44 protein-coding genes and 1 tRNA gene (1 of these 45 cut by a window edge) are annotated in these 57,671 nt (G+C 61.6%); 19 read left to right on the top strand and 26 right to left on the bottom strand.

Going from position 1 to position 57,671, the window contains the following annotated elements; all coding sequences use genetic code 11:
• Positions 1–8: 8 nt before the first annotated feature.
• Complete coding sequence (locus ACZ5U1_RS12960) at positions 9–398, bottom strand: hypothetical protein (RefSeq protein WP_464778749.1); 390 nt, start codon at positions 396–398, stop codon at positions 9–11.
• Positions 399–654: 256 nt separating this feature from the next.
• On the opposite strand from ACZ5U1_RS12960, the gene ACZ5U1_RS12955 reads away from it, so the two are divergent.
• Positions 655–1,500 carry an alpha/beta fold hydrolase gene (locus ACZ5U1_RS12955; RefSeq protein ID WP_464778748.1) on the top strand — a complete coding sequence of 282 codons (846 nt, stop codon included), beginning with the start codon at positions 655–657 and terminating at the stop codon, positions 1,498–1,500.
• A gap of 50 nt (positions 1,501–1,550) precedes the next feature.
• Here ACZ5U1_RS12955 and ACZ5U1_RS12950 read toward each other — a convergent pair whose 3' ends face one another.
• The 11 genes from ACZ5U1_RS12950 to kce all read right to left on the bottom strand — a co-directional run bounded on the left by ACZ5U1_RS12950 (position 1,551) and on the right by kce (position 13,029).
• Positions 1,551–2,594 (bottom strand): helix-turn-helix transcriptional regulator, encoded by a 1,044-nt coding sequence (locus tag ACZ5U1_RS12950; RefSeq protein ID WP_464778747.1) that lies wholly within the window; start codon positions 2,592–2,594, stop codon positions 1,551–1,553.
• A gap of 144 nt (positions 2,595–2,738) precedes the next feature.
• Complete coding sequence (locus ACZ5U1_RS12945; RefSeq protein WP_464778746.1) at positions 2,739–3,452, bottom strand: GntR family transcriptional regulator; 714 nt, start codon at positions 3,450–3,452, stop codon at positions 2,739–2,741.
• 95 nt (positions 3,453–3,547) lie between these two features.
• Positions 3,548–4,126 carry a gamma carbonic anhydrase family protein gene (locus ACZ5U1_RS12940; RefSeq protein WP_464778745.1) on the bottom strand — a complete coding sequence of 193 codons (579 nt, stop codon included), beginning with the start codon at positions 4,124–4,126 and terminating at the stop codon, positions 3,548–3,550.
• A gap of 1 nt (position 4,127) precedes the next feature.
• Positions 4,128–4,898: a 2-keto-4-pentenoate hydratase gene (locus tag ACZ5U1_RS12935; RefSeq protein ID WP_464778744.1), complete on the bottom strand. Its 771-nt coding sequence runs from the start codon at positions 4,896–4,898 to the stop codon at positions 4,128–4,130.
• A gap of 34 nt (positions 4,899–4,932) precedes the next feature.
• Entirely contained in the window at positions 4,933–6,168 is a 1,236-nt protein-coding gene (locus tag ACZ5U1_RS12930; RefSeq protein WP_464778743.1) for a CaiB/BaiF CoA transferase family protein, read from the bottom strand.
• Positions 6,169–6,171: 3 nt separating this feature from the next.
• On the bottom strand, positions 6,172–6,990 hold the full coding sequence (locus tag ACZ5U1_RS12925) for an enoyl-CoA hydratase/isomerase family protein (RefSeq protein WP_464778742.1): 819 nt from the start codon (positions 6,988–6,990) through the stop codon (positions 6,172–6,174).
• Positions 6,987–7,856: a fumarylacetoacetate hydrolase family protein gene (locus ACZ5U1_RS12920; RefSeq protein ID WP_464778741.1), complete on the bottom strand. Its 870-nt coding sequence runs from the start codon at positions 7,854–7,856 to the stop codon at positions 6,987–6,989. Before ACZ5U1_RS12920 ends, ACZ5U1_RS12925 begins: the two co-directional genes overlap by 4 nt.
• A 42-nt stretch (positions 7,857–7,898) precedes the next feature.
• On the bottom strand, positions 7,899–9,794 hold the full coding sequence (locus ACZ5U1_RS12915) for an AMP-binding protein (RefSeq protein WP_464778740.1): 1,896 nt from the start codon (positions 9,792–9,794) through the stop codon (positions 7,899–7,901).
• Positions 9,795–9,911: 117 nt separating this feature from the next.
• Positions 9,912–11,561, bottom strand: coding sequence for a long-chain fatty acid--CoA ligase (locus ACZ5U1_RS12910; protein WP_464778739.1), 1,650 nt, complete (start codon positions 11,559–11,561; stop codon positions 9,912–9,914).
• A gap of 49 nt (positions 11,562–11,610) precedes the next feature.
• Positions 11,611–12,069, bottom strand: a complete 459-nt coding sequence (locus ACZ5U1_RS12905; protein WP_464778738.1) for a MaoC family dehydratase — start codon at positions 12,067–12,069, stop codon at positions 11,611–11,613.
• A 24-nt stretch (positions 12,070–12,093) separates the two neighbouring features.
• Entirely contained in the window at positions 12,094–13,029 is a 936-nt protein-coding gene (gene kce / locus ACZ5U1_RS12900) for a 3,5-dioxohexanoate:acetyl-CoA acetone transferase (protein WP_464778737.1), read from the bottom strand.
• A gap of 310 nt (positions 13,030–13,339) precedes the next feature.
• Here kce and ACZ5U1_RS12895 point away from each other — a divergent pair, with 310 nt between their 5' ends.
• The 8 genes from ACZ5U1_RS12895 (at position 13,340) to ACZ5U1_RS12860 (ending at position 24,694) form a co-directional block, all read left to right on the top strand.
• On the top strand, positions 13,340–15,697 hold the full coding sequence (locus ACZ5U1_RS12895) for a TonB-dependent receptor (protein WP_464778736.1): 2,358 nt from the start codon (positions 13,340–13,342) through the stop codon (positions 15,695–15,697).
• Between the two features lie 44 nt (positions 15,698–15,741).
• Positions 15,742–16,674, top strand: a complete 933-nt coding sequence (locus tag ACZ5U1_RS12890) for a 3-hydroxyacyl-CoA dehydrogenase NAD-binding domain-containing protein (protein ID WP_464778735.1) — start codon at positions 15,742–15,744, stop codon at positions 16,672–16,674.
• Positions 16,675–16,676: 2 nt separating this feature from the next.
• On the top strand, positions 16,677–18,182 hold the full coding sequence (locus ACZ5U1_RS12885) for an aldehyde dehydrogenase family protein (protein ID WP_464778734.1): 1,506 nt from the start codon (positions 16,677–16,679) through the stop codon (positions 18,180–18,182).
• Positions 18,183–18,245: 63 nt separating this feature from the next.
• Positions 18,246–20,042 carry a flavin-containing monooxygenase gene (locus tag ACZ5U1_RS12880; RefSeq protein WP_464778733.1) on the top strand — a complete coding sequence of 599 codons (1,797 nt, stop codon included), beginning with the start codon at positions 18,246–18,248 and terminating at the stop codon, positions 20,040–20,042.
• Between the two features lie 281 nt (positions 20,043–20,323).
• Positions 20,324–21,247, top strand: a complete 924-nt coding sequence (locus ACZ5U1_RS12875; RefSeq protein WP_464778732.1) for an alpha/beta fold hydrolase — start codon at positions 20,324–20,326, stop codon at positions 21,245–21,247.
• Between the two features lie 115 nt (positions 21,248–21,362).
• Positions 21,363–22,346 (top strand): acrylyl-CoA reductase (NADPH), encoded by a 984-nt coding sequence (acuI, locus tag ACZ5U1_RS12870; protein WP_464778731.1) that lies wholly within the window; start codon positions 21,363–21,365, stop codon positions 22,344–22,346.
• A gap of 115 nt (positions 22,347–22,461) precedes the next feature.
• Positions 22,462–23,208: an NAD(P)H-dependent oxidoreductase gene (locus ACZ5U1_RS12865; protein WP_464778730.1), complete on the top strand. Its 747-nt coding sequence runs from the start codon at positions 22,462–22,464 to the stop codon at positions 23,206–23,208.
• Positions 23,209–23,473: 265 nt separating this feature from the next.
• Complete coding sequence (locus ACZ5U1_RS12860; protein WP_464778729.1) at positions 23,474–24,694, top strand: cytochrome P450; 1,221 nt, start codon at positions 23,474–23,476, stop codon at positions 24,692–24,694.
• 653 nt (positions 24,695–25,347) lie between these two features.
• Here ACZ5U1_RS12860 and ACZ5U1_RS12855 read toward each other — a convergent pair.
• The 5 genes from ACZ5U1_RS12855 to ACZ5U1_RS12835 all read right to left on the bottom strand — a co-directional run bounded on the left by ACZ5U1_RS12855 (position 25,348) and on the right by ACZ5U1_RS12835 (position 32,513).
• A protein-coding gene (locus ACZ5U1_RS12855) for an IS5 family transposase (protein WP_464777745.1) occupies positions 25,348–26,108 on the bottom strand; the annotation gives its coding sequence in 2 pieces (ribosomal slippage) (positions 25,348–25,775 and positions 25,775–26,108; 762 coding nt in all).
• A gap of 719 nt (positions 26,109–26,827) precedes the next feature.
• On the bottom strand, positions 26,828–28,006 hold the full coding sequence (locus ACZ5U1_RS12850; RefSeq protein ID WP_464778728.1) for an acetyl-CoA C-acyltransferase family protein: 1,179 nt from the start codon (positions 28,004–28,006) through the stop codon (positions 26,828–26,830).
• Between the two features lie 14 nt (positions 28,007–28,020).
• Positions 28,021–30,093 carry a 3-hydroxyacyl-CoA dehydrogenase NAD-binding domain-containing protein gene (locus tag ACZ5U1_RS12845; protein ID WP_464778727.1) on the bottom strand — a complete coding sequence of 691 codons (2,073 nt, stop codon included), beginning with the start codon at positions 30,091–30,093 and terminating at the stop codon, positions 28,021–28,023.
• Positions 30,094–30,107: 14 nt separating this feature from the next.
• Positions 30,108–31,841 carry an acyl-CoA dehydrogenase family protein gene (locus ACZ5U1_RS12840; protein WP_464778726.1) on the bottom strand — a complete coding sequence of 578 codons (1,734 nt, stop codon included), beginning with the start codon at positions 31,839–31,841 and terminating at the stop codon, positions 30,108–30,110.
• 87 nt (positions 31,842–31,928) lie between these two features.
• Positions 31,929–32,513 carry a TetR/AcrR family transcriptional regulator gene (locus ACZ5U1_RS12835; RefSeq protein WP_464778725.1) on the bottom strand — a complete coding sequence of 195 codons (585 nt, stop codon included), beginning with the start codon at positions 32,511–32,513 and terminating at the stop codon, positions 31,929–31,931.
• A gap of 120 nt (positions 32,514–32,633) precedes the next feature.
• Here ACZ5U1_RS12835 and ACZ5U1_RS12830 point away from each other — a divergent pair, with 120 nt between their 5' ends.
• The 5 genes from ACZ5U1_RS12830 to ACZ5U1_RS12810 are packed head-to-tail and all read left to right on the top strand — an operon-like array spanning position 32,634 to position 35,994.
• Positions 32,634–33,209, top strand: a complete 576-nt coding sequence (locus ACZ5U1_RS12830; protein WP_464778724.1) for a winged helix-turn-helix transcriptional regulator — start codon at positions 32,634–32,636, stop codon at positions 33,207–33,209.
• Positions 33,206–33,796, top strand: a complete 591-nt coding sequence (locus tag ACZ5U1_RS12825) for a DsbA family protein (protein ID WP_464778723.1) — start codon at positions 33,206–33,208, stop codon at positions 33,794–33,796. Before ACZ5U1_RS12830 ends, ACZ5U1_RS12825 begins: the two co-directional genes overlap by 4 nt.
• A complete protein-coding gene (locus ACZ5U1_RS12820; RefSeq protein ID WP_464778722.1) occupies positions 33,793–34,491 on the top strand; it encodes an SDR family NAD(P)-dependent oxidoreductase in 699 nt (232 codons plus the stop codon). The genes ACZ5U1_RS12825 and ACZ5U1_RS12820 overlap by 4 nt, the downstream gene beginning before the upstream one ends.
• 5 nt (positions 34,492–34,496) lie before the next feature.
• Complete coding sequence (locus ACZ5U1_RS12815) at positions 34,497–34,967, top strand: PaaI family thioesterase (protein WP_464778721.1); 471 nt, start codon at positions 34,497–34,499, stop codon at positions 34,965–34,967.
• 10 nt (positions 34,968–34,977) lie between these two features.
• On the top strand, positions 34,978–35,994 hold the full coding sequence (locus tag ACZ5U1_RS12810) for an NADP-dependent oxidoreductase (RefSeq protein ID WP_464778720.1): 1,017 nt from the start codon (positions 34,978–34,980) through the stop codon (positions 35,992–35,994).
• Between the two features lie 254 nt (positions 35,995–36,248).
• Here the strand turns inward: ACZ5U1_RS12810 and ACZ5U1_RS12805 are convergent, their stop codons facing one another.
• Together ACZ5U1_RS12805 and ACZ5U1_RS12800 are read right to left on the bottom strand one after the other, a co-directional pair.
• Positions 36,249–37,958, bottom strand: a complete 1,710-nt coding sequence (locus ACZ5U1_RS12805) for a hypothetical protein (RefSeq protein ID WP_464778719.1) — start codon at positions 37,956–37,958, stop codon at positions 36,249–36,251.
• A 50-nt stretch (positions 37,959–38,008) separates the two neighbouring features.
• Positions 38,009–39,070, bottom strand: coding sequence for a dsDNA nuclease domain-containing protein (locus ACZ5U1_RS12800; protein WP_464778718.1), 1,062 nt, complete (start codon positions 39,068–39,070; stop codon positions 38,009–38,011).
• Positions 39,071–39,278: 208 nt separating this feature from the next.
• Here ACZ5U1_RS12800 and tnpA point away from each other — a divergent pair, with 208 nt between their 5' ends.
• The 3 genes from tnpA to tnpC are packed head-to-tail and all read left to right on the top strand — an operon-like array spanning position 39,279 to position 41,620.
• Positions 39,279–39,662 carry an IS66-like element accessory protein TnpA gene (gene tnpA / locus ACZ5U1_RS12795; RefSeq protein ID WP_464777950.1) on the top strand — a complete coding sequence of 128 codons (384 nt, stop codon included), beginning with the start codon at positions 39,279–39,281 and terminating at the stop codon, positions 39,660–39,662.
• Positions 39,659–40,006: an IS66 family insertion sequence element accessory protein TnpB gene (tnpB, locus tag ACZ5U1_RS12790; protein WP_065847213.1), complete on the top strand. Its 348-nt coding sequence runs from the start codon at positions 39,659–39,661 to the stop codon at positions 40,004–40,006. Before tnpA ends, tnpB begins: the two co-directional genes overlap by 4 nt.
• Positions 40,007–40,066: 60 nt before the next feature.
• Positions 40,067–41,620, top strand: a complete 1,554-nt coding sequence (gene tnpC / locus ACZ5U1_RS12785) for an IS66 family transposase (protein WP_464777949.1) — start codon at positions 40,067–40,069, stop codon at positions 41,618–41,620.
• 224 nt (positions 41,621–41,844) lie between these two features.
• Here tnpC and ACZ5U1_RS12780 read toward each other — a convergent pair whose 3' ends face one another.
• The 4 genes from ACZ5U1_RS12780 to recJ all read right to left on the bottom strand — a co-directional run bounded on the left by ACZ5U1_RS12780 (position 41,845) and on the right by recJ (position 45,740).
• Positions 41,845–42,984 carry a site-specific integrase gene (locus ACZ5U1_RS12780; protein ID WP_464778717.1) on the bottom strand — a complete coding sequence of 380 codons (1,140 nt, stop codon included), beginning with the start codon at positions 42,982–42,984 and terminating at the stop codon, positions 41,845–41,847.
• A 66-nt stretch (positions 42,985–43,050) separates the two neighbouring features.
• Positions 43,051–43,719 carry a DUF6538 domain-containing protein gene (locus ACZ5U1_RS12775; RefSeq protein WP_464778716.1) on the bottom strand — a complete coding sequence of 223 codons (669 nt, stop codon included), beginning with the start codon at positions 43,717–43,719 and terminating at the stop codon, positions 43,051–43,053.
• Positions 43,720–43,798: 79 nt separating this feature from the next.
• Positions 43,799–43,873 (bottom strand) — tRNA-Glu (locus ACZ5U1_RS12770).
• Positions 43,874–43,973: 100 nt separating this feature from the next.
• Positions 43,974–45,740 (bottom strand): single-stranded-DNA-specific exonuclease RecJ, encoded by a 1,767-nt coding sequence (gene recJ / locus ACZ5U1_RS12765; protein WP_464778715.1) that lies wholly within the window; start codon positions 45,738–45,740, stop codon positions 43,974–43,976.
• 129 nt (positions 45,741–45,869) lie between these two features.
• On the opposite strand from recJ, the gene ACZ5U1_RS12760 reads away from it, so the two are divergent.
• The gene (locus ACZ5U1_RS12760) at positions 45,870–47,972 is read left to right on the top strand and encodes an autotransporter assembly complex protein TamA (RefSeq protein ID WP_464778714.1); all 2,103 of its coding nucleotides are present in this window, start codon (positions 45,870–45,872) and stop codon (positions 47,970–47,972) included.
• Positions 47,972–52,186, top strand: coding sequence for a translocation/assembly module TamB domain-containing protein (locus ACZ5U1_RS12755; RefSeq protein WP_464778713.1), 4,215 nt, complete (start codon positions 47,972–47,974; stop codon positions 52,184–52,186). Before ACZ5U1_RS12760 ends, ACZ5U1_RS12755 begins: the two co-directional genes overlap by 1 nt.
• Here ACZ5U1_RS12755 and ACZ5U1_RS12750 read toward each other — a convergent pair.
• From ACZ5U1_RS12750 to ACZ5U1_RS12740, 3 genes are all read right to left on the bottom strand, one after another.
• Positions 52,180–52,641: a GFA family protein gene (locus tag ACZ5U1_RS12750; protein ID WP_464778712.1), complete on the bottom strand. Its 462-nt coding sequence runs from the start codon at positions 52,639–52,641 to the stop codon at positions 52,180–52,182. The two genes, ACZ5U1_RS12755 and ACZ5U1_RS12750, sit on opposite strands and share 7 nt — an antisense overlap.
• Positions 52,642–52,826: 185 nt before the next feature.
• The gene (locus ACZ5U1_RS12745) at positions 52,827–56,426 is read right to left on the bottom strand and encodes an error-prone DNA polymerase (protein ID WP_464778711.1); all 3,600 of its coding nucleotides are present in this window, start codon (positions 56,424–56,426) and stop codon (positions 52,827–52,829) included.
• A protein-coding gene (locus ACZ5U1_RS12740) for a Y-family DNA polymerase (protein ID WP_464780051.1) crosses the window boundary here: on the bottom strand, positions 56,423–57,671 show its 3' portion. The gene runs 347 nt beyond the window's last position; only the last 1,249 of its 1,596 coding nucleotides appear in the window; its start codon lies off the right edge, out of view; its stop codon occupies positions 56,423–56,425. The genes ACZ5U1_RS12745 and ACZ5U1_RS12740 overlap by 4 nt, the downstream gene beginning before the upstream one ends.

Here is a 57,671-nt window from a genome sequence, read left to right as displayed (position 1 = left end):
AATCAGTATCATCGCCAGCACCGCCGTCGCGGTTGTCCGGCTGCCCGGCTGCCCGTCGTTCCGCTGATCCATCCGATCAGCGGCGGGCTGACGAAGCCTGCCAGATTGCCGACCGAATTGATCGCTGCAATCCCGATAGCGGCGGCGCTGCCACGCACGAGCGCCGTAGGCAGGTTCCAGAAGAGCGGGCTGGCAGTAAGCGTGAGTGCGGCAACAAGGCACAGCATGGTGATCGCCGGAACAGGATTGGCGCCATCGGTGGAAAGATGAGCGCAGCTGCCCCGACCAGCAGCGGCAGGATTAGACGCCAGCAGCGTTCTCCGGTTCGATCGAATCTGCGCCCGACGAGCAGCATCGTGGCGGCGGCGCAAGCATAGGAGCGTGATAAACATGGTCATGGTAAACCCTATCCCGCACAAGAGCAACGCCGAGGATAACCCGGCCCCTCGTTAACCGATGTCGAGTGAACTTGGACATGGCCAAGCCTCGTAAGGTCGTCATGCATATCGGACGCCAGCGCGGCGGCAATCGGGCCATCCGTCCGTCAGAAGCGGCGCATCCATTCATCACTTGTAACTTCAATTATTGAACTTTAAAGTTGGGCGGACGGGTTGCCGAGCATGGGCACGGTCGAGGATCCAGGAGGCTATCGCCATGACCTTGCTTTCAAGTGAAATCTATCGCGATGCTCCGACGCGCCGGATCGAGGTTGGCGGCACGACGTTCGTCTATCGGGAACTTGGCCAACGCGGGGGGGTGCCGCTGATCCTGCTGAATCACTTGGCCGCGACACTAGATAATTTCGATCCGCGCATTGTCGATGGGTTATCGTCCGCGCACCATGTGATCGCGTTCGACAACCGGGGCGTCGGCGGGTCGGGGGGCAAGACGCCGACGACCGTTGCTGCAATGGCGGATGACGCATCTGCGTTCGTTCGAGCGATCGGGTTCGATTGTGTCGATATGCTCGGCTTTTCGCTTGGTGGCTTTATTGCGCAGCAACTTGCGCTGTCCTGCCCGTCGATGGTCCGCCGCATGATCCTGACCGGTACCGGCCCCGCTGGAGGTGTTGGCATCGATCGCGTAACCGGTTTGACGCTACGAATGATGCTGAAAGGGGCGCTGACGCTAAAGGATCCCAAAACCTATCTGTTCTTTACGCGAACCGCGAACGGGCGTGCGGCCGCAAAGGCATTTCTCGACCGCCTGCAGGAGCGGGCCGACGATCGCGATGCGCCGATCTCCATCACCGCCTTCCGCGCTCAGCTCAAGGCGATCCATACCTGGGGCGGGCAGTCGCCCCAGGATCTGGGCGCTATCACCCAGCGCACCTTCGTGGCCAACGGTGAGGACGACCTGATGGTTCCTACAATCAACAGCGTCGATCTTGCGCACCGCATTCCCGGCGCCAGACTGTCGATCTACGAGGATGCCGGGCACGGGGGCATCTTCCAGCACTACAAGCGGTTCGTCGCGGAAGCGCTGGATTTCCTCGCCTGATGCCCAGCCGATCCAGGCGGCGGTCATTGTAATTGGACCCCGGAGCGGGGCTAGCTCGGTTCGCTTACGCTATCGCTGCTCAATCGCGTCGGTTGGATGCGCTTGCGCAATTCCTTGGCGCTGGTACCGACTTTCTGCCGAAGAAACCGGCTTGCGGCCGAAGCGTCGCTGTACCCCAGCCGAAAGGCGAGCTGCGTCAGATCGGGGGTAGCTGAGAAGCGAAAATATTCGTCTGCCATGCGGGATCGAACCTCACGCAGGAGGGTGGCGAATACCGTGCCTGATTCAGCAAGGCGCCGTTGAAGCGTGCGCGTGCTCATACCTAAACGGCCCGCCACAGTATCGATGGAGGTTCGCCCATAAGTAAGATTGGTCGCGATCACATGCTCGACAGACCGAACGAAGTCCCTGTCGGCCGCGCCACCATGGGGAAACAGGCTTTTCTCGAGGAAAGCGAACATACGATCGTTCGCCGTGCGGGACCGGCGGACGAAGTCGGCGTGCCGCAGCACGAGCGCATTCTGGTCGGCGCCATATCGAACCGGGCTGCGCATCATGAGTGACAATTTATTCGATCGATCCGTATCCGGATGTGCCAGCTCGACCCATTCCGGCGACCAGTCCTCTCCCAAAACGAGTCGTGCGATGCGGATCGACAGCATCAGCGACCCTTCCACGAACTGCCTGGAACCATAACGGGTGGATACCAAGACACAGTGCTGAATCGTTGTAAGCCCTTCGGATTCTCGTATGTCAAAGCCTATAGCCCCGTTCTCCAAGTGGATATTGTTCATATTCACTCGAGCGATCGCGGCCAGGTTCGGACCATATTCCCATAGCGCGCTTAGGGGACCGTAGCCGCCGCGGACGTCGATCCAATTGGCAGCCGCCACCCCGAGATGGCGCTCGCCGGTGACATTCGCACACCATTCCAGCACGTTGATGATCGCATCCGCCGGCACCGTCTCGCACTTGTCGCTGGCGTTTAGCAGTTCCTGAAGCTCGGGCGTTAGGATGCGCGCTGGTGTATATCCCAACGTGTCAAGGTAGCGGCCAAATTGCCTGAGCGTTGCGGGATTGGACCAGGCTAGCATCTTTCTCTCCATTTCGATGGTAGCATCGATACAGATTCCACTCCGACTACTGCCGGCAGGTGGGCAGTGGCGCTCCTCAAAACATCAATTTTTCATTTCACCATCCGCGCGTTATACTGTCTGATCGGCAGACACGGCTAGCTATCACATGCTTTTAAGCAGCGACTGAGTGTCGTGCCGGCTTGCGTTCTCGATGCTGTGCGCCACCTCATCCTGTTGTTGTGTCAGATCGTCCGACGTGCGCCTGAGGTGCTGCGTCATCAGCTCAACCGCTAGGTCCGCGTCGCGCGCAAGGCAGGCTTCGACCAGCGCGCCATGTTCAGAAGGAAGGTCCCGTGGACGGATCAATAGCCGTGCCCACAACCACCGATACCGCTCACTTTGCGTGGCCAACATTCCACGCATCTGGAGCAGCCAGCGATTGCCACAACCGGCCACGATCGCCTGGTGAAAGTCATCGTGCGTGCGCGATCCCAGATCGGTCGGCTGCCCATTTTCATCGAACTGGCCGATGCGGTCGAGTGCGTGCCGCGCTGCGACGATACCGGTTTCCCAAGCAAGATCACCCAGCTCGATCGCGCGACGCAGGCACAGCGCTTCGATTTCGATCCTGGCATCTGTCAGCTGCCGTAGATCGTCGATCGCGATCGGCGAAACCCTGTAACCACGTTGCGGTTCGGCCACTACGAGCCCCTCGGCCGTCAATCGCGCCAGCGCCTCTCGAACGGCGCTCGAGTTGGCGGGCAAGGCGTCGCACAGGGCCGCGACCTTCAGTTGCTCGCCAGGCTGCAAACGCCCTTCGATGAGCATCCGGCGCAAGTCGTTGTAGACGGAATGGGTGAGGCTACGCACGGTCATCTCTTCCCGAACAACATATTGCAAAAGGAAGACGCGTCATAGGGCTTATTCTTGTTCGCCAGCTTGATCGTGCGCAGAAAGGGTCGCGCCAGATTTCAGCCGTATCCGCAGATCAGCTCCGCTGCCTCGGCGCCAAGCTGTGCCGGATCCACATCGCACCAACCCCGATGATTGCCGTTCGCAGTTGCCAGAGCGTTGCGATGATACAGCAGGGCGTTCGCCGCGTTCGCAACGCGATTGTCCCGCTCCCTCACCACCTTCCCCGGAACACCCATCACAATCGAATTGGGTGGTATGATCGTACCTTCTGGCAGGAAACAGTGTCCCGAAATCACGGAGCCTGTTCCTATCACGCAACCGTCCATAATCGTGCTGTTGATACCGATCAGGCAGAAGTCGCCGATGGTGCAGCCGTGCAAGGTGACGTGATGCGTGATCGAGCAATAGTCGCCCACGATGGTCGGCGAACGCCGTCCGACATGGATCATCGCCATGTCCTGTACGTTCGTGAACCGCCCTATCTTCACGTGCTGATGTTCCGATCGGATCACGACATTGTGCCACAGGCTGCTTGCCTCGCCCAAAACGACCGAGCCATAGGCCTGCGCGCTGGGGGCAACATAGGCAGCCGCCGACAGATCGACGGTCGCCGTTTCGTTAAGCTCGATTGTCATTTCAATGATCGACCTTGAGTTCGAGCGCACCCAGCTCCGTATATTCGGCGCGCACCACGTCGCCAGCCTCGACCGGGATTTGTCGCACGAGAGATCCGGTCATGATGAGGTCGCCCGGCCTGATGACCCCTCCTAGCTCCGCCACTCGTTGCTTCAGCCACAGCACCGAGTTCAGCGGATGGCCGAGCGCCGCTCGGCCGAATGCCGCGCCCGCCGGTTGCCCGTTCAGTGTGACACGCACTTCCACCTCGTCGAGGGCCATCGTCGACGGATCGAAAGAATCACCAACTACAACCGCCGTGTGCTCGGCATTGTCAGCAAGCGCGAAACCGAAATCAAGCACCGTGATCCGCTTCTCGATCAACTCGAATGCCGGGAAGCAGCGCACGAGAGAGGCACTGACATCCTCGATGGTTTCTGCCTTGTCGATCCCGTCCCCGACCTCCACGCAGATTTCGACTTCGACATGCGGCTTCACATATTGCGAGGCCGGAAGGATATAGCCTTGCTGGTAAGTCTTTGATTGCCGCAGCGAGCCGAAGCCCGGTTCGGTCACGCCCAGCTGCGCCTGGACGGCCGCGCTCGTCGCGGCGACCTTCCAGCCCGTTCGCGCATTTCCCCGCTCGGCCCAGCGATCCGCAATGGCGAGCTGCAGCAAGCAGCCCTCGTTAAGCGATAGTCGACCAGCCCAGGCCATCGGCAGCGGTGTGCCCGCAACCTGACTTTGCCAGAAGTCCTCCAACGCTCGTTGACCATCAACACTCATCGTCATCGACATGCTCCGTCTCCCGTTTTTCGGAGCGCCATCAGGCATCCGTCGCCACGACCCCTGCGGGCACGTCGCTCACCAGCGCGCCACTGGCTTCGAGAGCGTCGAGCTCCGCATCGCTGATACCAAGGCCGCCGAATATTTCCCTGTTGTCCTCGCCCCGAAATGCCGGTCGGCCAAGCGGCGCCAGATCGTCAGCGGAGAAGCGCCAGGGACGGCCGGGTAGCGTGTAAGTCCCGCCGTGGCGATCCGGCACGTCCTGTGTGATCGCCCAGTAATCTGCCCATTCGCTGTCCGCGAGTTCGCGCATCGAGCGTAATTCGCCGAGCGCGATCTTGGCCTCGTCGAACTGCGCATCGAGCGCCGCAATATCCGCAAAGCTCAAAATCCATTCCTGCACGATCGCGTGCAGCGTCGCGAGATTGTTCTTGCGTGCAGCCGCCGTCGCAAACCGAGGATCCTCCGCCAAATCGGGCCTGCGCATGGCATGAATATACCAGGGAAAGGTCAGCGACCCGACCAGGCTTGCCGCGACGGTGAACGTCTCGCCCCCCGGTCCTTGGAAGAAAGGGGTGTCGGCCGCGCCAAGGATCGCGGGCTCCGGGCCCAGGTCGAAGCCGTTGAGATCGACATGAGCCTGCTCGTTTACCGCGACCAGCGTGGCGGCCATCGACACGTCGATCGACTGGCCGACCCCTGTATCTGCGCGGCGATGCAGCGCGGCCAGGATGGCGATAACCGCCTGCATGCCTGTATAGACGTCAGCGTGGCTGAGGCTATCTCCGCGATGCTGGCTGAGCAAGCTGCCGTAATGACCGATACTGTGGCGCGTGAGTCCAGCCTCGGCATGGACAGCGGGCGCATAGGCCATTCGTCCCCGCCACGGTCCGCCCTGGCCATAGCCTGTGATTGACGCGTAGACGAGCCGCGGATTGCGCGCCGCCAGCGTTTCATAATCCAGATCGAAATAGCCAAGGGTTCCTGCGCGAAAATTCTCCAGCACCACGTCGGCCTCGTCGCACAGCCGCAGGACCAGTTCGCGTGCGCCAGCTTTGTTCAGGTCGATGCTGACATTCTTCTTGCCGGCGTTCTGCTGGGCATAATAGGCCGACATGCCCGGCGCCTGCGGATAGGCGAAGCGCGACACGTCGGGACGCGGCGGCTCTATCTTTACGACTTCCGCGCCGAGATCGAGCAAGGTGCGGCCACAAAACGGGCCGGCGAGCACCCGCGAAAAATCGACGACCTTGATTCCGGTCAGCGGACCCGACATGGTTCAGTGCCCCGTGAATATGGCGGAGCCCGGGCCGCCTTCTCGAAAAGCGGCAAGGCCGATCCGCAGATCCTGCGACGCCCAGATCGGTGCTTGCGTCTCCTCCATCGCGGCATCGGCCGCCGCAACGCCTTCGTTCACCGCAATCCGTGCGAGAATCTTGGTCGCCTCATGCGCCTTTGCGGGCCCGTGCGCCAACTCGCCGGCAATGACCAGCGCGGTCGCATCCAGACGGTCGTCCGGCACGACGAGGTTGACGAGGTTCCATCGCTCGAGCGTTTCCGCATCGTACCGGCGCGCCAGCATCGCCAGCTCCTTTGCGCGCAGCGCGCCGCATCGCTGCACCATGCGCTGCACGCCACCCATCAAGGGTTGCAGACCAAGCGCCGCCTCGACGGCGCCGATCTTCGCCGACCGCGCCGCGACGATGAAGTCGCACATCATCGCCAGCTCAAATCCGCCACCAAGGCAGGCGCCATGCACCGCCGCCACGATAGGGAGGGGGAAGCGCTCCATGGTTTCCATAAAGGGCAGCATCGGCGGAATGCAGGTGGGATCGCCCGTCTCCACGCGCTGCTCGAACATCGCGAGATCACCCCCTGCGCAGAAGTGACGAGCGCCGCTGCGCAGGACGACCGCGCCGATGCCTGCCCAATCGGTCTGCGCGAACGTGCGTGTCAGCGCGCCAATCAGTTCGGGTCCGAGCAGGTTGTGCGGTCTGTGCCGCATGGTGACCACCGCCACGCGCCCGCGGCGCTCCAGTTGCACGATCCCCTCTGCGTCCATCTTGACTGCGCTGGAGGCGGCTTCCAACTCGCTCATGGCTGTTCGTCCTTGACGGCGTTTCGCAGGATACCGATGCCTTCCATCTCGATCTCGACGATGTCGCCGGCACGCAGCCATAACGGTGGCTTGCGGGCACCCCCGACGCCGGCCGAAGTTCCCGTGACGATCAGGTCGCCGGGTTCGAGCGTGAATGCCTGCGACAGGGTCGCGATGAGCGTTTGCACATCGAATACTAGATCGTCGGTATTCGCGTCTTGCCGCGTATCGCCATTCACCCGCGTCTGTATCCTGAGGCCACGCGCGCCGAGTGGCAGTGAATCCGGCGTGACCAGCCAAGGCCCGAATGGGCCGCTGGCGTCAAAGTTTTTGCCGACGGTCCACTGCGGAGTGCGACGCTGGTAATCGCGGACGCTCACGTCGTTGAAGAGCGAGTATGCAGCAACGTGTGCCAAGGCGTCTTCGGGGGCGATGTGTTTGCCGCGCTTGCCGATCACTGCGACGAACTCGCCCTCGTAATCGAGCTGTTCCGAGATGGCAGGGCGCAGGATGTCCGAATCATGGCCGATCAGCCCCGATGGAAAGCGCGCGAAGATCAACGGATAATCGGGCTGCTCCAGCGCCACCTCGGCAGTGTGGTCATGATAGTTCAGACCCACGCATATGATTTTCCCAGGGCGCCGCAAGGGCGGCAAAAGCCGATAATCTGCGATGTCGATCTCGCGTCCTTGAGCGAGGACGACGTCTGCCACCCGCGTAAGCCCGGCTAAGCTGTCACGAGCGGCGGTGTCGAGGTCGCCGGGATAGGCTGGATCACCGGCGAAAATCGCCATGAAGTGCCCGTGGTCCTTTGCGGCGGCCACGCCCACGCCGTCCGCCCGTTCGATTTGCGCCAATAGTGCCACGTTCGTCTCTCCTTAGATATGACGCTACAAGCATATTATGCATTATACAATGGAAAATCCATAATTTCTTATTCCGCTATGTTTTTTTGATTGCTCATCGTAAAGCGCCGCAACGAATTCTGCCCGTCGCGCAAGCACACCACGCTGATTGATGCCGCCCTTTTCCGTCACTTCGCCTTCCGCGAGGGAGGGTTGCTCGGCTAGCAGGATGAATGCTGCAACCTGCCGCGTCGCTGCGCGGTTCGCCTCATTGTGAACGGCGAGGGCGCGACGGACATGGTCGACGACGGCCGACGCGCGATGACAGTCGGCATCGTTTGGAAGGCCTTGTTCGCGGCACTTCTCGGGATCGATCCACGCCAGCACGCGAACGTCCCGGCGTCCCTCTCCGGCGATGACGACATCACGCAACACGCCGCCGCTCGCAGCGATGAGGTCTAGACGAAGCGATCCGACCGCCACGAAGCTGCCGCTATCTAGCTTGAAGTTTTCCGATGCGCGGCCTGCATAGGCCAGCCCGCATTGCATGTTGGTGGGATCGACGAAGGTGACCGTATCGCTCGTGCGATAATAGCCCTCCTCATCAAACGCGCGGGCCGTCGTCGCGGGATCGCGATAATATCCGGGACTGATGGCCGCCCCTCGTACGAACGCCTCGAACCGGTCTTCATAGGGCAGCAGCTTCAGTTCCAGGCCCGGTAGCGGCAATCCGATCTGGCCGCTGCCGTCATTGAACCAGTGTGTCGTCGTGATGCCGGGTCCTGCCTCGGTGGCGCCGAGCGCCGAGAGGAAAACCACCTGTTTGCCCACAGTCTGTCGAGCGAGCGCCTGGAAGCGCTGCCATGTGTCGCCCATCAGGCTCGCACCGGTGTAGGACAGATAGCGCAACCGCGCGAAAAATCGCTCGCGCAGCGCATCGTCGCGTTCCATTGCGTCCGCCAACATGCCAAAGGCGACCGGGACATTCTGCATAAAGGTCGGCGAGACCTCCATCAGGTTGCGCAGCGTTTCCCCGAACTCGCCCGGCGTAGGGCGGCCGTGATCGATGAACATGGTCCCCAGATTGTACAGCGTTGCGGAGAGGTTCCCCGTGCCGCCAAGGGAATGATGCCACGGCAGCCAGTCGAGCAGCGTGTAGACCTCGTCGTGCGGAAGAAATATGCGCCGCGTGGCTTCCAGTGCCGCCGACAGGTTTCCGTGAAGGTTCATGACGCCCTTGGGCAAACCCGTCGATCCGGACGTGAACATGATCTTGGCGATATGTGCGGGGGTAACCGCATCATATGCCGCCCGCCAGTTCGAACCAGCCGACTGGGCCGAAAGATCGGCAAGGGAGATTCCTTGGCCATCGCCGGAAGCATCGATCCAACCCGCTTCGCCGGTGATGCCGGCTTGCCGCAGGATGTCGATCGTAATCGAGTCATCGACGGCGATCAGCGCCGGGCGCAGCAGGCTGAACATGTCGCGCAAACGATCTAGTCCGCCTTGGAGCCGAGGGTAGTGAGGCGATAGCGGCGCGACCGGGATGCCGACCGACATAGCCCCGAACATCAGGGACGCCGTGGCAATCGAATTTCGCATGACCAGCGCCAGCGGCGTTTCGGCGTTCAAGCCATGTGCAAGCAGCCCTTCACCGATTGCGCCGACCCGGCGCCATGCCTCGGCATAGGTGAGGTGCGACCAAGCGTCGTCCATTCCGCGCTCCGCAAGGAATGTCCGGTCTGGACATTCTACCGCACCGCGATGAATATAGGATGTGAAGTTGGGCAGGCCCTCTGCCGGTACGAGCAAAGATTTTAAGATGAAGCCGCCGTCCGCGCGGGACTCGACCGTGACGCCGCGCTTGGCGAAGCGCACCGGCAGGAAGGCCGAATCGTGCGGCTCCAACGCATGATCCGGATCGTTCAAGGCGCCTGATGCTGGGGCGGAAGTCGGCACTGTCCATGTCTCCGCAATTCGTGGTTTGAGGAAATGCGGCATCAGACCTCCGCCCCAGTCACGTCCCAAAAGGACCGGGATGCTGCGGGAAGCCATCTGCTACCTGGCGAGGGATTATCAGCTGGGCGGTGCGACGGCCGTGGCCTCCAAGTCGCTATTTATGTCCCGTCTAAGCTGCTGCTTGTCGATTTTACCCGTAGCACCGAGTGGGAGCGCCGGAACGAAGACGATCCTGTCGGGAAGCCACCAACGCGCCATCTTGCCCGTCAGAAAGGCAAGCAGCCCGGCTGCGTCGATCGAGCTGCCTTCGGCACGCACCGCGATGAGCATGGGCCGTTCGTCCCACGTCGGATGGGGAGTTCCGATCACTGCCGCGCCACTGACTTCGGGATGGGACAGCGCGACACTTTCGATAGCGGCAGAACTAATCCATTCACCGCCCGATTTTATCATGTCCTTCACGCGGTCGGTTATCCGTAGGTAGCCATGCGCATCGACGGTCGCGACGTCGCCTGTATCAAGATATCCTCGGTGATCGACGATGTTGCCGTCCTCATCACCAAAATAACGTGCAGCGACTGTGTGTCCTGCAATCTTGAGGCGGCCTGCGCTGGTTCCATCGCGCGGCTGGGCGTTCCCATCCTCGTCCTCGATCCTCAGCTTGAGCCCATATAGCAGCCGGCCTTGCATGGCCTTGCGCTCAGCTTGTTCGTCCCGCTTGAGTTTCAATACCGCCGCAGTCGGCTGCGACACCGTGGCCAGTGGCGAGGTTTCGGTCATGCCCCAGCCTTGCAGCACCTCGACCCCGTAATCGTCCTGGAACGCGCTTATCATGGTGGGTGAAGGCGCCGAACCGCCGATAACGACGCGTCGCAACGTCGATGGCCTAGAACCCGTACGACGCAGATGGTCCAGCAGCGCCTGCCACACGGTCGGCACTGCGGCAGAGAAAGTCACGCCTTCCGCCTCCATCAGCGCGAACACCGATTCTCCGTCGAGCAGCGGTCCGGGCAGCACGAGCTTCGCCCCCGCCGCGGGGGCCGAGTAGACGATGCCCCATGCGTTGGCGTGGTACATCGGCACGATCAACAATGCCGTGTCGCGCTCGGTCAGCGCCAACCCGTCGGCAGCAAGTGACATGAACGTGTGCAAGACGTTCGATCGATGCGAATAAAGCACCCCTTTCGGCATTCCCGTCGTACCGCTGGTATAACATAGTCCACATGCGGCATCTTCATCGAAGCCGCCCCAGGACGGCCCCTGTTCGTGACCGGCTAGAAAGGCGTCGAATGACCTCGCCGCATAAGGGGTGGCGGGCATAGCGGCCTCGCTGCACAGCAAAACAACATGCTCAATCGAGGGCGCCAGTGGCAGCAATCGCGCGACGAGCTCCGCGCAAGACGGGTCGGCGAACAAGATCCGATCGTTCGCCTGATTAACGATATAGGCCAGCTGTTCCAGGAAAAGCCGCGGATTGAGCGTATGCAGCACAGCGCCGATATTCGTGGTGCCGTACCAAGCGGCCAAATGCATGGCGCTGTTCCAGCCCAGCGTCGCAACGCGGTCGCTGCGCTTAATCCCCGCGTCCACGAGCGCGGCGGAAACGCGCTTTGCAGTCCAATGAAGCTCGCCATAACCCATGCGGGTGACGATTCCAGTCGCATCGCGCGAAACCACTTCGCGATCGGCATGCCAGTGTGCGGCATGATCAAGAATGCCGTCCACTGTCAACGGCACATGCTGCATCAAGCCTTTGAGGTAAGGCATCACTACCCTTTCATCAATTGTGATGAGAGACCATCGAGTATGGTGGCGGTCATGGCCGCAACAGGATGAGAAACTCTGCCACCATCGCAGGCTGAGCCTCGCCCTCCCGCTCGACGACGAGTTCAAGCGTCTGCATGAAGCCGTCGGCGCCGCGGGGCGTCAAATCTACCAAGGTGAACCGCCCTCGCACGCGCGTTCCCACCGGTACCTCGCGGATGAAACGCACCTTATTCAATCCATAGTTTATGGCGACCGAGATATTCTCCAGCTCCGCCCCCCCACTCGACAGGTACATGGCGCGGAACAACGATAACGTCAGCATTCCATGTGCGATCGTGCTCCCGAAGCCTGCGGCCACCGCGCGCTTGTGATCGACATGCTGAAACTGGTCGTCCCGGGTGACAGTCGCGAATGCATCGATCATCGGCTGATCGATCATGATCCACTCGGAAACCCCGATCTCGCTGCCTTTCAGGGCGAGCATCGCGTCCAGTCCCATTATAGTCATCGCCATCCTCCGACTGAATCGACCCTAGAAACGGACCGCATTCCGCCCCTTCAAGCCAAGCATCGTGCGCGCTTCCTGCGGGGTTGCGGGGCGATAGCCTAAACCGTCAAGGAGACTGCGGACTTTGCTGACCTGTTCTGCGTTCGATACCGCCATACGCCCACGTTCGATCATCAAACTGTCTTCTAGCCCCACCCGGACGCTTCCGCCGAGAAGCGCCGCATGGGTCGCGATCGGCATCTGATGCCGCCCCGCGCCCATTGCGGAGAATATATAGTCGCCGCCGAACAGGCGTTCGGCTGTCTCCTTGAGAAACATCAGATTTTCGGCCGCCGGACCGATCCCGCCCAGGATACCGAGCACAAATTGAACGAAGAACGGCGGGCGGAACAGGCCGCGATCGATACAATGCGCCAGATTGTAGAGGTGTCCGACATCATAGCATTCATGCTCGAACCGGGTGCCGTGCTCTTCGCCCAGGGCGCGATAAATCTTCTCTATGTCGCGAAACGTGTTGCGGAAGATGTAGTCGTCAGATTCGCGCAAATATGGCTCTTCCCAATCGAACTTCCAGTCCGTGTACCGATCCGCCATGGGATAGAGCGCGAAGTTCATCGTTCCCATGTTGAGCGAGCACATTTCGGGCGAAAAGCGCAGCGGCGCTGCAAGCCGCTCTTCCACCGTCATCATCATGCTGCCACCGGTGGTGATGTTGCAGATCGCGTCAGTCTCCGCAGCGATGGGCTCTAGGAACTGCTGGTAAAGCGCCGGGTCGGGGTCCGGACGCCCGGTCAACGGGTCGCGCGCATGCAAATGCAGGATCGCGGCACCCGCTTGCACGGCGGCGATCGCTTGAGACGCAATGCCCTTTGGCGTGATCGGCAATGCATCGGACATCGTCGGCGTGTGGATCGATCCAGTCAGCGCGCAGCTGATGATCACAGGCTTTGCCTCTGCCATGCACCCTCTCCCTGTCCATGCGGCAACACTGTGTCGCCTACCCTTTCATGCGACCGATGTTGGCCACTGTCAATAATAATGGAGTTTTTAATATATAATGCATGATGCGGGCTCATATTGGTTTTTACAGCATCGGCTTTGGCGCAAATTGTCATGACTTTGGCAGTCGCTGACAAAACAGTCGGCTGCTCTGCGCCTAGATTAGGAGAATGCCGGTGCGCGGATGATGCGATTTCGCCTCGCTGCCAGCGGAAAACCCAACATAACAGACGGCAAGATTGTCGTCGGACATCGCCATGGAGGAGAGGATATGAAGAAATTTGCGGGGGCCAGCGTTGGCGCGGTTGCAACTGTTTGTCTCGCCGGTCAGGCGTTCGCTCAGGCCCCGCAACCAGTAAGCGGGCGAAGCACCACGTCGTCGAGCGGTATTGAAGAGATCGTGGTCACCGCTCAGAAGCGGGCAGAGCGACTGGACGATGTGCCGATCTCGATCACCGCCGCAACCGGCGATCAGTTGAAGCAACAGAATGTCACGACAACAGCCGATCTCGGCAAGATCGTTCCCGGCTTTACCTTCCTACAAGGCAATTACGGCCTTCCCGTTTTCTTCATCCGCGGTGTTGGCTTCAGCGACACGACACTCGGCGTCAGCCCGGCGGTAACGGTTTATGTCGATCAGGTGCCGCTCCCATTTTCGCCGATGGCGCGTGGCGCCACGCTGGATCTAGAGCGGGTGGAAGTGCTGAAAGGTCCACAGGGCACGCTGTTCGGGCAGAACTCGACCGGTGGCGCGATTAACTACATCGCTGCCAAGCCTACAAAGCGTCTGACTGCGGGGTTTGATGCCACCTATGGGCGGTTCAATCAGTTCGATGTCGAGGGGTTCGTCAGCGGCCCGCTGACAGATACGCTGGCCGCCCGCTTTGCGGTTCGGCAGGAGATGCGGGGCAACTGGCAGCGCGATTATGTGAACGGCTCGAAGCTGGGTGAGAAAAATTTCCTCAACGCGCGCGGAGCGCTGGACTGGACGCCGGATCCGACCGTCCGGTTTGCGCTTACCGTTTCGGCTTGGCGTGATCGGTCGGACGTGCAGCAGCCCCAGTTTCAGCTGTTCCGCCCTCAATTGTTCAATGACCCGGGTAATCTTACCCTGCCGTTTCCGATTGAAACTTTCCCGCGCGCGCCAGACAAGGCTCGCGCAGCCTCTTTCGATCGGGACTTCAACTTTCAACGCCGGGATAATTTTTTCAATGTCGCGCTGCGGAGCGAAGTCGATCTGAGCGACACGACGACCCTGACGAACATCGTGTCCTACGCCAAATTCAAAACCTTCATCCCGATCGATTTGGATTCTACCCTCTACCCCCTGGAGCGCAGCGTCACGGCGGGGTCGATCAACAGCATATCTGAAGAGCTCCGCCTGGCAGGCAATTGGGGGCCGCTCCGCTGGCTGGTCGGGGGCAACTATCAGCGCGATAAGGTGGATGAGACGTTGCGCGTCAATCCGCAACAATCGACGAACGCACATGTCGGACCTTTCGCCTACAACGACTTCATCGCGACGAACGATCAACGCATTTCAACGAAAAGCGCTTTTGTCAGCATGGAATATGAATTGGCGCCACAGCTTACGCTTCAAGGCTCGGCGCGGTACACCGATCAGGACCGCTCTTTTAAGGGATGCACGCGGGACGGCGGGGCTGGTGACCTGGCCGCCGCCCTTTCATTCCTCTCTACCATCGTTTCCGGAACGCCCCAGTCGATACCGGCGGGAAGCTGCGTCACGCTTAGTTCGCAGACCGGAACGCCGCTGTCCATCGTGACGGGATCGCTGGATGAAAACAACGTTGCCTGGCGCGGCAGCATCAATTACAAGGTGACACCGACCGCGTTGTTGTACGCCAACGTGACGAAAGGCTACAAAGCAGGCAGTTTCCCCACTCTTCCAGCGGCTTTCTCCGCCTCGTACCGACCCGTTAAGCAGGAATCGCTCCTTGCCTACGAAGTCGGAAGCAAAGTCGATCTTTTCCAACGTGCGCAGCTAAACGCGGCAGCGTTCTACTATGACTATCGCGACAAGCAATTGGTCGGAACCCGCGCAGTTCCGCCGTTCGGCATCCTGCCCGCGCTGGTCAGCATCCCCAAGTCGCGCATCTGGGGAGCTGAGATTGGCCTGCGTGCGCAACCTTTGAACGGTCTTACACTCGACGGCGGCCTCACATATCTGAACACCAAAATTCAGTCCGATCCAGAAACGCCGACCGGTCCGTTTGGCGGTGTGGGATCTTTCGTCGGCAGTCGCTTCCCCTTCACCCCACGCTGGCAGGGCACGATCCGGGCGAACTACAAACGCCCGGTCACGACACGGCTGGATGCTTTTGCAGGCGCCACCGTTTCGGCGCGTTCGGGCGTGATTTCCACGCTCTATACCAATGACCCAAGTGTCGCATCGCTCGAGCGCCTGCTCAACATTCGTGGGTACACAACCGTCGATGTACGCCTAGGCGTCGAGACGAACGATGGCGCGATCCGGGCCGAGCTGTTCGGCGACAACATCTTCAATCGTTATTACCAGACCAATATCAATCGCATTGCCGACTTCGTGTATCGGTTTTCCGGCATGCCGGTCACCTATGGTGTCCGGGTCTCGTATCGCTTTGGCGAATAATCTCAAATTGTTGTGCCTCGGGGACGGGTCGGATTGGAGCGCCCATGTTCAAGAATATATTAATCGCGGGGTCCGGCGTGGTCGGATCCGAAATCGGGTTCCAGTGCGCCGCCGGCGGCCTGGCCGTGGAGATGCTGGATGTCTCCGAGGACATGATCGCCGCCGCCAGGCGTCGCCATGGGGACTTCGCCGCCGAGTTCGTGTCGGCAGGGCAGATGACGGAAGCAGATGCGCGTGTGGCGCTTTCACGGATCAGCTACGGCACCGACGCGGCTACCGCGGGCGCGGATGCCGACATCGTCAGTGAATCCGTCTCCGAACGGATCGAGGTGAAGGAGGCCATTTGGCGGGCCCTGTCGGTGGCATGTCCTGCCCGCACGATCTTCACGACAAACACCTCGACGCTGCTGCCCAGCGTGCTTGCCAGCTTCACCGACCGGCCCGAACGGTTCGTGGCCTGCCATGTCGGCCGCCCGGTCTGGACCAGTCGATTATTGGAGATCATGCCGCATGCCGGCACGGATCCCACGATCATTGACCCGTTGCGCAACTTTGCCCATCGGATTGGCCTGGTCCCGATTGTGCTGAACCACGAGCAGCCCGGCTATGTTTCGAACTCGCTCATCGCGCCGTTCGTGATCGCCGCACTCGATTTGATCTGTCGGGACATCGCCTCGCCGCAAGATATTGACCGGCTGTGGATGGGCGGCCTGCGCGGTAGTATGGGGCCTGCCGCATTGATCGATCTGATGGGGATTCCGACCGTCCACACGGTACTCGATCAGATGGCCCACGACAGCGGTCGTGAAGATCTGCGCGGCATCGCGGATTATCTGTCGCAGATGCTCGATCGCGGCCTACTCGGCGCCCAAAGCGGCAAGGGCTTCTACACGTATCCCAATCCTGCATTCGAGCGGGCCGACTTTCTCGACGGCGAACCCACCGCCGCGCCCTCCTCCCTTCCGAAAGAGTCATAACCATGTCCGCCAGTGAGCGCCTAATCCACGACCCTCATAGCCGCCTTTCACCCGAGGCGCTGGCTTTCGCCGGTCGCCCCAAGCAGCTGTTCATCGACAACGCCTTTCACGATGCGCGCGATGGTGAGACGTTCATGACCGATGATCCCGCCACGGGTCGCATCATCTGCGAATTTGCGGCTGCATCGAGCGCCGACGTCGATCGCGCCGTTCGCTCCAGCAGCCGCGCTTTCGAAAGCTGGGGCCGGCTGCCTGGGGTCGCGCGCGCCGCGCCGCTCCTGCGCCTCGCGGATCTGATCGAGCGCGACATGCGCCAACTGGCCGAGCTGGAAAGCTTGGACAATGGCAAGCCGCTCTCTATCAGCGGCTCCATCGACATCCCGTTTTCTGCGGAGATTTTTCGCTACTATGCCGGCTGGGCAACGAAGCTTGGCGGGCGCAGTTTCGATCTGGCACTGCAGGGCAACGCTTTTCACAATTATACCCGCCGATCGCCCATCGGGGTCGTCGCTGGCATCGTGCCGTGGAATTTTCCCTTCCTTCAGGCTGCGATTAAGCTGGCTCCCGCGCTGGCGGCGGGCTGCACGATGATCCTGAAACCCGCAGAGCAAACCTCCCTCACCGCGCTGCGGTTGGCCGAGCTGATCGTCGAAGCCGGCTTCCCTGCCGGTGTGGTTAACATCCTGACCGGCTTCGGCCGTGTCGCCGGCGCGGCGTTGGTGGCAAACCCAGCAGTGAAGAAAGTTTCGTTCACCGGATCGACTGCGGTCGGCAAAGCCATCGTCGGTGCTGCCGCGAACGACTTGAAACGCGTCTCACTGGAACTGGGCGGCAAATCGCCTACGGTGATCCTTGCCGATGCCGACCTCGAGCTGGCGATCCCCGCCGCCGCGAACGCGATCTTTGGCAACACCGGCCAGGTGTGCGTCGCAGGCTCGCGCCTGCTGATCGCGCGGCCCATCTTCGACAAAGTGGTGCAAGGGGTCATCGACCATGGGGAAGCGCTGCGCGTAGGCGCGGGGTTGAATGATGATGTCGACATCGGACCGCTAATCTCTGCAGTGCAGCGCGAACGTGTGGCCGCCTATGTGGCAAGCGGCGTCGCCGATGGCGCGACGCTCGCGGTGGGCGGTGCGACGCTGGGCGACCACGGATATTTCTATCGGCCCACCGTGCTGCTCGACACGACTGCCGACATGAAGGTGCAGCGCGAGGAGATTTTCGGCCCGGTCCTCTGCGCGATCCCGTTCGACGATGCGGATGAGGCGTTCCGCTTAGCGGACCATCCAAGCTACGGCCTTTCGGCCAGCGTTTGGACGCGCGACCTGACGCTCGCTCATCGCGCGGCACAGCAGATCGACGCGGGTGCCATCTGGGTAAACTGCCACGGCGTCTACGATCCGCATCTGCCGGTCGGCGGTTCCAAACAATCTGGCTGGGGCTACGAGTTCGGCCAGGAAGGGGTTGAAGCCTACACCTCCGTGAAGGCCGTTGCGATCCGGCTCTGATTGGATGACATCCTCGACGGATCGCCGGCCAGCCGCCGCCATCCGTCCCCTTGAGGGAAAGAAATGGCAAACCAAGCTAATACCGGTGATCCGCTTTTCGGCGGACCCGACGATCCACGACACGCGCGCTACGCGGCGGAACGGGCCAAGCGGCTTCGCGACGATGGCGCCGAGCAGTATGTCACCGCAGACACCTATCTCGCCGATGCATCGCAAGAGACGCGCGCCGATCGTGCGCCGATCGTGCGGATGACCGACGCCGTGATCGTGGGCGGCGGCTTTGGGGGTCTGCAAGCTGCGGCCCATTTGCGCGACATTGGCATCGATGATCTGCTCATCCTCGACAAGGCAGGCGACTTTGGCGGGGTATGGTATTGGAACCGCTACCCCGGCGCCCAATGCGATATCGAGTCATACATCTACATGCCATTTCTAGAGGAGACGGGGCATGTTCCGACCGAGAAGTACGCGCATGCGCCCGAAATATTCGAACACGCCCGCCGCATAGGCCGCCATTTCAGACTCTACGAGCGCACGCTTTTCCACACGCAAGCAACTAAGATGACTTGGGACGAGACACGCCGGCGGTGGCGCGTCACGACGGATCGCGGCGATTGCATCGATGCGCGATTCCTGTTCACGGCGAGCGGTCCGCTCAACCGTCCCAAGCTGCCCCGCATCAACGGCATCGAGCGCTTCCGCGGCCATATGTTTCACACAAGCCGCTGGGATTACGCGTATACCGGCGGCGAAAATGGCGGCGCGCTGCACGGGCTTGCCGACAAGACCGTCGCCGTTATCGGCACGGGCGCAACGGCGGTACAGTGCGTTCCGAAGATCGCCCGCGATGCAAAGCAACTCTACGTCGTGCAGCGCACCCCTTCGATCGTGGGCCAACGTGGCAATGCCCCTACCGATCCACGCTGGGCGGGTTCGCTCGTTCCAGGATGGCAACGCGAACGCATGGAAAATTTCAACGCACTTGTTTCGGGGCTTGCACAAGACCAGGATCTCGTGGCGGATGGCTGGACAGACTTCTTTCAAAACATCTTTGTTCGCTGGCGGCCCGCCGACATCGATGATCTGCCGCCCGAACAAGCCGATCGGCTGTTCCAGGAAGCGGATCTGCGCCTGGGCGACGAAACGCGATCATGGATCGATGCGCAGGTGAGCGATCCGGCCGTCGCCGCGCGTCTCAAACCCTGGTACGGCATGCTGTGCAAGCGGCCGACCTTCCACGACAGTTATCTTCCGTCCTTCAATCGTCCCAACGTGACGCTGATTGATACCGAGGGGCGCGGGCTGGACGCCATCAGCGAAGACGCCATCGTGTCCGGCGGCGTCGAATATCCGGTGGATTGCATCATCTTCGCCACAGGGTTCGAGGTTGGAACCCAAACGAACCGGAGCGCCGGTGCCGATATCGTCGGCGTGGGCGGCGAACATCTGGCGGATCATTTCGCCGAGGGACCGCGTACCTTTCACGGCTTCTACGTCCACGGCTTTCCCAACCTGTTCCTGTTGGGTTCAGGCAACAACGGCGTTCGAGCTAACTTCACCGACATGCTGGGCGAACAGGCGCGCCACATCGCGCAGGTCATTCAGCGCGCCTTGGCAAGCGGTGGGACACGCATCGAAGCCACTGCCGAGGCAGAGGACAACTGGCGTAAGATCATCGTCGACAAGTCGCAGCCGATACGCGCGCTTCTCAGTCAATGCACGCCCGGTTACGCCAGTGGCGAAGGCGACGTGGAGCGGAGTTGGCTGGCCAATACCTATGGCGACGGGGCGGTGGCATTTTCCAGATTGCTCGCCAAATGGTGGGAGGAAGACGACATGCCCGGTCTGTCGGTGACGTGAACGAAATGGCGGAAGGCTTGGTCGAAATGTCACTGCTCGGTTCTGCCGAAGCTGCTGACATTCATGTCGAACTTTCCCGCCGTTTTCATGCTCGACATACCCCGCTGTGACGTAGCTAATCTTAGAATCGAACAAGGAGAGACGTGGCCGTGAGCGCTTTCAAATCGCAGACCATCCATGCTGGCGACCAGCGAGTTCATCTTCATATCGCCGAGGCGTCCGGGCCGCTGGTTCTTCTATGTCACGGGTTTCCGGAGTCATGGCATTCCTGGCAACGCCAAATGCCCGTGCTGCAAGCAGCGGGGTATCGCACGGTGGCGATGGACATGCGCGGCTTTGGACGATCAGGCAAGCCGACTGATCCTTCTGCTTATCGCCTCACCGAGTTCGTGGCGGATTGCGTCGGGGTGGTGGAAGCGCTGGGCGAAGAAAGCGCGATCATCGTCGGCCATGACATCGGCGCGCCGGTGGCATGGACAGCCGCATGGACTCGGCCCGACGTCTTTCGCGCTGTCGTTGGCATGAGCGTTCCATTCTCCGGACGCGGTTTGACGGCGATGCCTGGCAGTCCCTTTGGCGAGCTTCATCCGCACGTCGCGCGCGATCTCCTGATCGGAGACGACCGGATTTTTTATAGTGACTACTTCGCTCAATCGGACGGCGCTGCGGCGAAGGAAGCGGAACGGAATCTTCGCGACTGGCTGCTCGCTTCGTTGCACTCGCTTTCCGCCGAACGTCCGCTCGCGCCGGAGTTCCATGGCGTGGACCTCATGCAATTGTCGGAGGACGAAGCCAGATCCTACTTGCGCAGCATGATGACGCTGCCCCGGTCCGGCGGGATCGAGGGTCTGATATCAATGCCGGATACGCTCCCCTCGTGGCTTGATCCCGCCCACCTCGATCATCTCGTCACTGAGTTCGAGTATACCGGCCTTCAGGCACCGATGAACATCTATCGCAATTTTGCCCTGAACTATGAAACTCTCAGCCAGTATCACGGTCGTCCGATCACCATGCCATCCTTGTTTATCGGTGGCGATCACGACGTGAATACGGTGTGGGGTCAGGAAGCGGTCAGGCGCGCGTCGGAGCATCTCCACGACTTGCGTGGTACCGTGATCATTCCGAATTGCGGACATTGGCTTCAGCAGGAAGCGCCTGAAGCGGTCAACAAGGCGCTCCTCGATTTCCTCGCTTCACTATGACGTGAGCTGGGCAAGCGTAGTGGATGCTTGATCGAGATAGATGGCAACGGGGTGCTGATAATGCCCTTGGTCTTCAATTCTTGGGATCGCGTTCGGCGAAATAAAGGAATAAGCAATGTATCGTGCCATCAGGATCAGCAAGGTCGATGACCGCCTCCACCACGAATTGGTGATGCGCGAAGACGACGATCTCGACGAAGGCGACGTTATCGTCAGCATCGATTTCTCGACGGTCAACTACAAGGACGGGCTGGCGATCACGAACAAGTCGCCCGTGATCCAGCGGTTTCCCATGACACCGGGGATCGACTTTTCCGGTACTGTCGTAGCATCCGATAGTCCCGACTTCGCCATCGGCGACAAGGTCGTCGCAAACGGCTGGGGATTGAGCCAGAGCCACGATGGCGGCTTTGCAGAGCGAGCCCGAGTGCCTTCCGACTGGCTGATCCGGCTACCCGACGGGATCGATACCAAGCATGCGGCCGCGATCGGCACTGCGGGATATACCGCGATGCTGTCGATTCTGGCGCTGGAACATAATGGCCTCGAGCCCGATCATGGCGACATCCTTGTCACCGGCGCCAGCGGCGGCGTCGGATCGGTGGCCATCGCGCTCTTGTCCAAGCTTGGCTACCGCGTCGTGGCGTCGACAGGACGGCTGGACGAAGCGGATTATCTCATGCAACTTGGCGCGGCAGAAGTGATCGACCGGGCTATGCTTGCTCAACAAGGAAAGCCGATCGGGCGTGAGCGATGGGCCGGAGTGGTCGATGCCGTAGGCAGCAACACGCTGGTGAACGCGCTTGCCCAAACGAAATATGGTGGCGTGGTAACGGCTTGCGGCCTGGCGCAGGGTGTCGATCTGTCGGGGTCCGTTCTACCGTTCATCCTACGCGGCGTGACCCTCGCCGGTATCGACTCTGTCAATGCTCCCAAGCGCTTGCGCATCGACGCCTGGAACCGCCTTGCCAGCGATCTCGATCTAGAAAAGCTCGATGCGATGGTTACGACGGTGAGTTTGGCGAACGCGCCGGATATTTCGCAGCAAATCCTGTCGGGCACGATCAAGGGACGCACGTTGGTTGACGTGAATATCTGATATCTTGGCATGACCCGCGCAAATGGGCCTGCACTCCCCCTTGATGGATAATGTTGTCCAAGGGGGCGTCCTGTCGACCTCTAGCCTGTCCAGCACTTTAGGAAGGAAAGCCCATATGGAGCAGTGTCGGCAGCAAGGCGGTTCAACGTCGGGCAAGGCGCTGATCGTCCATGCCCATTCGGAAGCGGATAGCTTTGTCTCGGCCATGCGGGACACGATCAAGGCCGAACTGGTCGCCGGCGGGTGGGAGATTGCCGAATCCGATCTCTACGGCATGAAGTTCGATCCCGTCCTCGCGCCGACGGACTTTCTCTCACGAAAGAACGACGATCACCTCGTCTATGGTCTCGAGCAAAGACATGCCTATTCGACAGGCACGCTGGACCCTATTGTGATGGCGGAGTTGAGCAAACTGCTTGCCGCCGATCTGATCGTGTTCACCTTTCCGGTCTTCTGGTTTAGCGTACCAGCGATCCTGAAAGGGTGGATCGACCGCGTGTTCATCTCCGGGCCGATCTACGGGGGACGCCGCATCTATGGCAGCGGCGGATTGCGCGGCAAGCGGGCGCTGTGTGCCTTCAGCCTGGGGGGACGCGAACATATGTTCGGGCCGGGCTCTATTCATGGCGATTTGGAAACTGGGATGCTCCGACATTTTCTTCAGGGTACGCTGAGCTATGTCGGTCTAGACCTGCTCGAGCCGTTCGTCGCTTATCACGTTCCTTATGTCACCGACGGTCATCGGATAGAGCTTTTGGAGCAACTCCGTAGGCACGTCGCCAATCTCGACAGCCTCCACACAATGCCGATGCCGCAAATTGAAGGGTTCGACCCAAATTTCGCTCCCCTCCCCGCGCCGTGATCCGCAGGCCAGACAGTCCGGGAAGCGGGTGCGCCGAGGGGTAGAAGGCTTCATGCCGGTCAGCCTGGATTCTCGTTTGGCGCCGCACTGTCGTGATCAGTCAAAAATCTGGCACGCCTCGACATTGCGTGCGACCGTGCAGGCGATAGCATATGCCTGACAAGGAGAGGACGAGCGGAGATGGCGGCGACTCTCTGGACACGTCCGCGGTATCTGTAAGCGGCATGGAATATGCCAGCAAGAGTTCAGGATCAGAGAGATTTCAATGGCGACTGCACATAAAATTGATGTACCCGGCCATGTTCCACAGGAACTGATCCTCCCATACCCGTTTGGTTACGGCAAGCAGACCGAGGAGGATCCGTACCGGGAGATCATTCCGGCAATCCATGCCGGGCCTCCGATATTCTATGCCATGGATGCATATCTTGGAGGTCAGCCGGCCTGGGTCGTTCGCAGGGCTGATGATCTAAGGCGGATCTATCTCGACACCGAGCATTTCTCGAACCGGGGGATGGCGCCGTTTGCCAGCTTGATCGGTGAGAACTGGACACTGCTGCCGGTCGAGTCCGATCCTCCACTCCACGGGCTGCACCGCGCCTTTGTCAACCCGCAGTTCATGCCGAAGTCCATCAAGAACAACGAGGTACACGCACGGGAAATAGCTCGTGAATATATCGCCGCGTTTAAGGACAAGGGCGAATGCGAGTTCATGTCGGACTTCGCCTATCGTTTCCCGATCACGGTATTTCTTAGTATCATGGGATTACCGCTCGACAAAACTGAGTTGTTCCTCAGTTGGATTGACGGACTCGTGCATAGCGATGATGCCAGTCAGATGGTCGTTGCAACCCGGTCGGTAGTAGATTTCCTGAGGAAGGAGATGGACGATCGCAGGGTGTCTCCAAGGGATGATCTTTTGACCTACGGGGTCACTGGCCAGATCGGCGATCGTCCGTTGACTGATGACGAACTAACGGGTTTCGCCTTCAACCTCTTCATAGGCGGTCTGGACGCCGTCTCCGCGCATATGGGCTCAATCTTCCGACATTTGGCAGAAAACCAATCGAACCAAGCATATCTGCGCGAGTGCCCGGCAAAAATCCCCGATGCGATTTCTGAAATGATGCGGGCCTTTGCCGGATCGAATACCTATAGAATTTGTATCAAAGAAGCCCAGATTTGCGGTCAGGTAATTAAGCCCGGCGACAAAATACACATGGTGGTCTCGCTCGCTGGTAGGGATCCGGAAGAATATGAAGATCCAGACAAGATCGACTTCGACCGCAAGGTCAACATCCTTAGCTTCGCAACAGGGCCCCATTTCTGCCTCGGCGTACATCTGGCGAAGATGGAGATGCGCATCGCAATCGAGGAGTTCCTACTAGCGGTTCCCCAGTTCCGCGTAAAACCGGGAGCGAGGATAGCGACGCTGATGGGCGGAGTCGTTCAGCCCAAGACGCTCCCACTTGTTTGGAATGTGTAAGACCGCGACACAGTCCTGCAGGCTGTTCTCGCTGAAGTTGCCATGACAGGGAAGTCGATAACTGACGCTGGACGGATCGCCGATCTGTCCGGCGCATGAAGGCATCCGCGCCATGTTCACGACGATGATCAGCGCTCGGCTGAATGCCGGGCTCTAGGGCGGGCAGATCGCCAAGCGCTGGTCTATCTCAACTTCGGTCAACTCAATCGCGCCTATGCCGCCGATGCGGGGTCGATCGCAAAGCGCCGAGCTATCCCGCAGAGCGAGCGGCGTCGACCTCCGCTTGAACTGCTGGAAGCCGCGCGACCACGCTATCGTGCCTGTGACGAGATGGAGAATTGGTTCTACGGTAGACATCCGGTCAATGGCCCGACTGGCGCCCGGTGCGCGCCGTACGGCAACCGTACCGGTGATCCAGGCACTGGCGACTACGGCGTCTATCAGAGGACCATGGCGGAGCATACCAGTGATCCCGTTACGTATCCGTCCAAATTTACCGCCCCTACGCGTGATGACATCCCAGATCGACGCCACGCGGGGGCCGAGCAAAAATAATCTGGAAAAACGAGCTCGGTGAGATGCCGACTATGCGGCGAATGGCTGTTGTGAGCAACTTGCCACGTCTACGCAGGTACGCCTACTAGGGTCAGGACTCATTGATTGAGCCAGAAGATGACGGTTGCAGCGATGCAGATGGCTGACATGAATGTGTGCGCACAGCGGTCGTAACGGGTGTGGATGCGACGCCAGTCCTTGAGCCTGCCGAACATGTTCTCGATCTTGTGACGCTGGCGATAGAGCACGGCATCGTGCGGGATCGGGACCTTTCGGTTCTTCTTTGACGGGATGCAGGCGGTGATGCTGCGTTCCGCGAGCGCGTTGCGGAACCAGTCGGCGTCGTAGCCTCGATCGCCGAGCAGGGCTTTGGCGCGGGGCAAGGCGTCGAGCATCAGGGCAGCGCCTTTGTAGTCGCTCATCTGCCCCTCGCTGAGCAGCATGACCAGCGGTCTGCCCTTTCCGTCGCAGACGGCGTGGAGCTTGGAATTCAGGCCGCCTTTGGTGCGTCCGATACGTCGGGGAACAGCCCCTTTTTGAGCAGACTGGCTGCGGTCCGGTGCGCCTTCAGATGCGTCGCATCGATCATCAGTTGGTCAGGCTGCCCGGCCTTCGCCGAGAGCGCTGCGAAAATCTTGTTGAACACGCCAAGTCGGCTCCACCGGATGAAGCGGTTGTAGATCGTCTTGGGAGGGCCATAGTCGGCAGGTGCATCGCGCCACCGCAGGCCGTTCCTGATAATGAAGATGATGCCGCTGATGATCCGACGGTCATCCACCCGGGGCACGCCGTGCGACAGCGGGAAATACGGCTCGATCCGGCGCATCTGCGCCTTCGAAAGCCAAATCAGATCACTCACGGCGACGCCTCCTCACGCCGCCATTGAATCAACCAATCCTCAGCACCGCAAGTAATTTAATAGGTCCTGACCCTAGCGCGACCGGTCCCAACTGCCCGGTGAGAAAGAGGACGATCTGCCGGATAGCGCCTCTCGGCGCGTTCTTCGCCATTGTCCCCGAGATGGCTGACCGTCCTGATTCAGACTCCCTTGCGGCCTTGGCAAACGACGGTTGCTCGGGATCGAGCCCCTCAGGCCCTAACGACCGGGTATAGGCCCATTACTGCTGGAGCGCTTCGTGCTGGCCGGTTGTGGCGGAAGCTGTCGACAAAATCTCGCTCGTGGAAGGGCAGGTTCAGCCGGGGGCAGGCATATGCTCCACCTGCATCTTCAGCAGAGACGGCATACCTGGCCGACCGCTCCCGCTCAGGCCGACAGTTTGCAGTGCGGTTGCCTTCTGTCCTGTCGATGCCATGTCATCTGCACCGCAAAGCCTCTAGCTAACCTAATGTAGAGGAACTCGACGGCCGGGAAGCCGCGATTATATCAACGCCCGATCCTTCAGCCGCCCCCGGCAGCCATCGGACTGAACAGGCGCGTCGACAGAGCAGCCGATCGCCATTAGTTTGGCGATGTCATATGGCATCGGCTCCTCTTCGCTTATAAATGCTCATCCCCTCGTCAGCAAAGGTGGACACCGGTGCAGCTCCTTCAGGTGGAGCGATCCAGCTCCGCTCTTGTCAGACGCGCTCCCAAATCGCTGCGATCCCCTGACCACCCCCAATGCACATGGTCGCCAGCCCGTAGCGTCCGCCAGTGCGCTGCAACTCATACACCAGCTTGGTGGTGATGATGGCGCCGGTCGCGCCGACCGGATGGCCGAGCGATATGCCGCTGCCATTGGGGTTCACCTTTACCGGATCAAAGCCAAGCAGCTTAGACACGGCACAGGCCTGCGCGGCGAAGGCTTCATTGGATTCGACGATGTCGAGGTCGGCAACGGTCAGCCCGGCTCTCTCCAGCGCCTGACGCGTCGCTGGAACGGGGCCGATGCCCATGTACGCGGGATCGACGCCGGCATGACCATAGGCGACCAACCGTGCCATCGGCTTTAGACCCTGCGCCCTCACCGCCGCTTCGCTTGCCAGCAGGACCGCAGACGCGCCGTCGTTGATGCCGGACGCATTGCCCGCCGTAACGGTGCCGTCCTTCTGAAAAACCGGCTTCAGCTTGCCAAAATCTTCAGCCACCGCATCGGCGCGGACGAATTCATCTGTGTCGAATGGGACGGGCTCGCGCCGCACCATCACATTGACGGGTACGATCTGGTCCTTGAAATAGCGCTGCGCGATGGCATGGGCCGCGCGCTTATGGCTTTCATGAGCGAGGGCATCCTGCTCCTCACGCGAAATGCCGTAACGGCCGGCGACATTCTCCGCCGTCACACCCATATGGATCGACTGAAAGGGATCGGTCAGCGCGCCGACCAGCCCGTCCTGCATTTGCGCATCGCCCATCTTCTGTCCCCAGCGCGCGGCCGGGAGGAAATAGGGCGCACGGCTCATGATTTCCGCACCGGCGCCGATCGCCACATCGCAATCGCCCAGCATGATCGACTGAGCGGCGGTGATGATCGCCTGCATGCCCGATCCGCACAGCCGGTTGACGGTGAGCGCGGGGCATTCCTGTCGAACGCCTGCGCCGAGCGCGGCGATGCGCGCGGCATAGGCGTCACGCGGCTCGCAATGGATGACATTGCCCAGCACGAAGTTCTCAACCTGCTCAGCATCCACGCCCGCCCGCTCCATGGTGGCCTTCGCGACATGGGCGGCCAGTTCGCCAGGCTTCTGGTCCTTCAGCGACCCGCCAAAGCTGCCAATGGCAGTTCGTGCCGCCGACACTAAAAAGATGTCCGTCATGTCTGTCACCTTATTCAAGCGTTAAGGTCTTCGAAGCGGCGCCCTTCGGCAGCCAGTTGTTCGATCAGGGGCGCCGGGGTCCAAGCCCAGCCGTTGCGGCCCACAACATAGCTGCGCAGCCGGTCGAGCAGCGCAGGCAGGCCGATCAGGTCGCCCTGGAACATCGGCCCACCGCGTTCACGGGCGAAGCCATAACCGTGCAGATAGGTCATATCGACATCGACCGGACGATAGGCGATCCCTTCGCCGACGATCCGCGCGCCTTCATTGATGAGCGCCAGCAGGCAACGCTCGATGATTTCCCCGTCGCTAATGGCGCGGCGGGTAAGCCCGATCTCGGCCGAATAGTCCTCGATAAGGCGGATCATGTCGAAGTCCGGCTCGGCAGTGCGGCCATCGGGATAGGCGTAGATGCCCTTCCCCGTCTTCTGCCCGAACCGGCCGAGATCGCAGATACGGTCGATCACGCCCGAATAGGGCCGATCAGGCTGCTCCATCGCACGGCGCTTGCGGATCGCCCAGCCGATATCCTGTCCGACAAGGTCCATCGTCCGGCACGGACCCATGGCCATGCCCCAGCCTTCCAGCGCGGCATCGATCTGCTGCGGCAGCGCGCCTTCCTCCAGCATGAACCAGACCTGGCGCAGATATTCCTCGAACATGCGGTTGCCAATGAAGCCGTCGCAAACGCCCGACACGACGCTGACCTTGCCCATCCGCTTGCCAAGCGCCATGGCGGTGCCGAGCACGTCGGGCGCCGTTTCGCGCCCGCGCACCACCTCCAACAAACGCATGATGTTGGCGGGCGAAAAGAAGTGCAGCCCGATCACGCGCGAGGGATCGCCGGTCAGGGCCGCGATGGCGTCGAGGTTTAGGGTGGAGGTGTTGCTGGCGAGGATCGCGTCGGGCCGGGTGACGACGTCAAGGGTGGTGAAGATCTGTTGTTTGACCGCCATATCCTCGAACGCGGCCTCGATCACCAGATCGACGTCGGCAAGCGCATCAAGCGACGCTGCCGGGGTGAAGGCGGCGGTGCGGGCGTCCGCAATTTCGGCACCAATACGGCCCCTTTCCACCTCACGCGCCATGGTATTGCGGATCGTCGTTGCCGCGTTCGCCAGCGCTTCCTGGCGCAGTTCGACCATGGTAACGGGAAGGTCCGCGTTGAGGAGGGCGATGGTGATACCCGTCCCCATCAGCCCACCGCCGACCACGCCGACCCTGTTGATGACGCGCGGGTGCGTGTCCGATGAAAGTCCCGGAATTCGGCCAACCGTACGCTCCCCGAAAAAGGCGTGACGCAGGCCGCGCGAGGCGGGCGATTGCATCAATTCGCCAAAGAGCCCCGCTTCGCGCGCCAACCCTGCAGCCAGGTCGTCCGACAGCCCAGCCACGCATTCGAGAATGTAGCCGGGCGCCTTGTTGAGGCCGGGGCGCAGCTTTGCGCGGCGGCTCTCCACCGCTTTTGCAGCGTCCATCGGGATGGGGAGGTCGCTCGTTCGTCGCATCGGGGGTAAGGCAGCGCGTGCTATTTCCAGCGCAGCTCCCACCACATCGCCGTCCACGAGCTCATCGATCAGCCCCAGTTCGAGCGCCTGCTGCGCTATCAACGGCTTGCCCGAAAGCATCATGTCGAGCGCTGGGCCAGCGCCAATCAGCCGCGGCAGCCGTTGCGTACCTCCCGCGCCGGGCAACAGCCCCAGCGTCACTTCGGGCAGACCCAGCCGCGTTCCGGCTTGCGCGATACGGTAATGGCCGGCCATTGCGAATTCCAGCCCGCCGCCCAGTGCCATGCCATGGATCGCCATGATGACTGGCTTCCGGCTGGCCTCGACCATTGCGATCAGCTCGCGCAGTTCCTCAATTTGCGTGGGATCACCGGCAAAATCGGTGATGTCCGCGCCGCCGCAGAATAGCCGCCCTGCGCCTGCCATGACGATCGCGCGGCAGGCCGGATCGTTCGCTGTCAAGCGGAGCGCGGCGCCGATCTCCTCCACAAAGCCGTTGCCAACCGACAAAGCATTGACCGGACCGTTATTGAGGCGCAGCACCGTGGTCGCACCGGCACGGCTCATCTCGACAGACATGATTTCCCTTTCGATCAGAAGGCGTCGGCGCCCATCGCCATGATCGGCGCTTCGCCGCCGGCAATAGTTGCGGCCAGACCCTGCGTCTGTGGCAGCACCCTCAAGGCAAAGAAGTCGGCGACCGCGCGCTTGCCCTGATGCAACGCGCTGTCGTCTGTGGCGACCGCAGCCATACGGGTCCACATCCATCCCATCGCAACCAGCGCGAATAACCGCAGATAATCGACCGCTGCTGCGCCCGCCGCATCTAGTCCTGCCCCCCGCAGCGACGCCGTCGCGCCGCGCAGCAACATGAGCGCTTCGCACGTCTTGTCGGCGATACCGAGGCCATTCGCCGCCTTCACATCTGCGTCGATGGCGGCGAAAAAGCCCTCGACCACCGCGCCGTTGGCCAAGGACAGCTTGCGCCCGACCAGATCCATCGCCTGGACGCCATTGGTGCCCTCGTAAATCTGGGTGATGCGGGCATCGCGGACATATTGCTCCATCCCCCATTCGCGGATGTAGCCATGGCCGCCGAACACCTGCTGCGCCTGCACTGCGCTTTCAAAACCGAAGTCGGTGAAGGCCGCCTTGACTACTGGGGTCAGCAGCGCGACCAGCGCATCGGCCTTTGCCCGTTCACTCGCGTCGGGGTGAGCATGGGATCGATCCAGCTGCAGCGCCGTCCAACCGGCTAGCGCCCGGCCCGCTTCTACGAAGGCGCGAACGTTGAGCAGCATGCGACGCACATCGGGATGCTCTATGATCGCCACCGGCGCGCGCGTCCCATCGGCGCTGCGCCCCTGAAGTCGCTCTTTGGCATAGGCCGCCGCCTGTCCATAGGCGCCGCCTGCGACGCCTAGCCCCTGAACGCCGACCATCAATCGTTCCGCGTTCATCATCGTGAACATGGCGGCAAGGCCGCGATGTGGCTGCCCCACCAGCCAGCCGGTCGCACCGTCATAGTTCATCACGCAGGTCGGCTGGGCATGGATGCCCATCTTCTTTTCCAGCGCACCGACCGACAGGCTGTTGGCAATCGTGAAGGCGCCGTTCGCATCGGGCAGATATTTGGGTACGAGGAACAAGCTGATCCCCTTCACGCCCGTCGGCGCGTCGGGCAGGCGGCCGAGCACAAGATGAACTATGTTGCCCCCCAGATCATGGTCACCCGACGAAATGAAGATCTTTGTACCCGTCACCGCATAGCTGCCGTCGCCCAGTGGCTCCGCTTTGGTCTTGAGCAATGCGAGATCGGTGCCTGCGCTACTTTCGGTCAGCGCCATCGCGCCGGTCCACTCCCCGCTAACCATCGGGGGTAGATAGACGGCCTTAAGTTCCTCGCTGGCATGGGCCATAATCGCCTCGCACGCACCGCGCGTCAGACCGGGAAAGAGGCCGAAGGACAGATTAGTCGCCGCCATCATCTCGTCCGTCCAAAGCTGAAGGATGAACGGCAGCCCTTGCCCGCCATATTCGGGGGCCGCCGATAGCGACGCCCAGCCCGCCTGTGCGAAGTCGCGCCAGGCATCGGCAAAGCCGGGAGGCGTCTGCACCGCGCCTTCGATCAGCTTGCTGCCCTGCTCGTCGCCATCCCGATTCAGCGGGTGCAAGCGTTCCGCGCACATGCGCCCCGCCTGCTCCAAAACCGAAGCGGCAAGATCGGCATCCAGTTCGTTGCCGATCGCCGTCATCTCGGCGTCGAAATCCAGCACCTCGCTCATGAGGAAGCGATAATCATCGATTGGCGGAACATAGCTGTACATCGAGCCTCTCCCTCAAGGGCAGGCCGCCTTTAATACCAAACATCTGTTACAGTCAACCCCAGCACGTCGATTGATGCTAAAGAACGCTCAGGCGTGGCGGAAGATAGTGACTACCTGCTCGGCAATCTGCGCGGGCGTCAACCGTCCGGGACGATACCAATCAGAGGCCGAGTTGAGTTGCGAAAGCAGCAGGTTGCGATAGATCGAGCGGTCGATGTGCGATGGCAGCGGCAGCGCATCCACCAACGTCCGAAACAGATTTTCGAACCTGTCGCGCCGCGCGATCAACTGCTCACGTACGCTGTCCGGCACTTCGCGAAAGTCATTCATCATTGGCATGGTCAGCGAATCAGGCGCCAACTGGATGGCGAGCAAGGTCGCGCATGCAGCTTCCAGCTTCGTCCACGGATCCTTCCCCTTGGCAAGAGCATCGGCGATCTTATTCTGCGCCGCGTCCAGTGCTCCATTATGCAGCTCGACGAACAATGCGTCCTTCGACTTGATATGGTGGTAAAGTGACCCTCCGAGCACCCCTGCCTGCTCGCCAATGTCTCGCATCGACGTGCCCCTGTAGCCCTTCCGCGCGAACAGCTGCGCCGCAATTTCCAATATTTCGCGACGGCGGTTCGGCCGCTCGTCACTTAGGTCGGAAGAAGATGGTCTCTTAGACATCATTCTGGCGCTAGCACATCCATCGCATCTGCATCACTCGATTTGTTGAGCCGGACGCACTTGGCTTGCTCGCCCTGAAAATCGCCCTGAAATAGGCTAGCGGTCGAAAGCAACCCGGACGTGCCGTCCGATCACCCCTTGCACTCGCAATCAAGGGCCATTACTTCAATCATTGAAGCTGACAGGGTATTGTCGATGAAAGCCAAATCCTTTGCAGGCATGCGCTGCTCGATTGCTGGCGCACTCGAGTTGATCGGAGATCGCTGGACTCTGCTTCTCATCCGCGATCTCTCACTCGGCATTCGCCGGTATGACGACTTTCGCGCCAGCACCGGTATCCCCCCGGCGACGCTGGCCGCGCGACTGAAGCATCTCGAAGTCGGCGGCGTTATCGAGCGTGTTCGCTATCAGGATCGCCCACCTCGTGATGAATATCGACTAACGCCCAAGGGCCGCGACCTCTGGAAGGTCAGCCTCGCGCTGCGCGAATGGGGTGATCGTTGGGACGCGAGCGGCTGCGGCCAACCAACTGTTGAGACGATTGATCGAGAAACCGGGCGAGTGCTGACGCTGGCTTTAATCGATGCCGAAACCGGGCTCGCCGTGCCGCCCACGCGCGTCGCGCTTCGGCCGGGTCCAGGCGCCGACGATGCCGTCCGCCGCCTTCTTGAATCCGCTGATGGAGCCGCGATATGACGCAACCGGTTGAATTCTTCTACGATTTCCGCAGCCCCTACAGCTATCTTGCGCTCACGCAGTTGCAGGGAATGGATATCGACATCGCCTTTCGCCCGATGCAGATCCTGGCCGTGATGGAGCGCGTCGGCAATGTGCCGACCACCATTACCTGCGCCGCCAAGGGCCGCTATGCGAGAATGGACCTTGCGCGGTGGGCTCAACGCTATGGGCTGACGTTCAACCCATCGAACATGCGGGAAAATGACGGTGACGCCTGTTCGCGCGCCGTGCTCGCCGCCGCCCCGAAGGACCGAGCCGCGGTCACTTTGACGCTCTATCGGGCGATGTGGAGCGAGGGGCTGACGCTAGCCGATGCCGAGGCTGTGGTTGCCGCGCTCAGCGCAGCCGGGATCGACACTAGGGCAATCGCCGCCGACATCGACGCGCCCGAGATTGTCGCGCAGCTCCGCGCGAACACTGACGAGGCAGTAGAGCGAGACATATTCGGGTCGCCGACGATCTTCGTGGGCGACACGATGTTCTTCGGCAATGACCGGATTGATTTCGTCCGCCAAGCGCTCGCGCAAAGGGAGGCGGCGGCATGAGTGAGACTAGCAAGCCGCTCGCGCTCGTGACCGGGGTCGGCCCAGGCACGGGCGCCTCAATTGCCCGTCGCTTCGCCAGGAGCGGCTATCGCCTGGCGATGCTGGCGCGCGACGCTGACCGGCTCGCCGCGCTGGAAACGGAAATAGCGGACACAGTCGGCATCGCGTGCGACGTCAGCGATCCCGATGCACTGGCGCGCGCCATCGCCCAGGTCGGCGATCCCCAAATCGTCGTCCATAATGCCGTAGGTGGCGCCTTCGGGACATTCGAAAAGGTCGAAGCCGAGACGCTTCAGCGCAACTTTGATATCAACACCATGGCTCTTTTCCATCTCGCGAGACTGACCGCCCCGGCAATGATCGCGGCGGGCGAAGGCGCGATCATCGTCACCGGAAATACGTCTGCGCAGCGCGGCAAGGCGGCGTTTGCAGGCTTCGCCCCGACCAAGGCAGCGCAACGCATCCTCGCCGAATCGCTTGCGCGGGACTTGGGGCCGAAGGGGGTGCATGTCGCCTATCTTATCATCGACGCGGCGATCGACGTACCGTGGCAGCGCGAGTTGCAACCGGACAAGCCCGACGATTTCTTCATCTCCCCCGCCTCGATCGCCGACGAGGTGCATCACCTGGCGCACCAGCCGCGCGACGCCTGGTCGTTCCTCGCCGAGGTGCGCCCGTTCCATGAGCCTTGGTAAGTGCAATGACCGACCGTGACCAGTCGCCGGACGGCCTTGCGCAACTGCAAGCGATGATCGCTGGCGGATCGAAGGCGCCAATGAGCGAAACCCTCAACTTCGATTTGGTGGAGGTCGAACGCGGCAGGGCCGTGTTCGAGGGGAGGCCGGACCGCAACGTCTATAATCCGCTCGGCTCAGTCCACGGCGGCTATGCCGCAACGCTGCTCGACAGCGCCTGTGGCATAGCGACCCATAGCATGCTCGGCGCTAACCGCGGTTATACCACGCTGGAACTGAAGGTATCCTATCTGCGCGGCATGTCCGACACGAGCGGCACCGTTCGCGCAACCGGTCGCGCCATATCGGTGGGCAGCCGCGTCGCCTTTGCTGAAGCCGAGATACATGATGGCGAAGGGCGGCTGTGCGCCACGGCCACTTCGACCCTGCTCGTCTTTGACGTCGCGCCGCAGGATCGCGGCGCATTGCAACCCTGATCCGGAGAATATGAGCATGCGCGCATTCGTCATCGACCGTTACAAGGCGCCGCTCACCCAGCGCCAGATGCCTGATCCGCAGCCCGGCCCCGGCCAAGTGCTGGTCGCCATCGCCGCCACCAGCGTTAATCCCCTCGATTTCAAACTGCGCAACGGAGAGTTCAAGGCCGTGTTGCCGATGGCGATGCCGCTGATCCTCGGCGGCGATCTGGCCGGTACGGTCATCGCGCTTGGCGCAGGCGCGACGCGGTTCAAGATCGGCGACGAAGTGTTTGGACGCCCGGACCCGATCGGCACCTTTGCCGAGAGGATCGCGGTTGCCGAAACCGACCTGGCGCTCAAACCGGCCAGCCTCAACATGACCGAGGCGGCATCGCTGCCGCTCGTCGCTTTAACCGCGTGGCAGGTGCTGGTCGAGCGCGCCGCGCTCAAACCGGGCCAGAAGATACTGATCCATGCCGGCTCCGGCGGCGTCGGCACGATCGCGGTGCAGATCGCCAAGCATCTCGGCGCGACCGTTGCGGCGACGACCAGCACCGACAATGTCGAGCTGGTCCGTGATCTTGGCGCCGACATCGTCATCGATTATCGCAAGGAGAACTTCGCCGAACGGCTGACCGACTACGACGTCGTGCTCAATACGCTTGGACCTGACATTCTCGAAAGATCGCTGTCCGTGCTGAAGCGTGGCGGCAAGCTCATCTCGATTTCCGGACCGCCCGACCCTGACTTCGCGCGCGCGATCGGCGCAAATTGGGCGATACGTCAGGTGCTGCGGCTGCTGAGCGCCAGCATCCGGCGAAAGGCCCGTGCGAAGGGCGTCAACTATTCCTTCCTGTTCATGCATGCCGACGGCGGCCAATTGGCCGAGATCGCCAGGCTGGTCGACGCCGGCGCTATCCGGCCGGTAATCGACCGAGTCTTCGGCTTCGATGATCTTCCTGTGGCGGTGGAGAGGAGCGAGTCAGGACGAGCGCGCGGAAAGATCGTCGTTACGGTAGATCCGGGGACGGCCCGCGCAGGTTGACCGATATTATTGAGGCAAGATCCTGACTTTCTCTTCCAAGTCCTCATCAAAAAGCGGTCGGTACGCGGACTGAATGAATGGCGGTTTTTGGCGGAAGCTGCCGACAAAATCCCAATTGTCGAACGACTTGGATTGGTCGACTGCTGCCGGAAGGTCCTGGGACATCGCTGCCGTTTCCAAGATAAGCGTTCAACGGCAGGTTCAGCCGGGGGCGGACATACGGTATATGCCTGAGCTCCCGATGACTTCATTGTTTAAATGAGCTCGCCGTGATCCTGGCCGAGCATCCTGTTGATGAAAGGCCGCATATAGTCGCTGACCTCATCGAATTCCTCGCGGCGCAGCAGGGACTCCTTCACCATTGGATTGATCGAGTGGCCCTTATGCTCGACGCCGTGCATCGATACCGTTCCCAACACGAGTTGCATGTCCTTCGGACGATTCTTCAGTGCGAATGCTATCATGGCCGCGGCATTCTTTTCGTCTTGGTCCTGCTGCAGGGGGGTGTCAAGGATGATGGGACACAGACAGGACGTCGTGAACTCCCGAATCGTGTGCAGCAGGGCGAAATGATAGGCTAGGATCGCCCGCGGCCCATAGCTCCCCGTTTCGTTTATTTTGGGTGAGATGCTCTTCCTCGCTGCATTTCCGAAATCCACGCCCAGATCCGAGGCAAACGCGATGAGCTTTTCGGCATAGAATGACACGATCTTGGCTTTGCGTTGCGAATCGTTGAGCTCCTTCATCAAGGCGTTCGCGGCATCCTCCTTCTCGGACCAGCCTGAAATTCCCAGGTCGATCACGTCCCGCTCTGCCGCGATGGTCGCATCGACGATGCGCTCGCTTTCATCCTTCAGCATGTCGCGAAGCTTGATCTCGCCGCGCTTCTCCTCGAGCAGTTTGTCGATGCGCGCGATCCTGTCCCCATAGCTGGCAAGGGACGCCATCCGGCGCGCCACATCCCCCTCGACTTCGGCGAGAGAATGCTGCGCGCTTGCCAGAAACCCTCGGCACGCGTCGGCGTCGTTGATCAGGCTGAACCGGCTGGCAAAGTCGTTGTCGTGGACGGTGTTGCAGGTCGGGCAAACAACTTGTGCGTCCGTCAAGCTCTGCGAAAACTTCACGTCGGCGTCCAGCTCCTGAAGGGCTACACGTGCGATCTCGATCTCCTCGACGAGCACGGCCCGCCGGGACTGGAGCTCAGATATCTTCCCCTTCACGCCCTCATATACTGCTTGTAGCTCGTTCATCTCCGCGAGCAGCTGTTCGATATGGCTGCCGAACATCTCGGGCGCGAAGGTCACTGTGACGGGAGACCGGCCCTTGCGCAGGCGCTCGGTCGCGCGATCCAGGGCCCGGCGTTCGGCCTTGAGCTCATTCTGCTCGCGCTGAGCTTCCCCACGCTTGGCCTTGGCTTGGTAATATTCTCGAGGGCGGATGCCGGTATGATATTCGAGAATCCCGCGCTTGAAGTCCGAGATCATCGACAGCCCTTTGAAGGAGCCCCAAGTGTCATCCCAGCCACGGTCCTGATCCTGATAGAAGGGCAGGAAGCAGAATTGCGGGGGCGGCACGATCAAGTCGTTATATTTGGTCGGCAGCATGATGTTGAAATCGAGCAGCTCGGCAATTTTAGGACCAACTTCCTTGACCAGGCCGGAAGCGCTCCAGAGCAACGCATCATTGCCGTCGAAAAGCGCGATTTGATCGTCGATGCGAAGGATTGCGTAGGATTCCGCACCGACAGAGAATCGCAGCATTATCGTGACCGAAGCGTTTGACCACTTCTCGTTGATCACAGAGGAATCGGCGCCGAATGCGCCATAGATCGATTTCATAAGGTGCGATTTACCGGTGTCGTTCTCGCCGAAAATCACTGTAGATTTAGCGTCAAACTTCTCCTGACGGGCCTTCTTCTCGATCCGAGAGAGGAGCAGAAGCCTTTGCAACTTCAAGCTTTTCATACGACTTCTTTCTGAGGCTTCTTACCAGACGCTTGAACCGATCCTGCCGCTTAATGCGCGTATATCTCATAGATGATCATCGCTCTCAGCCGGGCCGGGCTGAACGGTGACAGGTATTTCTGTCCGGTTTCTTCAACTTGCACGAAAACGGCTTCAACCATCTGCGTGAGGCTTAGGCTCGCATCTTCGACGACGGGTGCCAACGTCGCCGTGATCGCCATCCGAACTCGGTGGACGGCCCGGTCGGCCGAGTTCAGCGCGACAGCCCGATAGACCCCGTATTCTCGACTGATCAGGCGCTGGTCCGAGAATGCGTAGGTCAGGTTCGGTGCGATCTCGCTCCACTCGGGCGATCGGCTGTTGCTTGCGATGGCGTCGAGCCACTCCTGGACATTGACCTTGGTCAAGCCTTTGTCCTTAATCGCTTGTTGCAGCGATACGATGTCGCCCTCGAAGTTGGCCTTCCGTCGGCACTCTTCGGCAATCGCCCGATAAACTGCCTCCGGGCTAAACCAGACTTCGCCCAAATTCTCGGTGATGAAGGTCTGCAGCTTTCCCTTGGTATGCGAAACGACGTCGCCCAGGCTGAGATTGGTGTGCTGAAAGCCCAACAACCCGATCTGGGCCTTGGTGGCCGATGGATAGGCTTCCTGAACAGATTTAACGACTTTCTCGAAGTCGGCTGGATCGCATTCTTTCAGGCGGAAAGTCGCGTCTGTATTAAAACCGCAAAGCTGGTTCGAGATGAAATCCGCCGACAAGACAGCGTTAGGAAATTTAGCAACATTGTCGAACATCTTATCGATGTAGGAAGGCTTCTCCTTGGTCCCGTCTTCGGTCTTCACCTTCGCGCGCTGGAGGAGTTTGGTCAGCGTCCAGCCGCCATTCGTCGCTTTGGACTTTACCTGATAGAATCTGGCTGTCGTCGGTACCGTCGCACTGTTCAGCAGCAGGACATCGTCATGAAACTCGAAAATGATGGCATAGTCATCCTGCGTACCATGTTGCTCGAACAACAAGGCCAACCCCCACATCGTCTGATATTCATAACGACCCCCAGTCGCTGACTTCTCGCGAAGTGGCTTAGTGATAAGGTCGGCCGACAAGGTCATATTGATCCCCCGTCCGACTGATGCCCATGCACGACCGGGTTGGCAATCACAAAGCGAGCAAGCAGCTGCAGCGTAAGCGGGGTCTGACGGCCGCCTTGCGCCGCGCCCGTTCGCCGGGATGATTGCCGCTCTTTGAACGGGGTGGCTGGTGTCGGACGAGATCGAGGATTCAGCGAGCGGTGCAGCGACTACTCATACGAGCGGTCGTATGAGTAGTCGGATAGAGATCGTTAGCCGGGTGTCGGGTCGGCGGCGGTGGACGGTGGAGCAGAAGCTGGCCGTCCTGCGGGATGCATTTGGCCCCGAGGGTTGCGTGCGCTCGGCCTGTGAACGTCATGATGTCGGCAGCGGATCGATCTACACATGGCGGCGACAGGCAATGTCTGGCGAGCTTGCCGGGGTGCGCAAGCCGATCGAGCCTGCCTTTGCGGAGGTGCAGATCTGCGACCAGCTAGCCTTGCCTGCGCCGGCGGTCGCGGCGCGCAGCGTCGGCGTGATCGGCATCGAGCTGCCGTCGGGCATCAGGGTGAGTGTGGACGCCACGGTAGATGCCGATGCCCTGTCGCGGGTAATCGGCGTTCTGACGCAATGATCCCGCTGCCGCCCTCAACGCGGATATTCCTGGCCTGCGGGGCGACGGACATGCGCAAGGGCTTTGACGGCCTGGCCGTGATGGCGCAGCAGGTTCTGGAGCAGAGCCCGCATTCCGGTGCGCTGTTCGCCTTTCGAGGGAAGCGCGGTGATCTGGTGAAGCTGCTCTGGTATGACGGTCAGGGCATGTGCCTTTTCTCCAAACGGATGGACCGTGGCCGGTTCGTGTGGCCATCGACCAAGACCGGGTCGGTGGTGATGACCGCGGCCCAGCTTTCCATGTTATTGGAAGGCATTGACTGGCGACGGCCGGAGCGCACTTTTACCCCTTCGCTCGCGGGATAAAGCGCCCATTTTCCGGCACTTTTTCTGGCATTGCAGCCCCTGATCCGCTATAGGATCGCAGTGTCGGACGCAGGCCTTTCCACCGCTGACAAAGACGCTCGGATCGCCGAGCTCGAAGCTGCTTTGGCGGCCGCCCACGCCGATATTTCTGCCCGCGACATCTTGATCGACACGCTGCGCGTGCAGATCGCGCGCCTCAAGCGGATGCAGTTCGGCAAGTCGTCCGAGAAGCTCGATACCCAGATCGCACAGCTTGAGCTGGCCCTTGAAGAACTCGAAGGCGAGGCGATCGTCGCCGCCGCGCGTCGGGCCGATCCGGCAGAGGTTGATCGGCCGTCGCCTGTTCGTGCGCTACCCGCTCATCTGCCGCGGGAGGAACAGCGGATCGAGCCCGAACAGGGCAGTTGCACCTGTCCAGATTGCGGCGGAGCGCTGCGGCCTCTGGGGCAGGATAGCGACGAGATGCTCGATGCCGTGCCAGTGCAATGGCGTGTCGTTCGGACCATCCGGCCCAAGTATAGCTGCCGGTCCTGCGAGAAGATCGTGCAGGCGCCCGCGCCGGTAAAAGCCATTGCCCGGGGCAAGGCGACCTTCGGCACGCTGGCTCACGTCGTCGTCTCCAAGTTCGATCATCATCTGCCGCTGTACCGGCAGGCCGAGATCATGGCGGCACAGGGCATCGAGATCGACCGCTCGACGCTCGCAGGCTGGGTGGGACAGGCATCCGTGCTGCTCGACCCGATCATCAGTCGTATCCGAGAGGTCGGCCTCACCGCCTCGAAGATTCATACCGACGATACGCCGGTTCCCATGCTTGATCCGGGGCGGGGCAAGACGGCGACCGGTAGGCTTTGGGCGTATGCCATCGACGATCGGGGTTCTGGCGCCACGACCCCGCCGCTGGTCTGGTATGAGTTCACCACCGATCGCACCGGTGCGCATCCCCAGCGGCAGCTGGCCAACTTCACGGGCTATCTCCAGGCCGACGGCTATGCCGGTTATGACAAGCTCTACAACACCAACCGCGTCACCGAGGTTGCTTGCTGGGCGCATTTCCGGCGGAAGATATTCGACATCCACGCCTCCAAGCCGACGCCGCTCACCACCGACCTGCTGGAACGTATCGGCCAACTCTATGAGATTGAGGCAGAGGTTCGAGGCCAGCAACCCGAGATCCGCCGACGAAGCCGGCACGACCGCACTAAGCCGTTGATCGATGATCTGCGGCAAGCAATTGATGATGCCCTGCGCCGCCTCTCGCCCAAGTCCGAGATGGCGAAAGCGATAGCCTATGGTCGCAAGCGCTGGGTGGCGCTCACGCGCTTCCTCGATGATGGGCGTCTGGAGATCGATAACAACATCGCGGAGCGTGCCATGCGGTGCGTGGCCCTGGGCCGTAAAAACTGGCTGTTCGCCGGCTCAAAGGCGGGCGGCGATCGGGCGGCGGCCATCTACTCCGTCATCGAAACCGCAAAGCTCAATGGCCTCGAACCGCAGACTTATATCGCAGATGTCATCGCCAAGATCGCTGGCGACTGGCCTGCTGCCCGCTGGGATGAACTCCTGCCCTGGAACTGGCGGCCAGATCAGCAACCGATCGCCGAAGCCGCCTGATCTGCGGCCTCCAGCCCACGCTTACGCTGCAGCAGCAAGACGCTTGAGGGAAACCTTCCGCTTCGGAGCGTTCCATCGGCAGCCCCTTTCAGAAGAAGACATCCGTGGCGCCCGGATTGAACGACCACCTTTGGGCTGAAAGCCGGCGCCGCGCGAGAAGCAGCTTTCCCAATTTTTGGCGCCGACCCAGACGGTCGCCCATCGGTCTGAGCAGGTGTATGCTGCTATCCGCTTGTCCGGCGATCAGGCGTACCTTCTTCCCGGCGATATAGCTCAGCTTGCACCACAGCGTCCCACTTAACGTGCCGCAAACCCACCGCGATGCGGTCCCAGTCGATGCAGGAGAAGTCTATGCGGAGTAGCTCTCGGTATATTGTCCGAATGCGGGGATTGGAGCCGTATCGTGCGCCGACGCTCACGGGAGCATGCCCACAAATTTGATCCAGTGTCCGTTCGTTCACTCCGGCATCATTGCCCTTCGCTTTGAAAGTATGGCGAGTCGAATGAAACACAAGCCTGCGATCGTCTATAACATGGCGATCGATGATACGATTCATCTTTCGGCTGGCCTCTTTAGTGCGCTTTCCCACGCTGTTTTCCTTGAGATCAGGAAAAAGCTCGATGTGACCGCAAGCGACCAGCGCGTCGATATACTCGCGGAACCCAAGTTCGATGAGCTTGGCATGTATAGGGACCAAGCGGACCGAGCTGTCGGTCTTCACGTTTTTGGAGGCGGCCTCATTATCGAGAACATACTCGCCGATATCGAGATAGGAGATGTGGCCATCCCGCTTTACATCTGCGACAGCAGCTTGGCCGATTTCTTCGAGACGAGCGCCGGTGGTGATGCCTAACAAGAAGATCCAAAACATGGTGGCGTCACTAACCTGGGAGCTTTGGCTCCAATTTCCCGGATGGATGAACAGCGGAGAGGCACAAAGGCGCGCAAGCTCGTGATCTTCGAAGGGGCGTACTTCAATCCGCTTCTTTCCGTAGCCGATGATTTTTATCCCTACACCGGCATTGACTGCGATCCAGCGCTGATCGAATGCGAATGTGAGTAACGCCTGGAGCGCGCCAATGCGTTTCTTAAGAGTTGAGGCCGCGCATTTGGGCTGGGACTCCAAGTGCTTTTCTACGCGTGCCCGAAACGGTAATGCTCGGTCGACACGTGGCATTTTAGCTGGAAGTTTGGCTGCTTGGTCACGATAATCGAAAAGCAAGTCGGCATCGATGGAAGCTGCTGCAATATCGCCAGCGAAGTCGATAAAGTCATCAAGCGCTGCTTTGAATTCCAGAGCAGTTTGCGGGCGAGGCTCTTTCGCCAGCTTCCATTCATCATATAACTGATTGAGCCGCATCATCGGACGCAACCTTGAACCCGTGGCCCGTGGCCGATTGGACGTAAGCCGAGCCCGATTGAAATCCTCCTAGCTCGGACGCTTTTCGTCAAGGATAGCAAGCAGCGCCGTACCCAGTTCCGCATCTGAGAATGCAGCACTGCCCGCCTCGAATGCTCGAACTTTCTGAACAGGGCTGTCGAGAAGCCGTCGCCATACATGGTCTGGATTGTGCCATCGCACACGGATCCAGTTTGATCCTATCTTCTCCAGATTGCCTTCGTAAAATTCACCCACCAAATTCATGAACTTCTGCTTGTCCGACAGTACGGCAAACCAGTTGGTATTCGCTGGAGGTCCGAGGACCGGCGGCGGATAGATCTGGTGCGAAGCGACGCAGGACGCCGTTCCTCCTGTGGTTGCGTCCAGCTCCATCAACGTTAGAGCTATTCTCTCCGATCCGGCGAGCCCATTACCCGTCACCGCCCGCTCGCACCACATTCTTACCACCCGGCTCGGAGTGGGCGATAAGGCTCCTTCGGCCAGCATACGTCGCGCGTGAGCAAGCCGTTCTTCGAATGCCGCGTTTTCTCGTGCAAACACAGCCTTTGCGTCAGCCGGATTCTTTGTGCGTAATGAGACCTTGATCTGAGCCCTGCCGTCAAAGGCCTCGCGCAGAGCATGCGGTATCGCGCGACGAAAATAAAGTTGGCCAGTTCTAGGGTCGGCGAAAGGGGTAGCCATGGTGGTCTTCTTCACGTCGTTCTGTACCCAATTTCTGTACACATGACGGGTAAAGAGGACGTAAATCCAGCGCATTCAGGCGTTTATGCCCGAATGGTGACCCCTACGGGAATCGAACCCGTGTTTCAGCCGTGAAAGGGCCGCGTCCTAACCGCTAGACGAAGGGGCCACATGCAGAACCGCTTGGGCGGCGCTGCGAAGCGAGGGCGGCTTTAGGGGGGGAGCTTGCGGCGGTCAACCCCTTTGGCGCAGGAAAACGACCACTTCTGTCAATCGGCCCAGGCGGCATCTTCCAGATGCAGTTCAGCGGCGGGTCGACTGCCCCAATCGTCGATCTTTGCACGGCCCGCGACCCACAGGCGGCGGTCGCGCGGTGCGCCGAGAATGGCTTGCCCCAACTCGCTCTCCGCCTGGCGGAAGGCGATGGTCTTGATGGAGCGGCCATCGTCCCCCGCCATGACGGCGCGCAGATGACCATTGCCGACGACATCGGCCTTGATGACGCGCATCGGTCCAGCCGCGATGAGCGGGGATGGCCAGCCAGCACCATAGGGGCCGCCTGCCTCGATCGCAGCTACGAAGTCCGGATTGACGCCCGCCGGGGCAAGCACCGCGTCGATCAACAATGCGCGGTCATCGCGGGCGCGGGCGACGGCGGCAGCAAGCCTTTCGTCCAGGAAATCAGCCAGCGCATCCAGCCTGTCAGACGTAACGGTCAGCCCTGCCGCCATGGCATGACCGCCACCGGCAACCAGCAAACCGCTATCCTTGGCCGCCAGCACGGCCGCGCCAAGATCAACGCCGGAGATCGAACGGCCGGAGCCCTTGCCCGTACCGGCATCATCAATCGCCACGACGATCGCGGGACGCCCCGCCTTTTCCTTGATGCGTCCAGCGACGATGCCGATCACGCCGGGATGCCAGCCAGCCCCGGCGATAAGCGCCACGGCGCGGTTGCCTTGCGCCGCGAGCAATTCCTCCGCCTCGGCCTGTACCGCCGCCTCGATCACGCGACGTTCCTCGTTGAACTGGTCCAACTCGGCAGCGATGCTCGCGGCCTCGATCGGGTCTTCCGTCGTCAGCAGGCGCACGCCCAGATCGGCCTTGCCTACCCGCCCGCCAGCATTGATGCGGGGACCGAGCGCAAATCCCAGATCATGGCATAATGGCGCACGGCTAAGGCGGCTCGCATCGATCAACGCAGAAATGCCGATGTTGCGGCGCTTCGCCATGACCTTGAGGCCCTGTGCGACAAAGGCGCGATTAAGCCCCTTGAGTTGTGCCACGTCCGCCACGGTGCCGAGCGCCACGATGTCGAGCAATTCCATCAGGGCAGGCTCGGCACGCTGCGCGAACCATCCCCGCTTGCGCAACACGCGGATAAGCGCGGCGCCCAAGAGAAATGCGACCCCCACCGCCGCCAGATGTCCATGAGCAGCAGCTTCCTCCACCTCGTCCAGACGGTTGGGGTTGACCAGCGCAAAAGCCTCGGGAAGCGCGGCGGCGCATTTATGATGATCGACCACCACAACATCGACGCCCACAGCCTTCGCCATGGCAAGCGCCTCGAACGCCTGCGCGCCGCAGTCGACGGTGACGATCAGCGTCGCTCCTTCCCCTGCCAGCCGCACCAATGCCTCGCCAGACGGGCCATAGCCCTCCATCAGCCGGTCAGGAATATAAGGCCGCGCAGACAGGCCGAGGTCACGCAGCAGGCGGATCAGCAACGCCGCGCTGGTCGCGCCGTCCACGTCATAGTCGCCGAAAATGCAGACATGCTCGCCGCTCTGCACCGCGTCCGCCAGCCGCTCGGCAGCGCTGTCCATGTCGCGGAACAGACTGGGATCAGGCATGAAGTGGCGGATGGTCGGGTTGCGATGCGCGTCCACCGCTTCGCGCGGACAGCCACGGGCCAGCAACAACTGCGTGACCAGGTCGTCGGGCAAATAGCCCGGCTCGCGCGCATCCGCGCCTGCGCCCCGCCAGCGCCACGGTTGTCCAAGGATAGAGCGGGATACATTCAGCGCTATGGTCATTTCTGATCCCTAAACCGGGCCGACGCTCGAGGGAAGCGGTTCACGGCCGACGGCGGAACCGAAACAAGCCCTTGCGCGTATTCGTCTTCCCCGCGTGCACGGCGGACGGAAAGGGGCGGCTGAATTTACATGGGTTCCAGGCAGGCGAAACGCGCCCGGCGTGCCTTGGGCGTTCTGATGATCGCTGCGTCACCCCTGTCGCTGCAAGCCCGGACATCGGCGGGCACGGTTGCTGCCGGGCAAGAGCCGCCAATCCTGCCCGACGAGGAATTTGAAGCGCGATTGCCCAAAGCTGGCGAAAGTGATCCCGCCAACCCTTCCGATCCGCTACCGTCGATAGACAGCTGGATCGATCAGCAAATGCCGCAGGCCAGTGCGCCCGCCGAACTACCGCCCGCCACCGAACCAGCGGCGGAAGCGGAGTTGGCACAGCCCCTGGCGCCGCTCGACAGCGTGACAGTCCCCGCGCAGGTGGCAAGCGACAGCCCGCACGAAAAGACGCCGGATATCCGCTACGCTGTCGAGATCGACGGTTTCGGCAAGACCGGACTTGAAGACGAATTCCGGGGCGAGTCAGCGCTGGTCGATGGCAAGGGACGTGCCGATACCGCAGCCATGGTGCAGGCGCGTGCGCATGAGGATGAAGCGCTCGCCGTGCGGCTGCTCTATTCGGAAGGCTATTATGACGCGACCGCCCTCGCCTCACTCGACCAGACGGGCGATGGCACGCTGAAGGCGGTGCTCTCCGTCACGCCCGGCAAGCGGTACAAGATCGGCGACATCGTCATCAACGCTGGACCAACGGTGCCGCCGGGCCTCGTTCGCGACAGCCTGCCGCTCAACACCGGCGACTATATCGTGGCCGCCGATGTGGAAAGCGCGGAGGCCAATGTCGGGGTGAAGCTGCCCGAAAATGGCTACCCCTTCGCCAAGGTCGGGGAACGGGACATATTGCTCGACCCCGCGACCATCACCGGCGACTACACCCTGCCGGTCGAGGTCGGCCCGCGCGGGTCGTTCCGTGGGATCACCACCTCCGGCCGCAAGCAAGCCTTTGGCGCTGATCATATGAAGGTCATCAGCCGCTTCAAGCCCGGCGAGCTTTACGACAGCCGCAAGGTCGATGACCTGCGCCGCGCCCTTGTCGCGACGGGCCTCTTCTCCAGCGTCGCGGTCGACCCGGTGCGCACGAACGAGCCCGGCCCCGATGGCACCGAATATGTCGACCTGCACGTCGATCAGGAAGCAGGACCGCCGCGCACCTTGGCTGGCGAGCTTGGCTATGGCACGGGACAGGGTTTCCGGGCCGAGGGCACATGGACGCACCGGAACCTCTTCCCACCTGAAGGCGCGGTGATTGCGAGGGTCATTGCGGGTACGCAGGAACAGGGCGTTTCCGGCACATTCCGCCGCTCCAACGCAGGCAAGCGGGACAAGACCTTCCAGGCTGGCGCCCTGCTCAACCATCAGAATTATGATGCCTATGAAGCCTTCACGGCGGGACTCAACGTCAGCTGGTCGCGGCAATCGACGCCGATCTTCCAGAAGCGCTGGACCTATACCTATGGCGCGGAAATCCTGCTGTCGAACGAGCAGACGACGATCGACCCGGCAACGGCGGAAAAGCGGCGGCTGACTTATTTCATCGGCGCGTTGCCGGTGCAACTTGGCTATGATCGGTCGAACGACCTGCTCAATCCGACCAAGGGCTTCCGCGCCAATCTGCGCCTGTCGCCCGAAGCATCGCTACAGGGCAATCTGTCACCCTATGTGCGCGGGACCTTTGATCTCAGCGGCTATTATCCCGTTTCCGATGCGCTGGTGATCGCGGCTCGGACGCGGCTTGGCACGATCAGCGGTGCAGCCCGTGACCAGATCGCGCCATCGCGCCGCGTCTATGCAGGCGGCGGCGGGTCGGTGCGCGGCTTTGGCTATCAGGAATTGGGACCAAAGGATGTCAATGACGACCCGATCGGCGGCCGGTCCGTCAACGAATTCGCCGTGGAGGGCCGCTACCGCTTCGGCAATTACGGCGTCGTCGCCTTTGTCGATGCGGGTCAGGTCTATGAAAGCGCCATCCCGAAATTCTCCGACATCCGCTACGGCGTAGGCTTGGGCGGACGTTTCTATACCAACTTCGGTCCCTTCCGCGCGGACATAGCCATGCCGATCAACCGGCAGCCGGGTGAGTCCAAATTCACCCTCTATATCGGCATTGGGCAGGCTTTCTGATGGCCGAAGACGCGCCTCCACCCGCTCCCGAAAGCCGGACCATCGTTATCCGGGAAGGACGGCCGCTCTGGCAAAAGATCGTGCTGGGCGTTGCGGCCTTGATCCTCGGCCTGGTCGTGCTTGCCGCCGGATTACTGCTTTCCCTGAACACCCAGCCGGGCAAGAAATTCCTGATACGCCAGATCGCGGCGCTGAAGCTGGAATCCGGCATGGCGATCGAGGTCGGGCGGATCGAAGGGTCGATCTATAGTGACATGGTCATCCATGACCTTGTCCTGCGCGACCCCAAAGGCCCGTTCGCGGCGTCCCCACGCGTCCATGTCGTGTGGAGCCCCTTCCGCTACCTCAACAACCATATCTCTGTGCGGCTGCTGGAAAGCCCGCTGGTGGTGCTTGCGCGTAGTCCACAATTTAACGTCACGAAAAGCGACCCCAACGCGCCGATCCTCCCCGATCTCGACATCGACGTCGATCGGCTGAAGATCGCCAAGTTCGTGCTGGCCAAGCCGGTGATCGGCCAAAAGCGCGAAATAGCCATCGATGGCGTCACCCACATCGCCGACGGCCGCGCGCAGCTTAGCGCCAACGCCGTCGTCGATAGCGGCGACCGGCTTCAGGCTTGGCTCGATGCCGTGCCTAGCCAGAATCGCCTCGCCATGAAAGGCACGCTGACCGCGCCCAAGGGCGGCGTGATCGCAAAGATGAGCGGCCTTACCGATGGCCTGACCGCAACGCTCGACGGGCGGGGCACTTGGCAGGCATGGAATGGCCGGATCATCGCCAACTCGCCCAAAGGCGAGCTTGCGAACATCGCCCTTGCCGCACGCGACGGCAACTTCACGGCCAAGGGTCCGGTGCGCCCGGGCATCATCTTTGCCGGAACCGTCGACCGGCTGACCGCGCCCGCCCTTGATGTCGATCTCTTCGCCGGGCTTAACGAGCGGCGCGTGAACCTGAAGGGCACGCTGCGCTCCACCGCGCTCGCCGCAACAGCGCAGGGCCTCATCGACCTCGGCAAAAGCCAGTTCAGCGGCCTCAAGATCGACGCCGCGCTGCTGACGCCCGGCGCGATCATGGAAAAGGTGCGCGGCAAGGATGTGCGCGCTTCGATCATCCTCGATGGCCCGATGGCGACGCCCTTCATCGATTATGATCTGAGCGCCGCGATGCTCGCCTTCGACCAGGCCGGCATCGAGGGCCTTAAGGCCAGCGGTCGGGCAGTGATCAACGCCGACCGCATCCGCATCCCCGTCAATGCAACCGCGCGGCGGGTCACCGGCCTTAACGCCGCAGCGGGCGGGCTCCTTCAAAACCTGCGGGTCAAGGGCGACTTCGCCTATTCATCGGGCAAGCTGATCAGCGACAACCTCAAGATCGACAGCGACCGTGTGGATGCCACCGCCATTGTCCTCGCCGACCTCGACAAGGCCATCTACCGGGGCGCGCTCAAAGGGCGAGTGAATGATTACAAGATCGACGGCGTCGGCATCGTCAACCTCAACACCGATGTGAAGCTGGTGCCCGGCCCCAAGGGCGGCTGGGGCCTCGCAGGCAAGTTCGGCGTCCGCACGGCCCGCTGGGAAAACACCTCCGTGCGCGACTTCCTTGGCGGCAATGCCGTCGCTTCAGGCCGCATCGGCATGACGCCGGAGGGCAAGTTCACCCTTGCCGACCTCAAGGGCGCGGCACCCAATTTCCGCATCCATTCCGGATCAGGCAGCTACGACGCTAATGGCGCGGTCACCTTCGACGCCTCCGCCACGTCAAACCAATATGGCCCGCTGGCGCTCAGCGTTCGCGGAACAATGGAGCGGCCCCAAGCAGTCCTGCGCGCCGCACGCCCCAATGTCGGGGTGCAGCTGTCCGATGTCGTCGCAAAGCTGAATGGCGAGGCGGGCGGCTACCGGCTGGAGGCGACCGGTGGTTCCGCCTATGGCCCCTTCTTCGCCAATGTGCTGATCCGCACGGCCAAGGGTCCACTCACCATCGACATCACACGCGCGCGTTTCGCGGGCGTAGACATGAACGGCCGTCTCCAGCAGACCGCCGCCGGGCCTTTCGCCGGACAGCTCGCCATGAACGGGTCCGGCATCACCGGCGCCGCGCGGCTTGCCGCAGTAGGCAAGGCGCAAGGCATCACAGTGAACGCCGCAGCGAGCAACGCCCGGCTGCCGGGCGAAGCCGATGTGGTGATCGGCCGAGCGATCGCGACGGCGGACATCTTACTCACCGACCAGCCCCGCATCACCGCCGACGTCCAGATGGCGAACGCCGCCTATGGCGACTATGTCGTGCGCAAGACTCGCGCCCGGATCAATTATCAGGGCGGTCGTGGACGCGCGCAGTTAGTCGCGGACGGCTCGACCGGCGTACCCTTCTCCATCGCCGTCAATGCAGCGCTTCGCCCCAACCTCTACGCCGTGGCGCTCGAAGGCAAGGCGAGCAACATCCCCTTCCGCTTCGCCCAGCCCGCGATTATCCGCATCGAACCGCAGGGATATCGGCTGGAGCCAGCGACGCTCGTCGTGCCGCAAGGGCGCGTCGATCTCGCCGGGCGCTTCGGCAACCAGACCGCCCTCCAGGCGCGGTTCAAGGATTTCGATCTCGCCATCATGAACATCGCCAGCCCCGGCCTCGGCATCAGTGGCAAGGCGACCGGCGCGATCGATTTCAACCAGAGTGGCAACGCCTTCCCCGCCGCCACGACCCGCTTAGCGATCAACGATTTCCGCCGCTCCAGCCTGTCCGCCGTGTCCGATCCGGTCTCGATGGCAGTCGAAGGCCGTCTCTCGGCCCGTGGCGGCGACCTGCGCGGGCTCATCCGGCGCAGTAATGCGTCGCTCGGCCGCTTCACTGCCACCCTCGCGCCTCCGGGTCCCGGCGCGAGCTGGACAGAGCAGCTTCAGAACGCCCCGCTGGGCGGCGGCATCCGCTATGCCGGGCCTGCCGATGTGCTCTTCTCCTTCGCCGGGCTTGCCGATCAGCAACTGACCGGCCCCATAGCGGTAGCGGCGGACTTCAGCGGTCGCTTGACCGCCCTGCGCCTCAACGGCCTCGTCCGCGCCAATGCGCTGACCTATGAAAATGAGACATTCGGCACGCGCCTGACGCAAATGCGCCTCGATGGCCGCTTTACCAATGACCGGCTCGAGATACGCGACTTTTCCGGCCGGGCTGGCGACGGCACGGTGCAGGCCAACGGCTCCGTCGGGCTCGCGGCTGAAAGCGGCTACCCGATGAACATCGCCGTCAAGCTGGACCGCGCCCGCATCGCCCGCAGCGAAGCCATCACCAGCGTCGTGACCGGCACGATCAACGTCACGAACAGCACGGCCAATGGCGGTCTGATCAAGGGCGACCTGTGGCTCCCCGAAACCCGCTATCGCATCGCGTGGCAGGGTGGCGCCGACATCCGGCAGCTCCAAGGCGTCCGGCGCAAGGGCGAAGGCACCGACCTGCTGGACCAGCGCATCGCGTCCCGGCAAGCAGCGGCCAAACCCGCCGACTGGAAGCTCGACATCCGGGTGCGCGCCGATAATGAGATCTACCTGACCGGCATGGGCCTCAATTCCGAATGGAAGACCAACATGCGCGTCACCGGCACCACAAAGGCCCCGCGCGTCGTCGGCAAGATCGAGGTGATACGCGGCCGCTACAGCTTCTCGGGCCATCAGTTCGACCTTGAACAGGGGATCATCACCTTCAATGGACCGATGATGAACCCGGTGCTGGCGATCCGCGCCGAAACCCGCATCAACACGGTAACGGCTGGCATCGCGGTCGGCGGCACGGCGCAGAAGCCGGACATCAGCTTCATCTCGACGCCCACCCTGCCGCAGGACGAGATATTGGCCCGCATCCTGTTCGGCGACAATGTCGCGAACCTGTCCGCCACCCAGGCGATCCAGCTTGCCGCTGCGCTCAACGGCCTGCGCGGCGGTGGCGGCGGGCTCAATCCGATGGGCAAGTTGCAGAATGCGTCCGGCGTCGATCGCATCGGCATCGTTAGCGGCGACAAGGATACGGGGCGCGGCGCATCGCTGGCTGTGGGTCAGCACATCTCCAACAATATCTATGTGGAGGTGATCACCGATCCCAAGGGCTTCACCGCCACCCAGCTGGAAATCTCGTTGTCGAAAACACTCAGCCTGCTGTCGAAGACCGGCACCAACGCCGGATCATCGGCAAACCTGCGCTATTCGAAGGATTATTGAAGCCGCTCGGCGCGGTAGCGGGCGATCAGCCCTTCATATTCATCCATAGCGGGGAAGCGTTCGAAGCTGACCACCGCGCCGGTCTGCGCCCAAGGCAGCTTTTCCGCCGTCTGCGTCTCCATCCACGGCGCGAACCAGCTGGCATCGTCCAGCATCGTTGCCCGCACATTGACGAAGCCCATGTCGGCGGCAGGCTTGGTAAAGACCCAGCTCTTGCACCAGTCGCAATGATGATGGCGCACATCCTCGCCATGCAGCCCGCCAATCACCGTCTCTCCCGCGATCAGTTCAAATCCGCCCGAAGGCATGATGATCGTGGTGGAAAAGGCGCTGCCCGTCATCTTCTGGCACCCGGTGCAATGGCAAACCGCTTCACCCCACGGCGCTTCACTGAGCCGGAAACGCACACGCCCACACCGGCAACCGCCGTCGATGGGGAGATCGGGAATGGACATGGGGCGCTCCTTGGCTTCGGGATGAAAGTTTATCCTCCCCATCGACAGATGGGGAGGGGGACCAGCCGCAGGCTGGTGGAGGGGAGCGCCCGCAGGGCGCCGCAGGTCGTGCCAGTTCCCCCTCCACCACCGCTGCGCGGCGGTCCCCCTCCCCACGCTCTGCGCAGGGAGGATTTTCCAATCCCTCAATGAAAGTCCCGAGACCTCGGCAATATCCGCACATTACGCGGATGACTGGACGTGCGCGGATGCTGAGGATGCACAAACTCATCCGCCCGCGACAAAGCGATCTGCGGCTTATGCGTATCCGACAGGCGCGACAATTCAGCCGTACGATCATGCACCCGGCTCGCCATCAGGTGGACGACACCTTCCTTGCTCCGCTGCACTTCGCCCTCGACCAGCATCAGCCGCGACGCCATCACCGGCCGCCGCTGCATTTCGAACAGCCGCGCCCACAGCAGGATGTTGGTAATCCCCGTCTCATCCTCAATCGTGATGAAGACGGCATTGCCCTTGCCCGGCCGCTGCCGCACCAGCACCACGCCTGCCGTCCGCACCTTCGTCCCGTTTTTCGCAGCCGATGTCTGCGCGCAGCTCAACACCCCCTCAGCGGCAAAGACGGGCCGCAGGAACTGCATCGGATGCCCTTTGAGCGACAGGCGCGTCATCTGGTAATCAGCCACGACCTGTTCAGCGAGCGGCATAGCGGGCAGCATCGCATCCGGCTCCTGCCCCAATTCTCCCGCCGCCTTCTGGTCCCGCTTTCGCGCAGCGGCGAACAACGGCAATTCATTGGACGGCGTCCGCCGCGCTTCCCACAACGCCTCCCGCCTGTCCTGTCCCAGCGACCGGCAAGCGTCGGCATCCGCCAACAAACGCAGCGCGCGCGCAGGCAACCCAGCCCGCCGCGCCAGATCCTCCAGGCTGGTGAACAGCCCTCCGTTCCGCGCCTCGACAATCTGCGCAGCCCAAGCCTCGCGAAAACCATCAATCTGGCGAAAGCCCAGCCGCAGCGCCAACGCCCGTCCCTCCCCTTCGCCCCGCCGCCTGTTCCGCGACCGCAGCAGCGGTTCGAGCGCATTGTCCCACCCGCTCATATTCAAATCCACATCATGCACCGCGACGCCATGCTCCCGCGCATCCCGCACGATCTGCGCCGGAGCATAAAAGCCCATAGGCTGAGAATTCAGCAACGCGCAGGCAAAGACAGCAGGCTGGTGGCACTTGATCCAGGCCGACACATAGACCAGCCGGGCAAAGGACAAAGCGTGGCTTTCAGGAAAGCCATAGCTGCCGAACCCCTCGATCTGGCTATAGCAACGCTCGGCGAAATCGCGTTCATACCCCCGCCGCACCATGCCGCCGATCATCTTCTCCTTGAACTTGTCCATGCCGCCCACTTGCCGGAAAGTCGCCATCGACCGCCGCAGTTGATTGGCTTCCGAAGGCGTAAATTCCGCCGCGACAATGGCGAGCTTCATCGCCTGTTCCTGGAACAGGGGGACGCCGTAGGTATCCTTCAGCAACTCCCGCAACTCATTGGGATTGTGGGGCGGACTAGGTGAAGGAAATTCCGGCTTTTCGATCCCTGCCCGCCGCCGCAAATAGGGATGCACCATGTCGCCTTCGATCGGCCCAGGACGGACGATCGCAACCTGCACCGTCAGGTCGTAAAGGTTCTTTGGTTTCAAGCGCGGCAGCATGTTGATCTGCGCCCGGCTTTCCACCTGAAACACGCCAATGCTGTCGCCCTTTTGCAGCATGGCGTAAACAGCAGGGTCTTCGGAATCGAGATCGACGGTCAGGTCATGATCGCCCAGACCATAACGCCGCATCAATTCATAAGCCCTGCGGATGCAGCTCAACATGCCGAGCGCGAGCACATCGACCTTCATCAGGCCCAGCGCATCGATGTCGTCCTTATCCCATTCGATGAAGCTACGATCAGGCATCGCGGCATTATGGATGGGCACCGTTTCATCCAGCCGGTTCTGGGTCAGCACAAAGCCGCCGACATGCTGGGACAGATGCCGGGCGAAAGGCGCTCGGATCAGCTGCTGAACCAGCGATCGCAACCGCAGTATCTCCGCATTGTCGAGAGAAAAGCCCGCGTCAATGAAGCGCCCATCGCCCAGGTCGCTTGAGTAGCTACCCCAGACGGTACTCGACAGGCGCGCCGCGATATCTTCGCTCAGGCCCAGCACCTTCGTCACTTCGCGCAGCGCGCTGCGGGACCGGTAATGGATGACAGTCGCGGCGATCCCCGCTCGTTCGCGCCCATAGCGACGGTAGATATATTGCATCACCTCCTCACGCCGCTCATGTTCGAAATCGACGTCGATGTCGGGCGGTTCGTTGCGCTCTTCCGACACGAAACGGGAAAAAAGCAGGTCGTGCTTCATAGGATCGACGGAAGTCACGCTCAGCAGGAAGCAGACGATGGAATTGGCGGCAGACCCCCGCCCTTGGCAGAGAATGGGAGGCTTCTGGGACCGTGCGAAACAAACAAGGTCGTGAACCGTCAAAAAATAATAGGCATAATTTTGCCTGCGAATGAGATGAAGCTCCTCATCGATCAGCTTTTCCACTTTCAGAGCCAATGGGTGGCCGTAGCGTTTCACCGCCGCTTTACGCACCAAATCTTCCAGCCAACCATCGGGTGACCAACCGGGCGGCACCGGCTCATGAGGATATTCATATTTTAGGTCGGTGAGGAGGAAGTCGATCTGATCGACGAACCGGATCGTTTCAGCCAGCGCTTGCGGGCAGTCGGCATAGAGCCGGGCCATTTCGAGGGGAGATTTGATATGACGCTCAGCATGCGCTTCCAGCCGCTGTCCTGCCTGCTTCAACGTCACGCCATCACGAATGCAGCTTAGCACATCCTGCAATGATCGGGATGATGCTTCGGCATACAGCACATCATTGGTCGCAATAACCGGCACGCCGACCTCTCGGGCGATCCTCTGAATAGCAATCGCATGCCGACGGTCACGCCCATTATAACGCCGTGTCAGGCCCAGCCACACACATCCCGGCGCTTTGTCATGCAACCGGCGCAATGCATCCTGCCATGTGGACGGAGACGCGGGCGGCACCAGTTTCAGGTGAGAGATGGACACCGCCTCATCCCCCGACGGATAGGCCGGGGGAGCCTTGTGCGCCTCTTGTGGCCGGGCCGTGGAAAGCGGCAGGACGATCAGCAGAAGATCGTCAAGATGGCTAAGCAAATCCCTGAAGGTAAGAATGCAGTCTCCCTTCACCGCCTCCATATTGCCCTTGGTCAACAGACGGGTGAGCCGTCCCCAGCCAAGGCGGCTTCTGGGATAGGCCAGAATGTCAGGCGTGCCATCGACAAAGACCAGGCGGGCGCCCACCACCAGACGCAGATCGGTGTGACAGGCCGCCTCTTCCTCGGCAGTCAGTTCAACTGTTTCACCTCTTTCCTTCTTCGCTTTGATCATCTCCGCACGCGCCTTGTCCGGCGCATCGCGCAGCGCGACATAGGCGCGCACCACGCCAGCCACGCTGTTCCTGTCAGCAATACCGATGGCGCGAAGCCCCAGTTCAATCGCCCGGCCGACAAGATCGGAAGGATGGGAAGCGCCGTGCAGGAAGCTGTAATTGGACATGGCGCCCAACTCGGCGAAGGCAGGCCCTTCCCTTAAGGACGGCGGTATTGCAGGCTTCCTCCCGTCCTTCTCCCTTCCCTCAATCATGTCCAACTCCCGCCGGTCAGGGGATTTAGGCTTCGACGGATCAGGCCCCTTGCCGCGTTTCATGCGAACAGGCCGTGGATGTACCAGCCCGGATGCCGCGCCTCCGTGCCGTAAAGGCCGTGGCGGAATATCCAGTAGCGGCGGCCGCGCGCATCCTCGATCCGGTAATAGTCGCGCGTCATACCGGTGCTTTCGCCGGCCAGCGCGCCGTCCTTCGCCTTCCACCATTCGGGCGCGATCCGCTCCGGCCCTTCGTAGCGAGTCACTTCATGGGCGCTGCGCCGCCAGCGGAAATGATGGGGCGGACCGTCGGGAACCTCCGCCACTACCTCGATCGGCTGGGGCGGGTCGAACAGGTGGATGGGGCGCATCGGCGGGTCGCCCGGTTCGCCCTGACGAGGCCAGCTGGACGGGGTGCGGCTTTCGATCGCAGGCAGCGCAAGCTGCGCCTGCTCGGGAATATGACTGTCGCGCGGCTCCAGACGCTGGATGTGGTTGCGGCCAGCGCGAACGGACAGCCGATCGACCAGCGCCGCGACCGCCTCCTCACGCTTTGCCTCGCCTCCTTCCAGCGCCAGCTGGGTTGCCGCCATCGGCTCGGTCTGCGGCACGGTGAGGCGCAGCATGTCGAAGCCGAAGCCAGGATCGAGCGGATCGGACAGGCTGTCGATCCGTTCCCGCACCAGCCGCATGATCGCAGGCGCATCGCGCACCGGCAGGCCGGTTTCCACCCGCAGCGGAAAGGCGAGACCATCGGTGCGAAAGAACAGCAGTTCAAAACGCCGCCCGCCCTCGCCCCGCTCGGCCAGCCGCTCGCCCGCTTCGACCGCCATCTCCTCGACCCGCTGCAGCGCATAGGCGGTGCTGCCCACAGGCTCTGCGAAACGACGCTCGATCCGCAGGACAGGACGCGGACGGCGGGGGCTAAGTGGCCGATGCCCCAGACCCAGCAGGCGATGCAGCACATCGACCGCCTCCTCGCCAAAGCGCGCGGCCAGCGTAGCGGCAGGACGGGCGGCAAGATCGCCGATGGTGCGCAGCCCCGCGCGCCGCAACGCCACCCCGCTGTCCTGCTCCAGTTCCAGTGCCTCGACCGGCAGGCGGCGCAGCGCCGCCTCCTCATCGGGCGCTGGCCCTGCGGAAAAGCGGCAGAGCGCATGCGCGCCCTCCGGCGTGCCTGCTATCGCATAACGCACCTCCATGCCGTGCCGCTCGAACCGGTCCACAGCCTCGCGCGCCAGGGCTTCCTCCCCGCCCCACAGATGCGCGCAGCCGGTGATGTCCAACATCAGCCCATGCGGCGGATCG

The sequence above is a fragment of the Sphingobium sp. TomTYG72 genome (genome assembly GCF_055394715.1).
The sequence above is the reverse complement of the archived record's forward strand: the minus strand, read 5'-3'. Positions and strand labels throughout refer to the sequence as shown.

Bases quoted from the DNA above. Each gene is read 5' to 3' on its own strand.
- ACZ5U1_RS12800 (WP_464778718.1), bottom strand. From the start codon at position 39,070: ATGACCTTGTCGGCCGACCTTATCACTAAGCCACTTCGCGAGAAGTCA.
- ACZ5U1_RS12815 (WP_464778721.1), top strand. From the start codon at position 34,497: ATGACCGACCGTGACCAGTCGCCGGACGGCCTTGCGCAACTGCAAGCG.
- tnpB (WP_065847213.1), top strand. From the start codon at position 39,659: ATGATCCCGCTGCCGCCCTCAACGCGGATATTCCTGGCCTGCGGGGCG.
- ACZ5U1_RS12950 (WP_464778747.1), bottom strand. From the start codon at position 2,594: ATGCTAGCCTGGTCCAATCCCGCAACGCTCAGGCAATTTGGCCGCTAC.
- ACZ5U1_RS12880 (WP_464778733.1), top strand. From the start codon at position 18,246: ATGGCAAACCAAGCTAATACCGGTGATCCGCTTTTCGGCGGACCCGAC.
- ACZ5U1_RS12910 (WP_464778739.1), bottom strand. From the start codon at position 11,561: ATGCCTTACCTCAAAGGCTTGATGCAGCATGTGCCGTTGACAGTGGAC.
- ACZ5U1_RS12865 (WP_464778730.1), top strand. From the start codon at position 22,462: ATGGAGCAGTGTCGGCAGCAAGGCGGTTCAACGTCGGGCAAGGCGCTG.
- ACZ5U1_RS12845 (WP_464778727.1), bottom strand. From the start codon at position 30,093: ATGTCTGTCGAGATGAGCCGTGCCGGTGCGACCACGGTGCTGCGCCTC.
- ACZ5U1_RS12825 (WP_464778723.1), top strand. From the start codon at position 33,206: ATGACGCAACCGGTTGAATTCTTCTACGATTTCCGCAGCCCCTACAGC.
- ACZ5U1_RS12960 (WP_464778749.1), bottom strand. From the start codon at position 398: ATGACCATGTTTATCACGCTCCTATGCTTGCGCCGCCGCCACGATGCT.
- ACZ5U1_RS12760 (WP_464778714.1), top strand. From the start codon at position 45,870: ATGGGTTCCAGGCAGGCGAAACGCGCCCGGCGTGCCTTGGGCGTTCTG.
- ACZ5U1_RS12940 (WP_464778745.1), bottom strand. From the start codon at position 4,126: ATGACAATCGAGCTTAACGAAACGGCGACCGTCGATCTGTCGGCGGCT.
- ACZ5U1_RS12745 (WP_464778711.1), bottom strand. From the start codon at position 56,426: ATGAAACGCGGCAAGGGGCCTGATCCGTCGAAGCCTAAATCCCCTGAC.
- ACZ5U1_RS12930 (WP_464778743.1), bottom strand. From the start codon at position 6,168: ATGTCGGGTCCGCTGACCGGAATCAAGGTCGTCGATTTTTCGCGGGTG.
- ACZ5U1_RS12835 (WP_464778725.1), bottom strand. From the start codon at position 32,513: ATGTCTAAGAGACCATCTTCTTCCGACCTAAGTGACGAGCGGCCGAAC.
- ACZ5U1_RS12850 (WP_464778728.1), bottom strand. From the start codon at position 28,006: ATGACGGACATCTTTTTAGTGTCGGCGGCACGAACTGCCATTGGCAGC.
- ACZ5U1_RS12905 (WP_464778738.1), bottom strand. From the start codon at position 12,069: ATGACTATAATGGGACTGGACGCGATGCTCGCCCTGAAAGGCAGCGAG.
- ACZ5U1_RS12895 (WP_464778736.1), top strand. From the start codon at position 13,340: ATGAAGAAATTTGCGGGGGCCAGCGTTGGCGCGGTTGCAACTGTTTGT.
- ACZ5U1_RS12935 (WP_464778744.1), bottom strand. From the start codon at position 4,898: ATGACGATGAGTGTTGATGGTCAACGAGCGTTGGAGGACTTCTGGCAA.
- ACZ5U1_RS12750 (WP_464778712.1), bottom strand. From the start codon at position 52,641: ATGTCCATTCCCGATCTCCCCATCGACGGCGGTTGCCGGTGTGGGCGT.
- ACZ5U1_RS12860 (WP_464778729.1), top strand. From the start codon at position 23,474: ATGGCGACTGCACATAAAATTGATGTACCCGGCCATGTTCCACAGGAA.
- ACZ5U1_RS12885 (WP_464778734.1), top strand. From the start codon at position 16,677: ATGTCCGCCAGTGAGCGCCTAATCCACGACCCTCATAGCCGCCTTTCA.
- ACZ5U1_RS12780 (WP_464778717.1), bottom strand. From the start codon at position 42,984: ATGATGCGGCTCAATCAGTTATATGATGAATGGAAGCTGGCGAAAGAG.
- ACZ5U1_RS12955 (WP_464778748.1), top strand. From the start codon at position 655: ATGACCTTGCTTTCAAGTGAAATCTATCGCGATGCTCCGACGCGCCGG.
- tnpA (WP_464777950.1), top strand. From the start codon at position 39,279: ATGAGTAGTCGGATAGAGATCGTTAGCCGGGTGTCGGGTCGGCGGCGG.
- ACZ5U1_RS12840 (WP_464778726.1), bottom strand. From the start codon at position 31,841: ATGTACAGCTATGTTCCGCCAATCGATGATTATCGCTTCCTCATGAGC.
- kce (WP_464778737.1), bottom strand. From the start codon at position 13,029: ATGGCAGAGGCAAAGCCTGTGATCATCAGCTGCGCGCTGACTGGATCG.
- ACZ5U1_RS12890 (WP_464778735.1), top strand. From the start codon at position 15,742: ATGTTCAAGAATATATTAATCGCGGGGTCCGGCGTGGTCGGATCCGAA.
- ACZ5U1_RS12810 (WP_464778720.1), top strand. From the start codon at position 34,978: ATGAGCATGCGCGCATTCGTCATCGACCGTTACAAGGCGCCGCTCACC.
- recJ (WP_464778715.1), bottom strand. From the start codon at position 45,740: ATGACCATAGCGCTGAATGTATCCCGCTCTATCCTTGGACAACCGTGG.
- acuI (WP_464778731.1), top strand. From the start codon at position 21,363: ATGTATCGTGCCATCAGGATCAGCAAGGTCGATGACCGCCTCCACCAC.
- ACZ5U1_RS12875 (WP_464778732.1), top strand. From the start codon at position 20,324: ATGCCCGTGCTGCAAGCAGCGGGGTATCGCACGGTGGCGATGGACATG.
- ACZ5U1_RS12820 (WP_464778722.1), top strand. From the start codon at position 33,793: ATGAGTGAGACTAGCAAGCCGCTCGCGCTCGTGACCGGGGTCGGCCCA.
- ACZ5U1_RS12805 (WP_464778719.1), bottom strand. From the start codon at position 37,958: ATGAAAAGCTTGAAGTTGCAAAGGCTTCTGCTCCTCTCTCGGATCGAG.
- ACZ5U1_RS12755 (WP_464778713.1), top strand. From the start codon at position 47,972: ATGGCCGAAGACGCGCCTCCACCCGCTCCCGAAAGCCGGACCATCGTT.
- ACZ5U1_RS12945 (WP_464778746.1), bottom strand. From the start codon at position 3,452: ATGACCGTGCGTAGCCTCACCCATTCCGTCTACAACGACTTGCGCCGG.
- ACZ5U1_RS12925 (WP_464778742.1), bottom strand. From the start codon at position 6,990: ATGAGCGAGTTGGAAGCCGCCTCCAGCGCAGTCAAGATGGACGCAGAG.